We start from the raw sequence: 56,210 nt of genomic DNA on the forward strand, positions 1-56,210 counted from the left end.
ACGTCAGCGGTGAACCGGGTGGCCGGGACCGGCGAGCGCCAGGCGTTCGCGAAGTACTCGTTGACGTTGCCCGCCTGGTCCGCCCACGCGTCGCCGATCCCGTCCGTGACCAGGGCGAGGGCGGCACCGGCCGCCAGGGTGACGTAACCGTCCACGGCCAGGTGCGGCGTGTCCGGCAGTCGGCCGGCGACCTCGTTCGAGACCACCGCGGCCGCGCGGTCCTTGGCTTCGCCGGCGGAGAACTGCCACCGCGGGACGCGCGGGTCGAGTGTCCAGGCCGAACTGTCACCGAGCCACCCGACCCATGCCCGCGCCACGCCGTTCGCGTCCGGCTCGGCGATCACCGCGGTGATCAGCACGGTGGCCAGGTGCGAGGTGCCGACGCCGCGTCCGGCCGCGTGCGCGGCGATCGATTCCGCGGTCCGCCCGTACAGCGCCTTGACGTCGAGCCGGTCGAAGCCGACCGTCTCGATCTGCTCGCGCAGCAGGGTGACGGCCTGGCTGGAGGCCGCGGTGGCCCCGACGTCGGACCAGGCCGCGCTGGACAGGCCGTCGGCCACGGCCACGATCGCGTACCGGCTATCCGGGCTCCGCCCGATCCGGTAGGAGTCCTGTCGCGGCTCGGCGGGCTGGCCGCAGCGGTGGCCGGGCCCGACGACGGAGGCGGCGCGGATGGTGAGGGCACCGACCGTGGCCTCGTCGGCGGCGATGCCGTTCTGCACCGTGCGCTCCGGCAGCAGCCAGGGGTAGCCCTGTGCCCGCGCGCCTTCGCCGAAGCGGGGCACGCTCAGGTCGGTCGGCCTCTCGCGCAGGAACGGCCGGGGCCTGCCGGGCTGGGCCGTCGACACCGCCGGTACCGCGACAAAGCGGCAGACCGGCGCCGTCGCGTCGGGTCGGGGCTCCCGTTCGGGCCGGTCCCGCTGCCGGGCGGGTGTCGCGGCGGCCTCGGACCCCAGTGCGGCCGCCGCGCCGACGACACCCACCGCCGCGAGGGCGAACGCGTCCACCAGCCAGCCGTAGTGCCGGTGCGGCGTGCCGACCTCGGCGAAGGCCCCGATGACGACGGCTGCGAGCAGCCCCGCCCGCACCCAGCCGTCCGTCAGGCCGTCGCCCCCACTCACGGCCGTTCCTCACGATCGCGGGACCTCGGCCCGGAGGCGAAGTGCTGGTCACCGTGCTGCACCGCGAACACCTCACCGGAGCCGGTGGCGGAGTTGACCTGGACCACGACGTCCGGCCGTTGCGCGGTCCGCAGCGTCGCCAGAGCTATGACGTCCTGGGTGAGAGCCGGGTTCCGGTCGAGCAACTGGAACAGGGCCTCGGTCCAGAAGTCCACGGCCGCGGCGTCGACCGCTCCCCTCGTGGCGGTCGACCCCCGCTCCAGCGCGACGGACAGTTCCCTGCGGCGGCTGCCGTGGGCCCGGGCGATGACGCCGCTCATCAGTCGCTTCGCCTCGTTCCACAGATCGGTGCCCATCGCGGACACCAGAGCGGTGGCTCCGCTCGCGGCCAGCTCGGCGAGTTCCTGGTTCATCGGCGCTTCAGCCCCGTTCGTTGTAGCGGATGTGCTGGCGACCTCGGCCGACGGCGAAGACCGTGCCGTTCCCCGTGGCTTGGACGAGTTGCTCCACGGTCCGCGGCTCGGCTTCCGCAGGCCGCTCGCGGGAGCCGGATTCCGGGCCGGGACCGCCGTGCGGCCCGACCGGGCTGCCCGGGTACCAGAGCCAGGCCCGTGCGGCGAACTCCTTGACCCGGACCTCGGCCGCGGTGAAGGCGCCGGCTTCGAGCCCCTCGTAGCCGTGCCCGACCGTCTCCTCGCAGTAGTGCTGCGAAAGCATCGCGGCCACCGGGGTGCCGTCCGGACCGGCCAGGGCCGCATGCCGCAGCGGGGGCGAGTCGAGCAGCCGGGCGAGCGTCTCGAACGGGGTGCCGGAGACCGTGCCGTCCGGATCGAGCCGGACCTCCCCCGCGTGCGCGGCGGCCCGTACCCGCAGCCGGGTGTCCGGGCCGGCGTGCCGGTTGTGCTCGCGGATCCGCGAGCCCAGCTCCGGCAGCAGCGGGACCAGCAGTCCGGCCTTGGGCAACCCGGCCGGGGCGACGAGCCGGCAGCCGTCGCCGGTGTCCACGTACGCGAAGTCCCGCCGGTCCAGCTCCGCGACGCCGAGGGCGCCGAACAGCGCGGACCGCAGCACACCGCGGATCTCCTGCAGCCGCTGCTGACCGCGGCCCGCGGAACCCGCGATGTCGCACGCCAGCAGAGCTCGGTACTCGTACCTCGGATTCACATTCCCTCCGCGATCACGACGGGGGCCGGCAGTTCGGAGATCGATCTGCCGTCGGCACCGAATTCCCGGTGCCGACACGATGGTTAACGAGATCGTAGGGGAGGGGTCCCCGGGTAAACCGGCTACTAATACGGCTTGTCCGGCTTCGGCCGGACGAGGAAGAGGAGTGACCGATGAGCAACACACGGATGCGCGGGGCCGGGGCCTACTGGCCGCCGACCGGGCTGCTCGGCCGGGTCGGCGAGGCCGATCGCCGAGTCCTGCTGGGGCTCGGCCACGGCGTGGTCTACCCGGCCGGTCAGATCACCATCCGCGAGGCCGACACCTCGGATTTCGCGCTGCTCCTGATCGGCGGCACGGTGAAGGTCACCGCGCACGCACAGGACGGTCGGGAGGCGCTGCTGGCCGTGCGGATGGCCGGGGACCTCGTCGGGGAGCTCGCCGGGATCGACGGCCAGCCGCGCATCGGCACCGTGACCGCCTGCGGCCGGGTGCTGGCCCGCTACATCCTGCCCTCCGAACTGCTGGCGTGCACGAAGCAGCACCCCGCCATCGGGCTCGCACTCAACGCGAGCGTGGTGGCCAAGCTGCGCACGGCGACCGGCCGGATCGTCGACTTCACCGGTTGCGACGTGCTCGGGCGGCTGGCCAGGATCCTGCACCACCTTGCCGTCACCTACGGGCGCCCCGGCCGCACCGAAGCCCATCTCCCGCTGTCGCAGCCGGAGATGGCCACGCTGGTCGGCGCCGCGGAGTCGTCGATCCACAAGGCCCTGCGGGCCTTGCGGGAGTCGGGCGCGGTCGTCACGGGCTACCGCAGGATCACGATCCTCGACCTGGACCACCTCGCCCGGATCGCCGCCGCGGCCGAACCGGCCGGTTCACGGGCGATCTCACCAAACAGGTAAAAGCGCCGGGTTCGGACGACGGGTCGGCGCCAGCATGACCGAGTGCCGGGACCCGAGCGTTGGAGAGGACCGGAGAAACAGATGCCAGAGAACAACGGTGCTCCGGACGGTTCCGCGCGAATCCGGGCGGGCGACGTGTCCGGAACGATGATCGTCGGCAACCGGAACACCGTGACCAACCTGAACATCACCACCGGACACGGTTCGGCCATCACCGTGAACGCGGGGCCTCCGCCGAACCCGGTCAAGCGTCAGCCGATCTCCCACCTGCCGCGTTCCGCCGCCGATCCGCTGATCGGCCGGGAGCGGGAGCTCCGGGAACTGCAACAGGCCGTCGGGGCACGCCAGTTGGTGCAGATCTGGGGCACCTCCGGGGTCGGCAAGAGTGCGCTGCTGCGCCACCTCGCCCGTACCTTGCCGCGCGGGCCCGAGGGCGCGGCCTACATCGAGGCCGGCGGACGGACGGCCGACGACCTCGCGCAGGCGATCTTCGACATCAGCTTCGACGCGCCGAACTACAAGCCGTCGCTGGAGGTGCTGAAGGAGCACCTGAAGACCCTGCGGCTGCGGATCTACCTGGACGACGCGGGACTCGACGAGAAGGACCTGCACCGGCTCTTCGACCTGGCCGAGCACTCCACGTTCGTCTTCACCTCGCAGCGCCGGTCGTCGGTCGCCGGCGTCCACACGATCCGACTCGACGGACTGACGGCCCCGGCAGGGGTGGTCCTGGTGCAGACGGTCCTGGCCCGCGCGCTGCAGCCCGACGAAGCGCGGACCGTGACGGCGCTGTGCGACGCCCTGCACGGCAATCCGCTCCGACTGCGGCGCATCGCCCTGTCGGCCGCGACCGGCAAGGGCCTGCCGGGCATCTCCGATCTCCCCGCGCTGCTTCCCGCGCTGCTCAACAGGCTCCGGCCGGAGGAGCGCGACCTGCTGTACCTGCTCGGCTCGCTGTCGGGCGCCGAGTTGGCTGGACGGCAGCTCAACACCCTGCTCGGCCGCACGGACTCCGATGCGCTCGCCGACGGCCTGGTGCGGCACGGCCTGCTGGTCGCCTCGGAAACCGGCTACGGGTGTCCGCCGGACGTCGCCGAGTGCGTGCTCAAGAGCCGGATGACGCAGTTCCCCGCCGCGCCGCTCTGCCGGGCGCTCACCGCGTGGGTCGAGTCGCGGGAGACCACCCCGGACGAGGTCGCGGCCCACTTCCAGGCCCTCGACGTCGCGGTGCTGGGAGCGGAGCGGAGCGGACAGGCGCAGCTCGGCGTGGAGTTGGCCCGTGCCGCCTCGCCGAAACTGGCGCTCTCCCGGCAGTTCGACGCGTGGGGCAGCCTCCTCGGAGCCGGCTGGGCCGCCGCGAAGAGCGCGGGAGACCGCGCGGGCGAGGAGTTCTTCCTGGGGGAGGCGCGCACCCGCCGCAAGGCGATCGGCCGGGCGGCGCTGACGACGGCCCTGGTGCTGGAGGCGGGAGTGCTCTGGCAGGAACTCGCCGCTCTGCAAGCGCACTCGGTGGCCCACCAGGCCGCCACGACGGCGATCACCGCCGTACCGCCGATCGATCCGGCCACCACGGCACATGCCATCGGCCAGTCCCCGCTGATCACGCACCCGGCGGTCAGCCCGCCGACGGTCACCCACCCGGTCGTCCAGCCACCGGCCGTGACCCACCCGGTCGTCCAGCCACCGGCCGTGACCCACCCGGTCGTCCAGCCACCGGCCGTGACCCACCCGGTCGTCCAACCACCGGCCGTCACCCACCCCGTCCCCGCCTCCGGCGCTCCGGCGCCCGTGCACCCGCCGGGTACACCGCAGGTGATCGACCTGTCCCAGTCCGCCCAACAGCCCCCGGCCGGAGTCCATGTGGCCGGCGCACACTCCCCCTCGCAGGCGGCGCCGCAGCGAATCGACCTCTCGGGAGCGCACCACTCCGCCGCCCAGCCGACGCACGCCGTGAGCGCCACCACCACGTCCAGCACGGGCCACGCGGCGGTCACCACCGCCGGCGCAGCGGCCGCCAAGGGCGGAGCAGCCCTCGCCGTCGCCTGCGCGGTCGGTGCCGCAGCCGTACTCGGCGTGGGCGCCATGGTCTACACCCAGAACCAATCGGACCGGGCTACGCCGGCCCCGCCTCCGAAGGTCTACACCCCCGCCCCGCCGGTCTACACTCCCGCCCCGCCCGCCCCGTCTCCGAAGGTCTACACCCCCGCCCCGCCGGTCTACACTCCCGCCCCGGCGGCCCCGTCTCCGGTCGTCACGCCGGACCCCGTCGATCCCGTGTGCGCAACGGTGGTACCGGAATTGGGAAAAGAGACCCAGCAGTACAACGCCGACCTGGCCGCCGTTCACAGCGCCTTCGGCTCGTACAACAACGCCGTAGCCGCGTACAACTCACGACGGACCTCCACCGTGCCCGACGACAGCACGATGAAATCCCGTATCGACATCATCCTCAAAGACCTGCGCGCCAGCGAGTCCACGTTGCGGGGAGCCATCTCGCAAGCGCGGGACGGATCCGTGGTCTCCAACCTCAAGGGCATTCTGACCGCTCTCCAGCAGGACGAGAGCCAGTTCCGCTCGCTTCGGAACAATCCCAGTACCGGCTACAACACGGCCAGCCAGGCTTCGGCATACAACTCGGCCTGGCAGAGTCTGGTGATCCACTGCACCGCCTGGTAATCCGCCACAAGACTGACCAGGAAAGGCCGACCATGCCTACGGAATCCACCCCCGGCACCATCCACGCCGGAGACGTCTCCGGCACCTTCATCGTGGGCGACAGCAACCACGTGACGAACACGACCACGCATCACCCCGAGCAGCCGCAGCCCCAACGGCGCCAGCAGAACTCGGCCGAGGACCAGGCAGCCGTCTTCGCCGTGGAACACGGCACCATGCACGTCACCTACAACCACAACGCCGAAGCCGCGCCCGAGGCGGAGGACTGAGAAACGCGTCAGCCCCGATCGGCCAGCAACTCCAGGTCCTGGGCGTTCAGCGTCGCCGTCTTCAGCAGTTCCCTGATCAGGTTGACGCTGAGCGTCGAGCCGACCGGCTCGCCGACCTCGTCGCGCGTCAGTCCGCGCACACCCCGCCGGCGCAGCCGTTCGCGCACGTCCTCGACCGTGTTGGCGACCGACTTGTGGGTCCAGAACTTGGTCACGTGGGGCGAGGCGTTGACCAGCCGCGCGGTCTCCTCCCAGGCCGACGGGAGCGGGAAGGCGTCCTGGCCCTCCAGGTAGCGCCGGGCGAGCGCGGTGAGCACCAGCCGCTCCTGCAGGGAAAGCACGTAGACCGTCTCGGGAGCCGCGGTCTCGGCGCTGCTCGTGGAACGAGGGTGCAGGTCATCCCCGTCCACGACGCGGACCTCCACCAGGTGGGACCGCCGCTTGGACGAGTTGATCACCAGCGGGGTGTACCCGGGCCCCATGATCCGCTTGTGGCCGGTGAGCATCAGCACGCCGTCGGGCAACTCGATCGGCAGATTGCCGGTGTTGACCAGCCACCAGTCGCCGTCCGTGCCGGCGCAGGTGAAGACGCCGTGCCGACGGCTGACGGTCGGGTCGTCGACACCGACCGGTACGTGCACGTCCTCGCGGTCGCGCCCGAACAGCAAGGTGTACCGGCGCGGCGGCACGGCGTACCCACCCTCCGGGCCGAGCACGAAGATCGTCCCGGGTGGCGCCGAGGGCACCCTGTCGGAAGGACTGCCCGGCGGCAGCATCTGGGGTGGGAAGTTTCCGTACGCCATCTCACATACCTCCGCCTCGGCTCGCGCCAGTGTACGAGCGCACCGAGAGGACCAGTCCTCCTGCGGGCATGCGGTGTGCCGAGCTTGCGGAACCGCCAACTCTGTTTGCCCTGAGTGGGCTTGCTCGATAGCCTGCCCGCCGTGAGCACGATCAGCCGGCGAGCTGCTGCGATCGACAGCATGGTCGCCGAACCACTCGGTCCGGGCGATCCGCAGGAGATCGGCAGCTTCAGCATCGTCGGCCTGCTCGGCACCGGCGGCATGGGCGAGGTCTACCTCGGGGTCTCGGACAGGGGCTACGCCGCTGTCAAGCTCGTCCGGCCGCGGCTGGTCTCCAGTGAGCGCTTCGAACGAGAGGTCGGCATCCTCTACCGTGTGCCGTTCGGAGTCGGACCGCGGGTGCTGGCGAGCGACGCCACTCCGGAACGCCCATGGTTCGCCACCGAGTACGTCCCCGGGCTCACGGTGGACGACGCGGTCCGGCTGCACGGCCCGCTGCCCGCCGAGGCGCTGTGGCTGCTGCTGGCCGAGACAGCCGCTCATCTGCGGGCCGTACACGCGTCCGAGATCGCGCACCGCGACATCAAGCCCGCCAACGTCATGCTGGTGCGCGACGGCGTGAAGCTGATCGACTTCGGCATCGCGCGCGCCGCGGACCAGGCGAGGCTCACCAGGAGCGGTGACGGCTACGGAACGCAGGGCTTCTCGGCACCGGAACAGCAGGCCGGGGACGAGGACGTGGCAGCGCCCGCGGACGTCTACTCGCTCGCGGCGCTCCTGCTCTACGCCGCCTCGGGTCGCACGCCCGGCGCCGTCCCCGACGTGGAGCCGCTGCGCGCCGTGGACGCCGACCTCGCCGCCCTCCTCGAGCCCTGTCTCGCCACCGACCCCGGAGCACGCCCCACCGCCCACGAGATCGTCCTGGCGACCCACACGCACCGGCTCGCCCCTCCCCCGTCCTGGCCGCCCGAGGTCATGTCACGCATCGACTCGCGACGTGCCTTCGCCGAAACGCCGGTCGGCAAGCTGGAGACCGTCCCGCCACCGGAATCGAGCACGGACCCGAAGCCCGAGGTCGGGACCGCACCCCTCGCATCACCTCACCGCCCGCGCAAGCACCTGTTGCTGTTACCGATCGCCGCGGCGACCGCCCTCGGCGCGGTCGCGGTGTTCGTCCTCAGCCCGACCACCTCCCCGCAGAACCACAACGCGCGAGGGTCCAGCGGCGCGCCGGTCACCGTCGAACCCGTGGCCGGGACGACGCACGGGCCCTCCGCGAGCCCGAGCGCCTCGATCTCCGCCACCGCCGAACCCTCTCCCCCGCCTTCAACCGCCCCGGCCGGCACCACGCGGACACCCTCCCCGAGCCTGCGGCCCTCGTCCTTCTCCACCGCCAAACCCGCTACCCTGCCCCCGACCACCCCACCGGCCACCCCACCGGCTACCCCACCGAGCACTGCCCCCGCCGCACCCTCAGCGGCCGCCCCCAGCCCTACCTCGTCATCGATCAGCGGCATCAACGGCAGCGACGACCCGACACAGGTCAAGGGCTCCGAGGCGGACACCAGTTGGTTCGGCAACGACGCCGCCTGCTCGGCCTGGCTGGACGACAACGGCTCCGGCTCGCTCGCGGGCGTGCTCAACACCTCCCTGAACCAAAGCTGCGTCGCCGAGCTCGCCCGCAGCGACGGCATCACCTACACCTTCCGCGCCTCCTGGGGCGCCGCGAAGACGAGCTTCGTCCCGGACATCGGCTACACGATGTGGATCTGCGTCTGGAACGCCAACAACCGATCCGGCGAGCAGTGCTCCGCTCGCTTCGGCATGAACGGCACCACCCCGGTCCGCCGGTGAAACGAGGCTGCCGCAAGGGGAACTCCCGGGCCACCACGCCCAGCCGCCCGCACACCAGCCCTCGTCGGCCATTCGGGCGAAATCCAGGCGCCGGATCCGTCCAGCGAGACGGCATCGAGGATGTCCGAGACTGTCGCGGGGCTGCCGGAACGACTGCGGCCCAGGTCGGGATCACGCTCCCTCATGGCGGCCAAGCAGCACTCGACTCCGCGACTCGAATGGTCGCCACCCGACTGGGTCAACTAGCGGGCGATCCAAAGGATTTGACCTTACGGTGCGGTGCGAGGGGGCCATCGAGCGAAAGGCTGTTACTGGCATGGCTGGCAAGTTCGAGCTGTACAAGGACGAGAGCGGGATGCACCGGTTCCGGCTCAAGGCGAGCAACGGGACGATCGTGGTGACCGGCGACCCGCAGGAGAGCAGGGACGACTGCCTCAAGAGCATCGAGTCGCTCCGCAAGCTCGCGCCGTACGCGGAGCTCAAGGAGGCGGCCGGCTCGCACTGAGGCGGCGCGACGCGAACGCGGGTCGGTGGTGCAAATCGCCGACCCGCGTTCGCTTGTACGACAGATCCCTTTGGCCGGGTGCACGCCGGGCGCGGACAGAACACTGGCATGCGCGTCGTCATCGTCACCGAATCCTTTCCGCCCGAGGTCAACGGAGTCGCCCACAGCGTGCTGCGGACGGCCGAGCATCTGGTCCGCCGGGGCCACCAGCCCCTCGTCGTCACCCCCGCGCCGGCGCGGGGCGCCGAGTGCCCGCCGCACACCTTCGGCGCCGAGGCGGTGGAGCTGCCGGTGGTGCGAATCCCGTCGGTGCCGCTGCCGGGCTACCCGCAGGTGCGGATCGCGTTGCCGAGCCGGCAGCTGGCCGCCGTCGTCGCCGGGCACCGGCCCGACCTCGTGCACCTGGCCAGCCCGTTCGTACTCGGAGCGCGCGGGATGCAGGTCGCGGCGCGACTCGGTGTGCCCGCCGTGGCCGTCTACCAGACCGACCTCGCCGGGTACGCCCACGCCTACCGGGCCGGGCGGGGCCTCGGGGAGGCGGCCGCCTGGCGGCGGATCCGGGCCGTGCACCGGGCGGCCGCCCGGACGCTGGCGCCGTCCACCCCGGCCGCGCAGGACCTCACCGCGCACGGGGTGCCCCGGGTGCAGCTGTGGCCGCGCGGGGTGGACTCGGTGCGGTTCCACCCCCGGCACCGCGACGAGGCGCTGCATCGGGCGCTCGCCCCGGGCGGGGAGGTGCTGCTCGGATACGTCGGGCGGCTGGCCCCCGAGAAGCGGGTCGACCTGCTGGCCGCCGCGTCGGCGCTGCCCGGGGTACGGGTGGTGGTGATCGGGGACGGCCCGTCCGGGCCCGGGCTGAGGGCTTCGATGCCCGGCGCGGTCTTCCTCGGCCGCCGGACCGGCGAGGAGCTGGCCCGCTGCTTCGCGACCCTCGACGTGTTCGTGCACACCGGCCCGCTGGAGACCTTCTGCCAGACCATCCAGGAGGCGATGGCGAGCGGCGTGCCGGTGATCGGCCCGGCCGCCGGCGGGCCGCTGGACCTGGTCGCACACCACCGGACCGGCCTGCTGGTGCCGCCCCGGGACGGCGCCGCGGTGGCCCGGGCGGTGGCGGAACTGGCCGCCGACCCCACGCGGCGGGCCGCGTACGGGCGCGCCGGACGGGCGGAGGTGACGGCGCGCACCTGGGAGGCGGTCGGCGACCTGCTGCTGCGGCACTACGCGGAGGTGCTGGCCGAGCACCAGGGGGTGCCGGTGCCCGCCGCTCCCCCGGCCACTCCCCCAGCTGCTTCCCCGGCCGCTCCCCCGGCTGCTTCCCCGGCCGCTCCCCCGGCGACGGTCGAGCCGGTCGTCGCCGAGCCGGTCGTCGCCGGGCCCGCCGCCATCGGGGAGGAGCTGCCGGCATGACCGACACGGCCGACCGCGAGCCGCTGACCATCGTGCGGCTCGCGAACTTCGTCACCCCGGTCTCCGGCGGCCTGCGCACCGCGCTGCGGCACCTCGGCGCCGGCTACCTGGCCGCCGGGCACCGGCCGGTGCTGATCGTGCCCGGGGAGCGGCGCCGCGCGGAGGAGGGCGAGCAGGGCCTGGTGATCACCCTGCCCGGGCCGCTGCTGCCCGCCAGCGGCGGCTACCGGATGCTCACCGACCGGCGGGCGGTGGCCGCCGAACTCACCCGGCTGAAGCCCGACCGGCTGGAGGTGTCCGACCGCACCACGCTGCGCTGGACCGGCGGCTGGGCCCGGCGGCACGGGGTCCGCTCGGTGATGGTGTCGCACGAGAGCGCCGCCGGGATCCTGCGCACCCGGGGCCTGCCCCGTCCGGTCGCCGACGCGGCCGCCGACCGGCTCAACGCGGCCACGGCGCGCGCGTACGACTCGGTGCTGTGCACCACCGACTGGGCGGCGACGGAGTTCCGGCGGATCGGCGTGCCCAACCTGGCCCGGGCCCCGCTCGGCGTGGACCTGGACGCGATGCGCCCGTTGCCCCCGGCGACGCAGGAGCGGGAGCGCGCGCGGTACGCCGCACCGGGGGAACCGCTGCTGGTGCTCTGCTCCCGGCTCTCGGCCGAGAAGCGGCCCGAGCGGGCGATCGAGGCACTGGCCGCGCTGCGGGCCCGGCGGCTGCCGGCCGTCCTGGTGGTGGCCGGCACCGGGCCGCTGCGGGACCGGCTGGCGGCCCGGGCGGAGCGGCTGCGGCTGCCGGTGCGCTTCCTCGGGCACCTGGGCCGACGGGAGTCGCTGGCCCGGCTGCTGGGCTGCGCGGACGTGGTGCTCGCGCCCGGGCCGGTGGAGACCTTCGGGCTCGCCGCGATGGAGGCGCTGGCCTGCGGGACGCCGGTGGCCGTCAGCCGCTCCTCCGCCCTCCCCGGGCTGATCGGACTGGCCGGGGTGGCCGCCGCCGACACCGGGGACGGATTCGCGGCGGCGGTCCGGGAGTTGCTGGCGCGCCCGGAGCAGGCCCGGCGGGCCGGTGCCCGGGCGCAGGCCGAGCGGTTCGGCTGGCCGGCCGCGGTGGCGGCGTTCCTGGCGGCTCACGGCGTACGGAACTCCGGTGCGGTGGAGGAGGATTGGGATGAGCATGCTCGGCACCGGGCGTGACCGGTCGGCGGACGGCCGGTCGGCCACCGGCGGACCGGTGCGGTTCGTCGCGCTCGGGGACTCGTTGACGGAAGGGGTCGGGGACCCGGTCGGCGAGGGGTGGCGCGGCTGGGCCGCCGTCCTGGCCCGGTCGCTGACCCCTGCGGGCGGCGCCGTCGAGTTCACCAACCTGGCCTGCAGCGGCGCCCTGACGGTTGACTTGGCGGAACGTCAACTCCCGGCCGCGTTGACACTCGGACCGCAGTTCGCGGCCGTGGTGGTCGGCGGCAACGACACCCTGCGGGCGGGCTTCGACATCCGGCGCACCACCCTGGAGTTGGACGCCACCATGGGTGAACTCTCCGGCCACGGCGCCGTCCTGCTGACCGCCTGCCTGCCCGATCCGGGCACCCTGCTCCGCCTGCCCGCCCCACTGGCCCGCCCGCTGGCGCGGCGGATGCAGGCCGTCAACACCGTGGTGCACGCCCTCACCTCCCGCCACCGGGCGGTGCACCTGCACATCGCCGACCTCCCCTGGTGCGCACAGCGGCGCCTGCTCAGCGTGGACCGGCTGCACCCCAGCGCCGAGGGCCACCACCTGATCGCCCGCGGCTTCCACGAGCTGCTCGCCTCCGCCGGGCACCCGCTCGGCCCGCCGCCCACCATCGCCCCGGCCGAGCCGCCGCCCGGCCGGGCCGCCGACCTGTGGTGGATGGCCACCCGGGGCACCCGCTGGGTGGCCGCCCGCAGCACCGACCTGCTGCCCGGGCTGCTCGCGCTGGCGGCGGCGGAGGGCCTCGCCCGGCTGCGCGGGTCGGCCGGGCGGCACGACGAGCAGATGGCACGCGCCGCGGCGCAGGCGCTCGCGGCGCTGGGGTGAGGGGTCTTAGGCGCGCGGCTTGATCGGATGAGGTGTGCGGTGGGAACCATGAGGGCGGCGGGGGATGTCGTCGGGAGGGCACGGCCTTCAGGTCGGGCCTGACGGAGGGAGCAGCAATGGGGGCGTCACGCGAGGCCGGGCGGGAGTTGCTGGCGGCGGCGGGGGTGCTGTTCCCGGACGAGCGGGGGCGGGTCCTGGTGGTGCGGCTGCCGTACGACCGGAAGCATCCGGTGGCGATCCCGGGCGGCGGGTGGGAGCCGCAGGACCGCTCGCCGCGGGAGACCGCGGTGCGCGAGGTGGAGGAGGAGCTGGGGTTCACGCCCCGGCTGGGCCCGCTGGCCTGCGTCGACTGGACGCTCGATGACTTCCGGCCGCCGATCGCCGCCTACCTGTACTGGGCGCAGCCGCTCACCTCCGAGCAGGCGGCGGCGTTCCGGCCGGACGCGGCGGAGGTCGGCGGCTGGGCCTGGCTGACCCCGGAGCAGGCGGGCCACGCGCTGCCGCCCCGGCTGTCCCGGCGGGTCACGGCCTGTCTGCGGGCGCCGCGGTCGGCCGGCCCGCTGGAACTGGAGGACAGCCGGCCGGTGGGCCATACCCTCGACCATCTCCCGGCGGTGGAACCGCCGCCCGCGTACACCGGGCCGGCTGGGGTGCCCTCGTTGGGCGGCGGGCCCGGTGGACAGGGGCCCGGGCAGTCCCCGGGCCCGGCTTCGGAGCCGCCGATGGACCGGGACACCTACATCGCCACCCGCCCGCGGATCCGGGCCAAGGCGCGGGCGCTGTTCACCGACGGCTCCGGGCGGGTGCTGCTGGTCCGGCTGCGGCCGTGGGACGGGCCGCGCGGCCGGGTGCCGTACTGGACCCTGCCGGGCGGCGGGATCGAGGCGGACCGGGAGCTGCCCCGGGCGGCCGTCCGGCGCGAGATCCGCGAGGAACTGGGCTGGGAGGCCGAGCCGGGGCGGCTGCTGGCGCTGGACTGGCAGCCCGGGGCGGCGGCCGATCCGGAGGCCGACCCGGCGACCGGGCGGGACACCGCCGTGCTGGTGTCCGTGTTCGACGGGGGCACGGTGACGGAACGGATGCTCGGCTCGATCGCGCTCCCGGAGGAGGAGCTGGTGGAGTGGCGGCTCTGCGACCCGGCCGAGGCCCGGGCGCTGCTGACCGGCCCGTCCTGGGCCCGGACGGCCGCCGCGCTGGCCGCCCGGGAGCGGGCGGGCGGGCCGGTCGAGCTGGTACGCGGGCTCGCCGTCGGGTAGGGCGCGTCGGCGCGGAGGTCGGTACGGGGTTCGGTGCAGGGGTTGGTACGGGGGCTGGTACGGGGGTGGGCCCGGCGGGGCGGACAGGCTCCGGTCGGGTGGGCCACACTGGGGGCATGCAGAACGGGATCACGGAGGTGCTGACCGGCCGCCGGGTGGCGTCGGTCAGCGGCGGCGGCCGACTGGACCTCACCTTCGACGGGTCGGTGAGCGTCCGGGTGGCGCACGAGTTCCGCCTCGCGGCGCCGTCCTTCGCCGCCCCGGCGGAGGTGGCGCACTTCTTTCCGGCGCTGACCTTCCGGCCGACCGGCACCCTGCTCGCGCTGGTCGGCCGGACCGTCGACCTGGCCGAGATCACGCCGGCCGGCGGTCTGGAGCTGGGTTTCGCGGAGGGCGGCGCGCTGTCCGTCCCGCCGCACGCGCAGCTCGCGCCGTGGAGCGTGGTGACCGCCGAGGGGGCGGTCTGCGCGGGGCTACCGGGCGGCGAGGTCAGGTGGACGGTGCCCGGCGGGGTCTGAGCCGCCGGGCACCGTCCCGTCGTTCGGTCAGACCTCCAGGTCGGCCTCGATCCTGGTGAGCTGGTGGCGGGCCATCGCGAGGTTGGCCCGCGCCTTGTCCAGCGCCAGGTAGAGGAAGAGGCCCTTGCCGGTGCGGCCGGTGAGCGGCCGTATCAGGTGGTACTGGCTGCTCAGGGTGATGAGGATGTCCTCGATCCCGTCCTGGAGGCCGAGCATGTCCATGGTGCGCATCTTGGCGCGGACCACGTCGGTGTTCCCGGCGGCGGCCACGTTGAGGTCCAGCCCGCCGGGGCCGTCGAGGGTGGCGAGCGCCATGCCGCTGTTGTAGTCCACGAGTGCCGCGCCGATGGCGCCCTCGATGACGGTCATGGCCTGCTTGAGCGCGCCGGCTGCGTCGGTCATCTGGGTAACTCCCGTTCGGTGGTTGGGTGGTGGGTGTTGTCGCGAGAGGTCTGGTCGGTCGGTCAGGCGGGGTCGCGCGGGTCCTTGGGCAGGAGGCTGTCGTTGAGCAGTCCGGCGATGCGCTGGGCCGAGCGGCGGGCCTCCAGGTGCAGCCGGCCGACGTTGACGTCCGGGTGGGCCAGCAGGGTCAGCACGCAGCTGCCGCCGGCCGCGTAGGTGGCGACGTAGCCGTGCTCGCCGCGCACCAGCGACTCACGGAAGTCGCCCTGGCCGGTGGTGTCGGCGAGCCGCTGGGCCAGCGACAGCGAGGCGGCGGTCATCGCGGCCAGGCCGGAGGGCTCCGCCCCGTGGGTGTCGTGTGCGACCAGCAGGCCGTCCACGCTGGCCACCAGGCCGCCCGCGAGGTGTGGGACGCGGTGCTTGACGGCGCGGAGTTCGGCGAGCAGCTCGGTCTCCAAGGCGATCAGTTGTCTCCTTCCGACACGCTGCTTGAGCGCCCGCCTCATGGCCGGGGCGACGGGGTCGCGGGCGGAGAGTGGTTCAAAGTCGGGCCTCCAGAAGGGTTCGGACCCGGGTCAGCAGCGCGATGTCCGGGTCGGGGACGGCCAGCGGGTGGGCCGCTGCGGCGGGCGGGCGATCGGAGCGGGCGGGGGCCGCGGGGCCGGGTGCTGTGCTCCCGGGCGCCGCAGGGCCGGTGCGGGTGGCGCCGGGGAGGGTGGCGCCGGGGACGCGGCGGTGCAGACCGCCGGCCGGGCGGACGGGTGCCGGCGCCTCGGGTGCCGCGGCGGGCGGCACGGCCGGTGACGCGGCGGACGGCACCTCCGGTGGCTCGGCGGGCGGCGCGGCGGACGGCACCTCCGCGGCACGCCGCTCCGCGGTCCCCGGTGCGGCGTGCCGCGGAGCGTCGAGCAGTCCGGCGGCGGCCAGGCGGCGAATGTCCGCCGTCACGCCGAAGCCGGACCGGCCGAGCAGCCGGGCCAGGTCCGCCGGGGTTCTTCGGCCGTCGGCGTGGTCCAGGAGTTCGCGCCGGCGGCGGCCCGCCGTACGGTGCGACGGCGGCGCGCTCGGCGCGGCCGGGCGGACCGGCGCGGTGTCGAGCTGCGGCCAGGGCCAGATCCGTTCCAGCAGTCGGCCTCGGCGCCCGACCTCGCGGCGCAGCCGCTCGGCGTCGACCGCGCGCACCGGCCCCAGCCAGTGCCGGGCCTCGGGTTCGAACCGCCAGAGCCCGCCGGCCCGGTCGGCGAGGACGAAGAACGCGGCGTCGAAGAGCGTGCCCAGGTGGCCGAGTTCGAGTTCGCCCCGGGTGAGCAACCGCCGTTCGACCAGCGCCTCGGCGACCCTGGCGCGCGGGCCGTGGACGCGGAGCAGCTCCGCCCAGTCCTCGGGGGTGATCCGGCCGCAGCCGGTGAGCAGGTCGGCCAGGCCGGGCGCGCGCGGGGAGTCGGCGTGGGCCACCCGGCCGTCGACGAGGTACAGGCTGCCGAGCGGGCCGCGCAGGGCGCCGGTGGCGCGGCGGGCGGCGAGCAGGCCGAGTGCCTCGCCGGGAGTCTGCGGCGGAACGGAAGGAAGGACGGCGGCGGGCGCGGCGGTCACGCGGACCACCGCCCGGTGGTGCGCGGGCGGCGGGGGCGGTCCGTCCGGTGCGCTGGCCGAAACCCGACGGCGGGCGCGGGCGTCCCGCTCACCCGAGCACCAGTTCCTCGGCGAGCGCCTGGAGTCGGTAGCGGGCGGCGGCGAGGTTGCCCTGTGCGCGGTCGAGCCAGAGGTGGAGGATCAGGCGGCTGTCGAAGACGGTGTCGATGAAGAAGATGAGGTGGTAGCTGCGGCCGGCGGTGACGATGACGTCCTGCAGCGGCGAGCGCCGGTCCTCCGCCCCGGTGAAGGTCTGGCTCTCAACGGCCGCCCGTACCAAGTCGGTTGTCTCGGCGGCCGCGGTCTCGTGGTCGCCGGTCGGGCACTCGCCGAGGCTGCCGAGCGCGAGTCCGCTGCCCCAGTCGACCAGGCTCGCGGAGCGCGCCCCGGCGATCGACATCGCTCCGGCGAGGCATTCGTCGATACCCGGCACACCGGCTCCTTCGCAGGGGTCTGGGCAGCCGGGCACAGCACGGCACGGCCGGACCGCCACCAGCAGTGGCGGGTTCGACACGGAAGGCTACTGCCGGATTCCGTATGACGAACATTCCAATGGCATATTCACATCGGTGGCGACTGCTTCCAGCCAAGGTGTGACGGCACGCCAGCCCCCGGCAACGGGCGAACCCGCTGGCCCGACGACGCCACGGACCGGCGCCCATCGACCACCTGGCACGGGACCTTGGCCGATAACCGGCCGCACGGCAGGGTTTCGACCAAGGAAATGCGATAGGAGGACCGAAGACGCGAACCGACGCCCTGTGCCCGGACACGACGAAGGGGCCCGTTCCGTTGGACGGAACGAGCCCCTTCGAGTAGAGCGCCAGGCCCGGATCGCACGGACTCTTCCTACTGAAAGTAGGACGTGCTCTGGTAGCACCGCTGACGCCTGTTCGAGAGATCATTTCCTCTCGACAAGAAGAACATTAGCAGGTCATCACACCTGCTCAGAAATCGACTGGGGGACGGGAACGGACGACGGCTCGGCCCCGGCGGGCGGTCAGGGCAGCAGGGCCCGATAGCCAGCGATCAGGGCGGTGAGGCCCAGTTCGAAGGCCTGGTCGGCGCGTTCGCGGCCGGCGGGGACGGCGTCGAGGGCGCCTGCCAGGCGCGGGGTGGCATCGCGGTCGACGGCGTCGACCATGACGTCCGGGGCGACCAGGTCGAGGGCGGAGCCGAGGATGAAGCTCTCCAGGGCGGTGATCACGCCCATCACGTCCCGGGCGGCGAAGCCCGCGCCCTCCAGGGTGGCGACGGCGCGCTCGTACAGCTGGTGCATGAACGGTTCGGCGAGCGGGGCGGTGGCGAGCAGGCGGACGATGCCGGGGTGTTCGGCGAAGGCGTCCCGGTAGGCGTGCGCCCAGGTGCGCAGCGCCGCGTCCCAGGGCTGGTCCCACATCGACTGCTCGCCGATCGTGCGGACCAGTTCGGCACGCATCAGGGCGACGATCTCGGCCCGGCCGGCGACGTGGTGGTAGAGCGCGGAGGGGCTGACCTTGAGGGCGCCGGCGAGGCCGGGGATGGTGAGGTCGCCCGCCTCGTCAACCAGTCGCAGCGCGGTGTCGACGATGCGCTGCCGGTCCAGCAGGGGTGTGCGCGGCCTGGCCATGCCCGTTCCTCGTCTTCCGGGAGGGGGTGTCGAGGGAGCCGGGGAGCGTTCGGCGGAGCGCCCTCGGGAGCCCTCAAGATCATCGTTATCCAAGCGTTACTGAATGGCTTTCAATAAAACTCTTCCGCACTCGCCGGTGCCGCGCCTACGGTAACCGAACCCCATTCGGTTTAGGCGGACAGGCCACGTCATCTGCCACGACCCGGAGAGGACGCACCCCCATGCGCGCCGACACGATCTTCACCGGCGGCCGGATCCACACCGGAGACCCCGCCCACCCCCGCAGCCACGCCCTCGCCGTCACCGCCGGGCGGATCACCGCCCTCGGCGACGCCGCACTCGCCCTGCGCGACGGCCGCACCGAGACCGTCGACCTCGCCGGCGGCGCCCTGCTGCCCTCCTTCGGCGACGGCCACCTCCACCCACTGCTCGGCGCCATCGGCCTGCGCGGCGTACCGGTGCGCGACTGCACCAGCCTGGAGCAGGTCGTCGAGGCCGTCCGCCGCTGGGCCGACCGGCACCCCGAGGCCGAGTGGATCACCGGCGACGCGGTCAACCCGTGGCTCGCCGAGGGCGGCCTGTTCGACGCCCGGCTGCTCGACGCCGCCGTCCCCGACCGGCCCGTCCTGCTGCGCACCATGGACCACCACACCGGCTGGGCCAACAGCGAGGCGCTGCGCCGCGCCGGGTACGGGGCCGACACACCCGACCCGGTGGGCGGCGAGATCGTCCGGCGGCCGGACGGCAGCCCGCTCGGCACCCTGCGCGAGTTCGGCGCCCTCAACCCCGTCCTCGCACTCGTCCCGCCGCCCCCGCCGGCCGAACAGGTCGCCGCCCTGCGCGAGACCACCGCCGTGCTCGCCGCCGCCGGGCTCACCTGGCTCCAGGACGCCTGGGTCGAGCCCGCCCAGGTCGACACCTGGCTCGCCGCCGTCGCCGAGGGCGACCTCCCGGTCCGGGCCGGGCTCGCGCTGCTGCTCGAACCGGAGGGCTGGCGGGAGCGGCTCCCCGCCCTGGCCGCCGACCGGGACCGGGTCGAGACCCACGGGCGCGGCCGGCTCACCGCACGGGCGGTCAAGTTCTTCGCCGACGGCGTCGTCGAGTCCGGGACGGCCGCCCTGCTGGAGCCCTACAGCGATTGCCCGCACTCCCACGGCGTCGCCAACTGGACCGGCGCAGAGCTGGCGGACGCCGTCACCGCCGTCGACGCGCTCGGCTTCCAGCCGCACATCCACGCCATCGGCGACCACGGCGTGCGGATCGCCCTGGACGCGGTCGAGGCCGCCGCCCGCCGCAACGGTCCGCGCGCCCGCCGCCCGGTGATCGCCCACGTCCAGCTCGTCGACCCGGCCGACCTGCCGCGCTTCGCCGAACTCGGCGTGATCGCCAACCTCGAACCGCTGTGGGCCCAGACCGACCCGCTGATGACCGAACTCACCCTCCCCCGGCTGGGCCCCGAACGCGGCGCCCGGCAGTACCAGATCGCCGCCCTGCTGCGGAACGGCACCCGGATCTCCTTCGGCAGCGACTGGCCGGTCACCCGGCACGAGCCGCTGGCCGGCCTCGCCACCGCCGTCACCCGGCAGACCCCGGACGGCCTGCCGGACGGCGGCTGGCTGCCCGAGGAGCGGATCGGGCTCACCGCAGCGCTCGCCGCGTACTCGGCGGGCGTCGCGCACCAGGCCTTCGAGGAGGCGGAGTGGGGCGTGCTCCGGCCCGGCATGCGGGCCGACCTGGTGCACCTGGCGGCCGACCCCTACGCGGTGCCAGCCGGTGAGCTGGCCTCGGTCGCGGTGGCCGGCACCTGGCTCGGCGGCCGTCGCACGCACTGACCCCTGCGCGACCGCCCGTCCAGGATCGGGCCGTCCCCCACGGCGGCCGCTCCTCGTCGACGATCGGCGCCCGATCGGCGGCCGACCGCCCTACCCTCGTCCGTACGACCCCAGGAGAGCTCCCCCATGACCCTGCCCTCCGACGCGGCCTCCCCCACCGCACCCCGCTCCACCGGCACCGGCCCCGGCCGGGCTGTCGGCCGCACCGAACCCGGCACGTCCGCCGCGCCTGCCGCGCCTGCCACGTCCGCCGGCCTGGACCGCGGTGTGCTCGGCACCGGCGACATCGTCTTCTTCGTCGTGGCCGCCGCCGCGCCGCTGACCGTGATGGCCGGCGTGGCGCCGTTCGCGATCGCCTTCGGCGGCATCGGCACGCCCGTCGCCTACCTGGCCACCGGCGTCATCCTGGCGCTGTTCGCGGTCGGCTTCACCGCCATGACCGCGCACATCCGCAACGCCGGCGCGTTCTACGCCTACGTCACCCGCGGCCTCGGCCGGGCGGCCGGGCTCGGCGCGGCGCTGCTCGCGGTGCTCTCGTACAACGCCATCCAGATCGGCATGTACGGCGCCTTCGGGTTCTTCGCCCACACCACCGCCACCGACCTGCTCGGCCTGGACGTGCCCTGGCCGGTGTGGGCGCTGCTCGGCGTCGCGGCGGTCTGGTTCCTCGGCTACCGCTCGATCAACCTCGGCGCCAAGGTGCTCGGCGCGCTGCTGATCGCCGAGACCGGCATCCTGCTCGTGCTCGCCGTGGCGGTGCTGGTGCGTGGCGGCGCACACGGGCTGAGCCTGTCCTCGTTCGCGCCGCACAACGTGTTCTCCGGGGGCATGGGCGGGGTGCTCGGGCTCTCCTTCGCCGCGTTCATCGGCTTCGAGGCCACCGCCATCTACCGCGAGGAGGCCCGCGAGCCGCACCGGACCGTACCGCGCGCCACCTACGCGGCGATCGCCTTCCTCGGCCTCTTCTACACCTTCATCACCTGGATGATCGTGCAGGCCTTCGGCGCCACCGAGGCCGTCGCGACCGCCACCGCCGACCCGGCCGGGATGTTCTTCACCGCGATGACCGACTACGTCGGCGCCTGGGCCACCGACGTCCAGCGGGTGCTGATCGTGACCAGCCTGCTCGCGGCGCTGCTCGCCTTCCACAACACCATCACCCGCTACGGCTACGCCCTCGCCACCGAGCAGGCTGCCCCGGCCGCGCTCGGGCGGATCCACCCGCGGCACGGCTCGCCGTGGATCGGCGGCATCGCGCAGTCGGTGCTGGCGGCGGTGGCCGTCGTGGTGGCGGCGCTGATCGGGGCCGACCCGTACAACCAGTTCTTCCTCTGGGTGAACTCCCCCGGTGTGGTCGGCATCCTCGTGCTGCAGGCGCTGGCCGGGCTGGCCGTGTTCGCGTTCTTCCGCCGCAACCGGGCGGCGGCCGAGAGCGCCGGGGTGTTCCGGACGGTCGTCGCGCCCGTCGCCGCCACCGTTCTGCTGTGCGGCGCGACGGCGCTGGTGGTGTGGCGGCTCGACCTGTTCACCGCAGCCGGGCCGGAGGTCAACTGGCCGCTGGTGGCGATCGTGCCGGTGGTGTTCCTGGCGGGCGTCGGCATCGCGCTGCGGCTTCGGGCGCGGCGGCCGGAGGTGTACGCGCGGCTCGGGACGACGGAGGTCGACGCGGGCTGAGCCAGAGGCGTGCCGGGCCCGGGTGCGCCGGGCCCGGGTGTCCTCGTCCTCAGTGTCCTGATCCTGGGTGTGCGGCCGTTCGGCCGGGTACGCGGCCGGGCCCGCTCAGGCCTGGCCGACCGCCTCGGCGAGCAGCCGGTAGGAGTCGAGCAGCGCGGCGCGGTCGTATGTGCTGGTGGTGATCAGGAACTCGTCCGCGCCGCTGCGCGCCACCAAGGCGGCGAGTTCGGCGACGGCCTCCTCCGGGGTGCCCGCGATGTGGCCCTTCAGCGACTGCTCGTACGCGGCGAGCTCGCGCGGGCTCATCGACCGGGCCCGGATCTCGGCGGCGGGGGCCAGCGGCGGGAACTCGCCGTGGGTGCGGGAGTACGCGCCGGACCAGGCCTCCGGGACGAGCAGGTCCCGCGCCCGGTCGGCGCTCTCCGCCACCGCGACCGTGCCCGAGACGACCACGTACGGCTCGGCGGCCTGCGCCGAGGGGCGGAACCGGGCGCGGTAGCGGTCGATCGCCGCGAGCATCCGCTCCTCGCCCCGGGCCGCGGCGATGACCAGCGGCAGTCCGGCGTCGGCGGCCAGGTCGGCGCCCGTGCCGGTGGCCAGCACGAAGGCCGGCACCCGCAGGCCCTCGGACGGCCGGGCGTGGACGCCGCGATGGGCCTGTTGCGAGCCGTCGAAGTAACCGAGCAGCTCCGCCAGCTGGGCGCCGAAGTCGTCCGCGGCGTCCTTCTCCCGGCCCAGCGCCCGCCGGACGCCGTCGGTGAAGCCGACCGAGCGGCCGATCCCCATGTCGATCCGGCCGGGGAAGAGCGAGGCGAGCACCCCGAACTGCTCGGCCACCACGAGGGGCTGGTGGTTGGGCAGCATCACCCCGCCCGTGCCGACCCGGATCCGTGTGGTGGCCGCCGCCACCGCCGCGGCGAGCACGGTCGGCGCCGATCCCGCCACCCCGGGCACGCCGTGGTGCTCCGAGACCCAGAAGCGGTGGTACCCGAGCCGCTCGGCCTCGCGGGCGAAGGCCACCGTGTCCCGCAGCGCCTGTGCCGGCTCCTCACCCCGTCTGGTCCGGGAGCGGTCGAGGACGGAGAGCCTGGTCGTGGGCGTCGCGCTGGTCACGTCGGTGGACAACACCCGCCGCCGAGGCGGGCATTCCCCCAGCCCGGGCCGGTCAGGGGGCCGCCCCGGGTATTCGGCGGCGCCGAGCACCCTCCGGCCGCCGGCCCCAGGGCTTGAACACGGACAGGACGACGTTGAACAGGTAGAGCGCCAGCGCGACGGACGGGACGATCACCGTGTTGTAGCGGACGAACCCGAGGTCCGCCGCCGTGATCGGCCCGGTCGGGTGCGCGGCCACCACCCGCACGGCGTCGTGCAGCCGGTCGGTGAGGGCGACGACCGAGGCCGCCATCGCCGCGAGGGTCAGCCAGAACTTGGTGCTCACCCAGTAGTACCGGAACAGGCCCCAGGACGTGCCGAGCCCCAGCGCCACCCCGCTCAGGAAGGTGAGCAGGCTGAGCGGCAGGATCAGCGTGTCGCCGAGCATGCCCATCGCCCGGTAGGCCGTTCTCAGCCGGTCGGCGTCGTCGGTGGTCAGCGCCGTCACCGCCAGGGTGAGCAGGCAGAGCATCAACGCCAACCAGCTCACCGAGACGGTGATGTGCAGGACGACCAGGCGCTTGCGCGCCGACGGCGACAACCGGCGGCCGGCCGCGCTCCGTCGGGCGGCGGGGCTCGGCGCCGTCGCCGCGCGGGTGGACGAGCGCACGGGTACCTCCTTCGAGTCGGGGCCACGAGGACGCGCCCAGACTGCCCCGGCCGACCGTCATCGGGCGTCTGCCGACGGAAGTAACCTCGACTACTCCGAGGCGAGTACGCACCTTCGCGCCCGGGGCACCGCAGGCCTCCCCCGGACGTACCCGCCGCCGCGGTGAATCCTGCCCCCGGAGGCCCGGAACCCCCGCCCCCGGCCGGCCCGTCACCACCGACCGGTCGGCCAGTCACCACCGACCAGTCCGTCACCACCGGCCGGCCCATCGCACCCGGCCGGTCCGTCACGACCGGTCAGTCCGTGACCGCGAAGTCCCGCGCCGCGCCCAGGCGCTGCAGCGAGTCCCGCCCCGGGATGCCGTCCGCGGCGGCGCCGGCGTACCCGCAGCGGCGCTGCCAGCCCGCGTAGGCGGTGACCGTCAGGCTGCCGAACGAGCCGTCCACCCACCGCTGTTCGAGCAGCCCCTCGTCCGCCAGCGCCTGCTCGACGATCGCCACCTCGGCACCGTACGTCCGGTGCCCCTGCTCGGCCCCGGGGTCGCTCCCGGCGGCCGCCACGACGTGCGCCAGTGACACCGACCGGGGCCCGGGCAGGTAGCCGAGCAGCCGCCGCAGCGAGCCCTCGCCCGGCACGCCGTCCGCCGCCTGGCCGGAGTAGCCCAGACTCCGCTGGTAGTCCGCGTAGTTCTCGGTGTCCGCGTCGGTCCAGGTCGGCCCGGGGCCGGACCGGTAGTGGGCGCCGAAGCCCTGCGCGACGAGCGCCCGGCCGACCGTGGTGACCTGGTAGCCCTGGGCTCCGTAGCCGTACGGGAGGCCGTTGATGCTCGTCTGGTACCGGGCCGGGGTCGACTCCTGCGAGGGCGGGGGGGTCGGGGCGCCCGGCCCGGCCGTGAAGTCGGGCCAGGAGCCGGGATCGGTGTGGTCGTTGAACGGCACGTGGGCGTGCGCGAACCAGCCGCCGGAGGCCTCCCAGACCTGCTCGTCGCGGTGGGAGGAGAAGTCGACGGGCCGGCCCATCGGCCACACGTCCGGCACGCCCCAGGAGGCGATCCAGGCGTGGATCCGGTCCCAGCCGGCGCAGGGGGTGTCGACCAACCGCGGGTAGACGGTGCCCTGGTAGCGGCAGTACGGGAAGAACACCGCCTCGATCTGGATGACCACCCGGCCGGCCCGGTTGGTGCGGGTCGGGCTCGCCGTCGGGCTGAGCAGGCTCTTCGAGCGGGAGTCGGCCGGGAACAGCTGCGCCGCACGGCCGCTGAACGGGTCCCAGACCAGGTGCGGCGCGTCGCCGGCGCCGCTGCCGGTGAAGTAGCCGACCAGGTCCTCGAACGAGCACCAGTCCTGCGGCGCGGCGGCGGTGGCGTTGCGGTCCCAGGTGATGTGGGCGATGGCCTTCGGCGGGTACTGCTGATCGGTCGGCGCGTGGTCGCCGAGGTCGTGGATCTCGGCACCGGGCAGCCACAGGTCGGGCATGCGCTCTCCTCCGGACAGGCGTACGGACGTCATTGCGGGTATCGGCAGGTCCGTCCTCCGGCATGACCCGAACGGCGCAATACACGGCAATGAACCACCCACACCCGTACGGCCGTTCGGACCAGTGATGGGTATTCGTCCTCGCGTACGAAACGGGCGCCCGCTCCGCGCGCCGCCGGACCCGTGCTCCGCCGTGCCCTGAAGGAAGCCCGAGAGGCTCCGGAAAGCCGTCGGGCGGGGCGCATTCCATCCCGCCGAAGCCGCCCTGTCAATCGTTGACTTCGGAACTGGTCTAGTCCACGGTGGTGCGCTCACAGCACTCATACCGTCATCACCACAGTGATTCTGACGCCCCGACGGAGATTCCACCGCCATGCAAAGAGTCTGCCTCGCCCTGCCCACCATGCGACCCTGCCCCGACACCATCGCGGAACTCGCCGAGGAGGCGGCCTACGCCGTCGCGAACTTCGACGTCGAGGTGCACCTCCTCATCCTCGACACCACCGACGCCGTCGGGTTCGCGGAGAACGCGGGCGCCGTGGCCGCGCTGGAGCCCACCCCCGGCGTGGCCGTCCACCACCTCGGCAACGCGCAGCAGCGGGAGTTCCTGCGCCGGGTGGCCGAGCGCTCCGGCGCCGCCGACCCCGAACTGCTGCTCGACATGATGCTCCCGCCGGCCGTCGCGTACGGTTCCTGCGTCAACCGGCTCTTCCTGGGCGCGGCCGCCCTGGGCTGCACCTCGGCGCACCTGCGCAACGACGACGCCGACTTCCAGGTCGTCGACGGCCGGAAGGTCTTCCCGATCCACCACGAGCTGCTCTCGATCGGCCGACCGGCCGGCGAGGCGGTGGCCGGCGTGTCCCGCTCCGAGCTCGACCCGGCCGACGCGGACAAGCCGGTGATGCTGGTCAGCGGCTCCTTCATCGGCGAACTCAACGTGGACATCGGCGAGATCCACGAGCTGGACCCGGCCGTCTACCGCGACCTGGTCCGCCTGTGGACCCCGCCGGTCTGGTCGGAGGAGGATCGGGACGCGATGGTGGACGTCTCCTTCAAGGGCACCGGCACCGAGCCGTTCAGCACCGACGAATCCGTCCTCGGCGTGCCCGACATCTGGGACGTCTACATGTGCAACATCGCCCTGGACCACCGGGCCTACGAGGTGCTGCCGCTGCTGCCCTCGATCGAGACCATCGGCTGCGACTACGCCCTGCTGCACGCCATGGTCCACTCCCGGCTGCCCGGCGTCGTCCACAACCGCCACATCGTCAACTACTACACGCCCGAGCGCCGCACCGGCGCCGGCTTCATCTCCTACCAGCTGCGGTTCGTCAAGTTCCTGCTCTCGATGCTGTACCTGTACCCGGTCTACGGCGGGATGATCGACCTCGGCCGCGGACTGCTGGACGAGCGGCACGGGCTGAAGGTCGAGCCGATCCTCGACCTGGTGCGGGGCAGCGTCGACTGGGACCGGGCCGGGAACGAGCACTGCCTGGACGTCGTGGACCGCTCCTACCGCAAGCTGGGCGGCAAGTACGCCGAGCTCGCGGACGTGGTGGCCGGGAAGCGGCAGCAGCTCCTGGACGAGGCGCAGGAGGACGCCGAGCGCTGGGCGGTGCTGATGGAGGCCTGGGCGGCGCTGGTGGCCGCCTCCCGCGCGGAGGGGCTCGGCGCCGCCTCGGAGGTTCCGGCCGGGTGAGCGAGGACCTCCGGATCCGGCTCCTGGCCGACGGCGACTGGGACGCCGTGGTCGCGCTGGAGCACGACGCCTACGCGGCCGACGGCCTGTCGGAGGGCCGGGAGGCGCTGCAGTCCCGCGCCCTCGCCTCGCCGCGGACCTGCTTCGTGCTGGAGCAGGGCGGCACGGTCCGCGGCTACCTGCTGAGCCTGCCGTACCCGCCGCTGCGCTGCCCGGACCTCGACCGGCCGGAGGAGGCGGTGTTCGCGTCGGACAACCTGCACGTGCACGACCTGGTGATCGCCGAGGACCTGCGCGGCCGGGAGGTCGCGCTGGGGTTCATCCGGCACTTCCGGGAGCGGGCGGAGGAGCTGGGCTACGAGCGGATCTCGATGGTCGCGGTGCGCGGGGCGGACATCCTGCTGCGGCTGCTCGGCTACCGGGCGCACCGGGACGTGGCGGTCCCCTCGTGCTACGGGCGGCGCGCGGTCTACATGTCGATGCCGGTGCGCTGACCTGCGGGGACACCTGGACGAATGATCACTCTTTCGGCCTAGTCCGGACGGCGAAGATCACCCCACCGGGTGAACCCGGTGGTGGCTGCGCCCCGCGCGCAGCCACCACCGGCAGCTGTCCGTACGCGGACGCCTGCGGGCGCCGCGACCAGTGCGTCTCCGGCTGGGCGGCGTGCGTCAGGCCAGGGCGGCCGCCAGCAGCGCCGCGGTGTCGGCGACCAGCTTCTCGGCGGCCGGCGCGGCGGCGTCGCGCTTGGTGGCCAGGACCGCCAGCACGATCGGTCCGCGTCCGGGCGGCCAGGTGATGCCCACGTCGTTGGTGGTGCCGTAGCCGCCGGTGCCGGTCTTGTCCGCGACGGTCCAGCCCTCGGGCAGCCCCGCGCGGAAGCGCCGGCCGCTGGTCGTGTTGCCCAGCAGCCACCCGGTCAACCGCTCCCGGTCCTGCGGTTCGAGGGCGTCCCCGAGGGCGAGCCGGGCGTACGTCCGGCCGAGGGCACGCGGGCTCGACGTGTCGGTCACCCGCCCCGGTTCCGCCGAGTTGAGGGCCGGCTCCCAGCGGTCGAGCCGGGTCACCCCGTCGCCGATGGAGCGGCAGAAGCGGGTCACCGCGCCGGGGCCGCCGAGCTCGGTCAGCAGGAGGTTCGCGGCGGTGTTGTCGCTGTACTCGATCGCGGCGGCGCACAGGTCCGCGACCGTCATGCCGCCGGCCAGGTTGCCCGGCAGGCCGGTGATCGGCGCGTAGCCGGACTTCTCGACGTCCTGCTCCGTGTACCGGATCCGCCGGGCGAGGAACTCGCCGTCGCGGTCCAGGTCCCGCAACACCGCCGAGACGGCGATCGTCTTGAAGGTCGAGCACATCGGGAACAGTTCGTCCGCCCGGTACAGCACGGTCCGGCCGGTACCGGTGTCCCGCGCGAAGACCCCCAGTCGCGCGGAGTGCTCCTGTTCGAGCGCACGCAGCCGGCCGGCGATCTGCTCGCCGGACGCGCCCTGGGCGGAGGCCGTTCCGCCGGTGGGCAGGACGGCGGCGAGGGCCGTCGCGGCGACCCCGGAGAGAACCCCGCGCCGACTCGGACGTACGTTCATGACCATCATCCTCCACTCGTGCCGGAACTCGACCATGACGGAGGTTCAGGGCACCCGGAACCGTTCGTCCCCTGTCTGGACGCGGCCGCGCCCGATTCCGTTCCCCATCATCGGCCACACCGGCCCCACGCCCGTCCGGGCCCGGTTGCAGTTCCGTCTCCGTTCCGTCCGACGGGGGTGCGAACCGCCGTCCGGTCCGCGATCGTGGGGGCGACGGCTCGTGGGGCGGGGGGAGTTTCCATGGGGGACGGCCAGGAGTTGGTACCAGGCGTGGCCGGCGTGCTGATCCGGGCGGCCGAGGGCGTGGCCGGTGGCCCGGGGCGGGGGCTGGCGGACCTGGTGCGGGCGCGGCTGCGGGCGACGGCGGACGGCGCCCGCGCCGTGGACGCGATCGAGGCCGACCCCGGGGACGCCCGGGCCCGGGCCGGGCTGACCGCCGCCGTCGGCGAACTGCTCGCCGCGGACCCGGCGTTCGCCCGGTACCTGGCCACCACCGAGCTCGGCCGACCCGCCGACCCGCCGACCGTCCACCTGCGGGTGGATCCGGCGGTCGCCGGCGCCCGGGCCCGGGCCGCCCGGCGTGGGGTGGCCCCCCTCGTCGTCACGCTGGCGCTGGTCGTCGCCGCCGCCCTGGTCGCCGTCGGGATCAACCTCGGGTCGCGCCCGCTCCTGCGGCCGGGCGGGCCCGACCTGGCGCACGCCGCACGGACGCTGCGCGACCCCGCCCAGGCGCAGGACGTGCTGCCCGATCCGCGGGCCATGCCGGGCGGGTGGCAGGTGGAGAGCGGCCCGCGGTCGGGGTCGGGCCCCGACACCGACGCGCCGTGCCTGCTCCCGGACGCCTGCGACCAGCAACTCGCCTACGCCACGGAGACGATCCACGACCCGACCGGCCACAGCGCGCAGTTCACCGTGATCGCCTTCGCCTCCCCCGAGGCCGCCGGCCGGGCCTTCGACGCGCTGCTCGCCCGTACCGGTGGCGACGACCCGGCCGCAACGGTCCCGCTCCCCCCGATCGGCGACCAGAGCGCCGCCCGGACGCACGGCACGGACTCGGCGGAGGCGCTGGTACGGGTCGGCACGACGCTGCTCCACATCCGCGCCGCCGGTCCGGGCACCACCACCGCCATGCCGGCACTGGCCCTGTTCACCCGCCTGCTGGCCGAACGCGCCCAGCAGGCCCAGGACGGCCGGGAGCCCGACACCGCCGCCCGGAGCGCCGACTGACCCCGGTCGGCGTGGTCTTCGTGGAAACCGCAGGACCACCAGGCGCCGTCGGCATCAGGACGGCTGCGGTCGCTGCAGCCCCTGGAGGAGCAGGTCGATCAAGCGGCGGGGGTCGTAGCGGGGGTCGCCGTCACGTCCGATGCAGAGGTTGCCGATGCCGCGCATCAGTTCGTAGGCCTGCGTGCCGGGCCTGACCTCGCCGGCGTCGACCGCGGCATCGAGCAACTGCGTGCAGACGGGCACCAGGCGGTCGAGGAAGTAGGTGTGCAGCGCCTCGAAGCCGCTGTCCGCTTGCAGCGCGTTGGCGAGTCCGTGTTTGGTCACCAGGAAGTCGACGAAGAGGTCGACCCACTGACGGAGTGCCGCCAGCGGGGAGGCGGAGGCGGCCAGCAGAGCCGGTCCGGCCTCGGCGCAGGCCTCGACCTGGTGGCGGTAGACGGCGACGACGAGGTCCGCCCGGGTCGGGAAGTTGCGGTAGATGGTGCCCACTCCGACACCCGCCCTGGCCGCGATCTGACGGATCGGCGCGTCGACGCCGGCGGTGACGAACACCTCGGCGGCGGCGGCAAGCAGCGTCTGCTGGTTCCGTAGCGCGTCGGCCCGCTTGCTTCGGGCCGGCGCGTCCCCAGGCCGGCCTGCAGTGGACACCATGCTCTCCCTCCGGACGATGTTGACTAAGCGGAACGGCGTTCCGTATCGTTAACGGAACAAGGTTCCGCTTCGATCCTAACCTCGGCGGGCCCCTCCCGTCCGCCTCGCCGCCGCATGAGACCGGCGGCCAGGCCCTGACAAGGGAACACCATGAGTGAATCGACTTCCGCAGCCGACACCGTCGGCGCGCCCGCTCCCGTCCTCTCGGTCAGCCCGGTGGTGCTGCCGGCTCCCGGCCGAGCCGTGGACCTGCACGTGCGGGTCTCCGCCCCCGTGACCGGGAGCGACCTACCGGTCATCCTCCTCTCACACGGCCACGGCCCCTCCAACAACCTCTCCTCGCTGAACGGCTACGCCCCCCTCGCCAACTACTGGGCGGCGCACGGTTTCGTCGTCATCCAACCCACCCATCTGAGCTCGAGCACGCTGAGCCTGGATCCCGACCACCCCGAGGCGCCGCTGTACTGGCGCTCGCGGGCCGAGGACATGAAGCGCATCCTCGACCGGCTCGACGCGATCGAGGCCGCCGTCCCGCAGCTTTCCGGGCGCCTGGACCACCACAGGATCGCCGTGGCCGGGCACTCCATGGGCGGACACACCGCGAGCCTGCTCCTGGGCGCACGGCTGACCGACCCCCGCACCGGCACCCAGGTGAACCTGTCCGAACCCCGGATCACCGCGGGCGTCCTGCTCGCCGCACCCGGCAGCGGCGGCGACGCACTGGCCGCGTCCGTCGCCGAGAACCACCCCTTCCTCCTGACCACGGACTTCTCCCGGATGGCGACACCCGCGCTGGTGGTCGCCGGCGACCAGGACTCCTCGGCCCACCTGACGGTTCAGGGCCCGGACTGGCACACCGACCCGTACGTCCTCTCGCCGGGCCCCAAGTCCCTGCTCACCCTGTACGGCGCGGAGCACGGGCTCGGCGGGATCTCCGGCTACGACGCCGCCGAAACCACGGACGAGAACCCCCGGCGGGTCGCCGCGGTCCAGCGGCTCACCTGGGCCTACCTCCGTACCGAGCTCCACCCCGGGGACCCTGCCTGGCAGGCGGCACGCCAGACGCTGACGTCCGAGCTCAACCCGATGGGAAGGATCGAATCCAAGTAGGCCCACCAGGCGGTGCGGATGCATGCGGGGGGAGGGGCGAGTGACCCGTCCGGAGCGCCCCTGGGTTCCGACCTCGCTCCGCACCGCCAGGGCGGGCCCGACACCCGAGCGGTGAAGTGCCATCGCGCTCCACCCGTCGTTCGCCCGCACGACGACCGCTCCCCCGAATGCATGTATCGCTCTCTTGACTGGCGTCACCGGGGCGCCATACTGGCCTCACTCCCCGCTCGCACGATGAGGTGCCCGCCCATGGAGCTATCCCCCTCCGCGCACGTGGACACGTTCTGCCGAGACCATCTCCCGCCCTTCGACCAGTGGCCCGAACTCCTCTTCGACATACCGGAGTTGTCCTATCCGGACCGGCTGAACTGCGCCCAGGCGCTGCTCGACGCGACGATCGCCCGGCTCGGGCCCGACCGCCGCTGCCTGCTCACCCCGACCGGCCGGTGGACCTACGGCGAACTACGCGACCGCGCCGACCGGGTGGCCCGGCTGCTGACCGAGGACCTCGGCCTGGCCGCCGGCAACCGGGTGCTGCTGCGCGGCCCGAACACCCCCTGGCTGGTGGCCTGCTGGCTCGGCGTGCTGAAGGCGGGCGGGGTGGTCGTCAGCACCATGCCGCTGCTGCGGGCCGCCGAACTGACCGCGCTGCACCGGATCGCCCGGCCGGTCGTCGCCCTGTGTGACCACCGCTACCTGGACGACCTCGCCCGCGCCGAGACGCCCGGCCTGCGGACCCTCGCCTTCGGCGGGCCCGGCCCGCAGGACCTGACCGCCCGCTGCGCCGCCAAGAACGGCGACTTCACCGCCGTCCCGACCGCCGCCGACGACGTCGCGCTGATCGCCTTCACCTCCGGGACGACCGGCCGTCCCAAGGCCACCCTGCACTTCCACCGCGACGTGCTCGCCAACGCCGACACCTTCTCCCGCCACCTCCTGCGGCCGACCCCCGACGACCTGTTCGCCGGCACCCCGCCGCTCGCCTTCACCTTCGGGCTCGGCGGCCTGGTGGTCTTCCCGCTGCGCGCCGGCGCCGCCAGCCTGCTGCTGGAGCAGGCCACTCCCGAACAGCTCGCCGAGCAGGTCCACCGGCACCGGGTCAGCGTGCTGTTCACCGCGCCGACCGCCTACCGGGCGATCCTGGCCGCCGGGCTCGCCGACCGCCTGTCCGGCGTACGGCGCTGCGTCTCGGCCGGCGAGCACCTGCCCGCCACCCTCTGGCAGGCCTTCCGCGCGGCCACCGGACAACGGCTGATCGACGGCCTCGGCGCCACCGAGCTGCTGCACGTGTTCATCTCCGCCGCCGACGACGACATCCGCCCCGGCTCGACCGGGCGCCCCGTCCCCGGCTACCGGGCCGCCATCCTCGACCGGCACGGCCGGCCGGTGCCGGACGGCGTACCCGGGCTGCTCGCCGTCAAGGGTCCGACCGGCTGCCGCTACCTGGACGACGAGCGCCAGCACGACTACGTGCGCAACGGCTGGAACCTCACCGGCGACACCTACGTCCGCGACCAGGACGGCTACTACTGGTACCAAGCGCGCAACGACGACATGATCGTCTCGGCCGGCTACAACATCGCCGGCCCCGAGGTCGAGCAGGCCCTCGCCGCCCACCCCGACGTCGCCGACTGCGCGGTGGTCGGGGCGCCGGACGAGCGGCGCGGCACGGTGGTCAAGGCCTACGTGGTGCTGCGCGAGGGCGTACCCGCCGGACCGGAGAAGGCGGCGGACCTCCAGGAGCACGTCAAACGGACCATCGCCCCGTACAAGTACCCGCGCGCGGTCGAGTTCGTCACCGTTCTGCCGCGCACCGCCACCGGCAAGCTGCACCGCGCCGAGCTGCGCCGGCGGGCCGCGACCGCCCCGGCCAGCGTGGCGGTCGAGCGCCGGGTCGAGTGGTCCGACACCGACGCGGCCGGGCACTACCACTTCTCGGCCGTGCAGCGCTGGGCCGAGGCCGCCGAGGCGGCGCTGCTGCGACGGCTGGGCCTGGCGGAGCTGTTCGGGCGGATCCCCCGGGTGCACTTCGAGGCCGACTACCGCGAGCGGCTCTGGTTCGGGGACGTGGTCCGCACCGAGCTGCGGGTGGTCCGGGTCGGCGGGTCCTCGCTGCACTACGCCTTCGAGGTGCACGGCCCGCAGGGCCTGGCCGCGTCCGGCCGGATGTCGGTGGTGCACGCCGCGCCGCACGCCGAGGGCGCCGAGCCCTGGCCGGCTCCGGTGCGCCGGGCCCTGGCCGAGGCCGGCCCGCAGCAGGCGGAGGTGATCCGGTGACCGCCGGGGCCGGGGCTCGTGCGGCGACCGCAGCGACCGAAGGCGCCCCAGGGCCCGCCACCGCCCGCCGCATCGCGGTGATCGGCGCCGGACCGGGCGGGCTCTACTTCGCCGCACTGGCCAAGCAGTTGGCGCCGCACCGGGAGATCACCGTGTTCGAACGCGACGGCCGGGAGGACGCGTTCGGCTTCGGCGTGGTGTTCTCCGACGAGACGCTGGACGGCATCGCCCAGGCCGACCCGGAGGTCTTCGCCGCGATCAGCGCCGAGTTCGCCCGCTGGAGCGACATCGACGTGCGCTACGCGGGCCGGGTCCGCACCTGCGGCGGGCACGGCTTCGCGGCGCTCGACCGCAACCGGCTGCGCGCCATCCTGCAACAGCGGTGCGAGCGCCTCGCGGTGGACGTGCGCTACCGCACGCCCGCCCCGCCGGTCGGCCGCCTCGCCGCCGACTACGACCTGGTGGTCGCCGCCGACGGCATCCACTCGGCCACCCGGGCGGCTTACGCCGACACCTTCCGGCCCGACCTGGACGAGCGGCACTGCCGCTACATCTGGCTCGCCACCGACAAGGTCTTCGAGGCCTTCACCTTCATCGTCGAGCGGTTCGACTTCGGCGCCCTCCAGGTGCACGCCTACCCGTACAGCACGACGCGCTCGACCTTCATCGTGGAGATCGCCGAGGCCGCCTGGCGCCGGGCCGGCTTCGACGCCCTCGCGGCGACGGAGCCGGCGCGCGGCGAGAGCGACGAGGCGAGCGTGCGGCGCTGCGCGGAGCTACTCGCCGGACACCTGGACGGCCACCGGCTGATCCCCAACGCCTCCCGCTGGATCCGCTTCACCACCGTGCGCAACGCGCGCTGGCGCCACCGGAACGTGGTGCTGCTCGGCGACGCGGCGCACTCCGCACACTTCTCGATCGGCTCTGGCACCAAACTCGCCCTGGAGGACGCCCTCGCGCTCGCCGCGAGTCTGCGGGAACAACCGTCGGTGGACGAGGCGTTGGCCGCCTACGAGGCCGAGCGGCGGCCGGTGGTGGAGTCCACCCAGCGGGCCGCGCAGGCGAGCCTGGAGTGGTTCGAGACGCTGGAGCGGCGCACCGGGCAGGACGCCGACCGGTTCGCGTTCAACCTGCTCACCCGCAGCCGCCGGGTCACCTACGGCAGTCTGCGGGCCCGCGATCCCGCCTTCGTCGACGCGGTGGACACCGCCGCCGGCGGCCCGCCCGGCGTACCGCCGATGTTCCGGCCGCTGAAGCTGGGCACGCTGGAGCTGGCCAACCGCATCGTCGTGCCCCCGCTCGCCACCTTCACCTCCGCCGACACCCTGCCCAGCGGCTTCGACCGGGCCCAGCTGACCGCGCACGCGCTCGGCGGTGCCGGACTGGTCCTCGCCGGCATGACCGCCGTCAGCCCCGAAGGCCGGGCCACCGACCGCTGCCCGGGGCTGTGGAGCGACCGCCAGGAGTCCGCCTGGCGCGAACTCGTCGACACCGTACGCGCGGTGAGCCCCACCCCGCTCGGCCTCCAGCTGACCCACGCCGGCCGCCGGGGCGCCACCGCCGCACCCGGCCCGGACGGGATCGGGCGCCCGCTCGCCGACGGCTGGCCGCTGCTCGCCGCCTCCCCGCTCCCCTGGGATCCCGGCAGCCCTCCCCCGCACGCCGCCAGCGCCGCCCAACTGGCCGCCGTGGTGGACGACTTCGCCGCCGCGGCGGAACGCGCGGCGCGGGCCGGCTTCGACGCGCTGGAACTGCAGTTCGGCCACGGGCACCTGGTCTCCGGCTTCCTCTCACCGCTGACCAACCACCGCACCGACCGCTACGGCGGCCCGCTCGCCCACCGGCTGTGCCTGCCGCTGGAGGTGCTGGCGGCGGTCCGCACCGCCTGGCCGGCCGGGCGGCCGCTGCTGGTGCGGATCTCGGCCTGCGACTGGGCACCCGGTGGAACCACCGAGCCGGAGGCCGTCGCGATCTGCCGCGCGCTGGCCGACGGCGGGGCGGACGCGGTGGACGTCTCCACCGGCGAGGTGGTCGCCCACCAGCGGCCGCCGTACGGCCGCGGCTACCAGACGCCGTTCGCCGAACTGATCCGTGCGGCCACCGGCCTGCCGACCATCGCGGTCGGCGCCATCTCCGGGCACGACGACGCCAACTCCGTCCTGCTGGCCGAGCGGGCCGACCTGGTCGCGGTCGGGCGGGCCCAGCTGTACGACCCGCTCTGGACGCTGCACGCCGCCGCCGAGCAGGGCTACACCGGGCCGGGCGCGCGCTGGCCCGGCCCCTGGTCGGCGGGAAGCCGCAGGCCGCCGGGCCCGAACGCCGACCGGGTCGCCCCGCGCCTGCACCTGCGGCGCGAGCCGCCCGCGCCGGTGCACCGCCGCTGGCCGCCGCCCCCGCCCGGACCACGCTGAGCAGCCGAGGAGAACCCATGCCGGATCTGCCCCGCTTCACCGCCGCGGCCGTGCAGGCCGCCCCCGTCTACCTGGGCCCGGCCGCCACCGTGGACAAGGCCGTGGCCCTGATCCACGAGGCAGCCGGCCACGGCGCCACCCTGGTGGTCTTCCCCGAGGTCTTCGTCCCCGGCTACCCGTACTGGAACTGGACGATGACCCCGGTCCAGGGCTCCCCCTGGTACGAACGCCTCTACCGCGCCGCCGTGGACGTCCCCGGCCCGTACGTGGACACGCTGCGCGCCGCCGCCCGGCAGGCCGGCGTGGTGCTGGTGATCGGCGTCAACGAGCGTGGTCGACACAGCCTCGGGGTGCTCTACAACACCCTGCTGGTCATCGGCGATGACGGCGAACTGCTCGGCGTTCACCGCAAGTTGGTGCCGACCTGGGCCGAGAAGCTGACCTGGACGCCCGGCGACGGCAGCTCCCTGCGGGTCCACCGCACGGCCGTCGGCCCGCTCGGCGCGCTGGCCTGCGGCGAGAACACCAACACCCTGGCCCGTTTCACCCTGCTGGCCCAGGGCGAACTCGTCCACGCCGCGAGCTACATCGCCCTGCCGGTGGCCCCCGAGGACTACGACATGGCGGAGGCGATCGCGCTGCGCGCCGCCGCGCACTGCTTCGAGGGCAAGCTGTACACCGTGGTCTCCTGCTCCACGATCTCGTCCGAGATGGTGGACCTGATCGCCGGCGAGGACCAGCAGGTCCGCAAGCAACTCGCCCGCCCGCGCAGCGCGTTGTCCGGCATCTTCGGCCCCGACGGGCGCCCGGTGGGCGAACCGCTGGTGGACGAGGAGGGCATCGTCTACGCCGAGATCGACCTCGGCCGGTGCATCCAGCCCAAGCAGATGCACGACATCGTGGGCCACTACAACCGCTTCGACGTCTTCCGGCTGCACGTGGACAACCGTCCGCTGCGGCCGCTGGCACTGGAGGAGGAGGCATGAGCAGCCACCAAGGCATGAGCAGCCACGAGGGCACGGCCGGTCACGAAGGCACGGCCGACCACGACGACGACCGGATCGGCCGCGCCAGGGTCGGCGACAGCCCCGAACTCGCCGCCTACTACGAGGAACTGGCCGAGCACGAGGCCGGCGCGCTGTGGACGGTGGCGAACGAGATCGAGCCCTGGTATCCGCAGCCGAAGTCGGTACCGGTGCTCTGGCGCTACGCGGACCTGCGCCCGCTGGTCCGCAAGGCCCTGCCGCTGGTCAAGGCCGACGACGCCGGCCGCCGGGTGGTCATGCTGGTCAACCCCGGACGCCGCGACCTGAGCGCCGCCGTCGGCCTGTTGTACACCGGCCTGCAGATCATGGGCCCCGGCGAGGCGATGACCGCGCACCGCCACCAGGCCGCCGCCCTGCGCTTCGTCCACGAGGGCACCGGAGCCTGGACGATCGTGAACGGCCAGAAGCTCAAGGTCGGCCCGCGCGACTTCGCCATCACGCCCAACAACTCCTGGCACGAGCACGGCAACGAGTCCGACGACGCCCCGGTGATCTGGCAGGACGGCCTGGACATCCCGCTGGTCAACATGCTCGACGCGAACTTCTACGAGGTGCACCCGGAGCTGTACCAGCGCCCCGGCACGGTGGTGAACGCCTCGCTGCTGAGCTACGGCGGCAACCTGCTCCCGTACGGCGTCGAGACCTGGACCAGGCCCTACTCCCCGCTGCTCGGCTGGCCCTGGGAGCCGAGCTACCACGCACTGTGCCAACTCGCCCGTGCCACCGAGGGATCGCCGTACGACGGCGTGATCATGGAGTACACCAACCCGGTCACCGGCGGCCCGGTGATGCCGACCATGGCCGCCCACCTGCAGCTGCTGCGCCCCGGCCAGGCCACCCGCGCCCACCGCCACACCGGCTCGGTGGTCTACACGGCGGCCAAGGGGCGCGGTGTCTCGGTGATCGCCGGGCAGCGCTTCGAGTGGCGGCAGGGGGACGTTTTCGTCGTCCCGTCCTGGGCCTGGCACGAGCACGCGAACCTCGACCCCGGCGAGGACGCCTGCCTGTTCTCGTTCAACGACTTCCCGGTGATGCACTCGCTCGGCCTCTACCGCGAGGAGGCCCACCCGGGCCCCGACGGGCACCAGTCCGTCACCGCCCGGTAACCCACCGACCCGCCACCGCCCGGTAACCCACCGACCCGTCACCAAGGAGTCCCGACCATGCACCTGTTGACCTACTGCGCGGACGGAGACGAGACCCCGCGCCTCGGCGCCCGGCTCGGCGACCGGGTCGCCGATCTGACCGCCCTCGCCACCGCCGCCGGCGCCCGACTGCCCGACGGCCTGCTGGAGTTCATCCGGGTCGGCGAGCCGGCGACGGCCACCGCCCGCGCGCTGCTCACGGCCACGCCGACGGACCACCCGGCTCTCCGCCCGCTCACCGAGGTCTCGCTGCGCGCACCCCTGCGGCCCGGCAAGATCGTCGGCGTCGGCCTCAACTACGTGGAGCACGTCTCCGAATCGCACCGCACCCTGGACACCGACCGCGAACTGCCCGACCGCCCGGTGCTGTTCAGCAAGCCCGCCACCGCCGTCACCGGCCCGGGCCAGCCCATCCGGCACAACGCCGACCTGACCAAACAGCTCGACTGGGAGTGCGAACTCGCCGTGGTGATCGGCGAACCGGCCTTCCGGGTGGCCGAGGAGGACGCCTGGCGGCACGTGTTCGGCTACAGCATCGTCAACGACGTCAGCGCCCGCGACCAACGCCGCTCCGGGCAGTGGTTCTTCTCCAAGGGCCAGGACAGCTACGCGCCGTTCGGCCCGGTCGTGGTCACCGCCGACGAGATCCCCGACCCGCAGGGACTCGACCTCTCGCTCCGGGTCAACGGCGAGCTGCGGCAGGACTCCAACACCCGCCACATGCTGTTCGGCATCGCCCGTCTGATCGCCGACATCTCCTCCGGCGTCACGCTCGAAGCGGGCGACGTGATCGCCACCGGCTCCCCGTCCGGCGTCGGCGCCGGCATGGTGCCGCCGCAGTTCCTGCAGCCCGGCGACCTGGTCGAGGCCACCATCGAGCGGATCGGCACCCTGGCCAACCCGGTGGTCGACGCCCGCTGAACCGAGCCCCCGCACGGAGCCCCGGAAACCCGGAAAGGAGCCCCACGCCCCATGACCACCTACCGGATCGGCCAGATCGTCCCCAGCTCCAACGTCACCATGGAGACCGAGGTCCCCGCCCTGCTGCGGGCCCGCGAGGCGGTCGCGCCCGAGCGGTTCACCTTCCACTCCAGCCGGATGCGGATGACCAGGGTCACCCCCGAGCAACTGCGTGCCATGGACGCCGAGTCCGACCGCTGCGCCACCGAACTCTCCGACGCCCGGGTCGACGTGCTCGGCTACGCCTGCCTGGTCGCCGTGATGGCCACCGGCCCCGGCTACCACCGCGAGGCCGAACAGCGGCTGCACCGCCGCACCGTCGAGAACGGCGCCCCCGCGCCCGTGGTCACCAGCGCGGGCGCCCTGGTGGCCGGCCTGCGCACGCTCGGCGCCCGGAAGGTCGCCCTGGTCACCCCGTACCTGCGGCCGCTGGCCCGGACGGTGGTCGACTACCTGGCCCACGAGGGCGTCCAGGTGCTCGACTACGCGGCCCTGGAGATCCCCGACAACCTCGACGTGGCCGCCCACGACCCGGCGAGGCTCCCCGCCATCGCCCAGCGCCTCGCCCACGCCGACGCCGACGCGGTGGTGCTCTCGGCCTGCGTCCAACTGCCCTCGCTGGCCGCCGTCGAGGAGGCCGAGCAGCGGCTCGGCAAGCCGGTCGTCTCGGCGGCGATCTGCACCGCCCACCAACTGCTGCGCGCCCTCGGCCTCCCCGCCTTCGCCCCCGGCGCCGGACACCTGCTCTCCGGCGCCTACGCGGAGGCCTGAATCCGACACCGATCCGCCGACCGCCGGCCACCGCTATGATCACCACGAGCTGCCGGGGAGGAGGCCCACCATGTCGGAGAGCACGCCCCGGCCCAGCTCGCTGATCCACACCGTGTACGGCGAGTTCGTGCGCCGCCTCGGCGGCTGGATATCGATCGCCGACCTGATAGCGCTGATGGCCGAACTCGACGTCGACGGCCCGGCCGTCCGCTCGGCCATCTCCCGGCTGAAGAAGGCCGGCACCCTGCTCCAGGAACGCCGCGGCGGCACCGGATACCGGCTGGCCCCGGCGATGGGCCCGGTGTTCGAGGAGGGCGACCGCCGGATCTTCCACAGCTTGGAGCCCGCCGAACTCGCCGACGGCTGGGTGGTCGCGGTGTTCTCGGTGCCCGAGTCCGAGCGCGCCCACCGCCACCAGCTGCGCTCACGGCTGAGCTGGCTCGGCTTCGGCAACGCCGCCCCCGGCGTCTGGCTGGCACCCGCCCGGCTGCTGCCGGACGCCCGGCGCCTGCTGGAGCGCCTCGGCCTGAGCGCCTACGTGCACCTGTTCCTGTCCGCCGAGTACGCGGGCTTCGCCGAACTGCGCACCGCGGTGGCCGACTGGTGGGACTTCCCGGCGATCGAGGCGCAGTACGCGGCCTTCGACGACGCCTGGCGCCCGGTCGCCGCCGACCTGCGCGGGCAGCTGCGGATCGACCCGGTCGAGGCGTTCCGCGACTACGTGCCGATGCTCACCCAGTGGCGCCGACTGCCGTACCTGGACCCGGGCCTGCCCGAGCCGCTGCTGCCCGCCGACTGGAACGCCGTCGCCGCCCGGGCCGTCTTCACCGAGCTGCACGCGCTGCTCGCCGAGCCCGGCCTGCGGTACGTCGAGAAGGTCACCGGTCTGTCGGCCGGCGGCCCACCCCACCAGGAGCCGCGATGACCGACCCCGACCACCACGCCGTACCCGACTCCGCACCCGCACCCGCCGATCTGCTGATCCGGGCCGCCGCCGTGCACACCCTCGTCCCCGGCGAGCCGCCGCAGCGCGCGATCGCCGTCACCGGGGCGCGGATCACCGCCCTGTCCCCCGCCCCCGACGGCCTGGACGTCCTGATCGGAACGGCCACCGAGGTGCTGGACGCCCCCGCCGCGACGGTGCTGCCCGCCTTCGACGACACCCACACCCACCTGATCCTGGCCGGCCACAGCGTCCACGGCGTACCCGTCCACCAGGCCCGGGACCTCGCCGGGTTCCTCGGCCTGATCCGCGAGCGCGCCGCCCGTACCCCGGCCGGACAGTGGATCCACACCACGATCAACTGGCAGGAGGTGCACCTGGCCGAGCAGCGGATGCCCACCACCGAGGAGCTGGACCGGGCCACCGCCGACCACCCCGTGCTGGTCCGCCGCGGCGCCTACAACATGGTGCTCAACTCGGCCGCGCTGCGCCTCGCCGGCATCACCGCCGCCACCCCGGCCCCGCCCGGCGGCGTGATCGAACTCGACGAACAGGGGCGGCTGACCGGACGGCTGGTCAACAAGGCGGTCGAACTGGTCGAGCGGGTGCTGCCGCGCCCCGCGCGCACCGAACGCGTCGCCGGTCTGCGCGCCGCCTCCGCCGACTACGCCGCCACCGGGATCGGCACCGTGCGCGACTGCCTGGTCCCGGTCGAGGACCTCGACGTACTGCGCGCCGCCCGGGCGGCCGGCGCGCTCTCCGTCCGGGTCCGGGCGCTGGTCTCCGGTTTCGCCGCCCGCACCCCCGAACAGGTCGACGCGCTGCTGGACCGGATGGACGCCTGGCGCGCCGCCGGCGAGGACGACGACCTGTTCCGAGTGTGGGGCGTCAAGTTCGGCATCGACGGCGGCTTCGAGGCCGGCGCCCTGGACGAGCCCTACCAGGGGCAGCCCTGCTACCACGGCCGGCTGCTCTGGGAGCCGGCCGAGCTGGTCGCGGCCGTCGAACGGGTGGTCGGGCGCGGCTGGCGGGTCGGCGTGCACGCCTGGGGCGACCGCGGCCTGCGCACCCTGCTGGACGTCTTCGAGGAGGTGCTCAAGCACCGCCCCGGCCTGCCGCCCGGCACGCTGGTGGTCGAGCACGGCGGGCTGGCCCGGGCCGACCAGCGGGCCCGGGCGATCGCACTCGGCATCCCGGTCACCGTGCAGCACCCGCTGCTGCACGACGGCGCGCTCACCCAGCAGCGGGCCTGGGGGCGGGAGCGGACCGCCGGGATCTTCCCGCTGCGCGAGTGGCTCGACGAGGGCGCGCTGCTCGCCGCCGGCTCGGACTTCCCGGTCGGCCCGTACGGCGCGATGGTGTCGGTGTGGGGCATGACGACCCGCCGGACCACCACCGGCGTGGTCGGGCCCGAGCACGCCATCGACCGCGCCGAGGCGATCGCGCTGCACACCGTCGACGCCGCCAGGCTGGTGGGCGAGAGCGCCGAGCGCGGCAGCCTGCGACCGGGGGCCCTGGCCGATCTGACGGTGTGGCCGGTCGATCCGCTGAGCTGCCCGGTCGACGCGCTGCGCGGACTGCGGCCCGAACGCACCGTCGTCGGCGGACGGACCGTCCACGGCACCACCGGGTAGCGGTCGGCCCTCCGCCGTCCGGGCCTCCTGCACCAACCCCCGGGTGAAGTCGGCGGTGCACGGGCGCGCCCGCCCGTCGGCGCCCGGGGCGGTGAAGTCGAGCTGGAAGCGGGTGGGCGCGCTGCGCTCGCGCGGCCGGGCGGGCGGGAACGCGGCGCCCAGGTAGGCGCCGCGTGGGCTCGGCGACCGCGGGCGTTCAGCCGACGTACGCCGCCAGGTGCTCGCCGGTGAGGGTGGAGCGGGCGGCGATCAGGTCGGCCGGGGTGCCCTCGAAGACGATCCGGCCGCCGTCGTGGCCGGCGCCCGGGCCGAGGTCGATGATCCAGTCGGCGTGGGCCATCACCGCCTGGTGGTGCTCGATGACGATGACCGACTTGCCGGACTCCACCAGCCGGTCGAGCAGGCCGAGCAGCTGCTCGACGTCGGCGAGGTGCAGGCCGGTGGTCGGCTCGTCGAGGACGTAGACGCCGCCCTTCTCCGCCATGTGGGTGGCCAGCTTGAGCCGCTGCCGCTCGCCGCCGGACAGCGTGGTGAGCGGCTGGCCGAGGCTGAGGTAGCCGAGCCCGACGTCGGCCAGGTTGCTCAGGATCCGGTGGGCGGCCGGGATGCGCGCCTCGCCGGTGCCGAAGAACTCCTCCGCCTCGGTCACCGGCATCGCGAGCACCTCGCTGATGTCGCGGCCGCCGAGGAGGTACTCCAGCACCGCCGCCTGGTACCGCTTCCCCTCGCACTCCTCGCAGGTGCTGGCGACGCCGGCCATCATCGCCAGGTCGGTGAAGACCACGCCGGCGCCGTTGCAGTTCGGGCAGGCGCCCTCGGAGTTGGCGCTGAACAGGGCCGGCTTGACGCCGTTGGCCTTCGCGAACGCCTTGCGGATCGGCTCCAGCAGCCCGGTGTACGTCGCCGGGTTGCTGCGCCGCGAGCCGCGGATGGCGCCCTGGTCGACGGAGACCACGCCCGCCCCGGCGGGGATCGAGCCGTGCACGAGCGAGCTCTTCCCGGAGCCGGCGACGCCGGTGATCACGGTCAGCACCCCGAGCGGGATGTCGACGTCGACGTCGCGCAGGTTGTTGGCCGTCGCGCCGCGGATCTCCAGGGTGCCGTTCGGCTCGCGCACCGCCTGCTTGACGGCGGCCCGGTCGTCGAAGTGGCGGCCGGTGACGGTGCCGCTGACCCGCAGGCCGTCGACGGTGCCCTCGAAGCAGACGGCGCCGCCCGCCGTCCCGGCACCGGGGCCGAGGTCGACGACGTGGTCGGCGATCGCGATGGTCTCCGGCTTGTGTTCCACGACCAGCACCGTGTTGCCCTTGTCCCGCAGCCGCAGCAGGAGTTCGTTCATTCGCTGGATGTCGTGCGGGTGCAGACCGGTGGTGGGCTCGTCGAAGACGTACGTGACGTCGGTGAGCGCCGAGCCGAGGTGCCGGATCATCTTGACCCGCTGCGCCTCCCCACCGGACAGCGTGCCGGACGGGCGGTCGAGCGAGAGGTAGCCCAGCCCGATCTCCACGAACGAGTCGAGGGTGTGCCGCAGGGTGCCGAGCAGCGGCGCCACCGCCGGCTCGTCGAGGCCGCGGACCCAGTCGGCCAGGTCGCTGATCTGCATCGCGCAGGCGTCGGCGATGTTGATCCCGCCGATCCGCGAGGACCGGGCGGCCTCGCTGAGCCGGGTGCCCTCGCACTCGGGGCAGGCGGTGAAGGTGACCGCCCGGTCGACGAACGCCCGGATGTGCGGCTGCAGCGCGTCCCGGTCCTTGGCGAGCATCGACTTCTGGATCTTCGGGATCAGCCCCTCGTAGGTGAGGTTGACCCCGTTGACCTTCACCTTGGTCGGCTCGCGGTACAGGAAGTCCTGCATCTCCTTCTTGGTGTACTTGCGGATCGGCTTGTCCGGGTCGAGGAAGCCCGAGTTCGCGTAGATCCCCACCGTCCACCAGCTGTCGGTCTTCCAGCCGGGGATGGTGATCGCGCCCTCGGAGATCGACCTGGAAGCGTCGAAGAGCTGGGTGAGGTCGATGTCGGAGACGCTGCCGCGGCCCTCGCAGCGCGGGCACATGCCACCGGTGATGCTGAAGCTGCGCCGTTCCTTGACGGTCTGACCGCCGCGTTCGACCGTGACGGCGCCCGCCCCGCTGATCGAGGGGACGTTGAAGGAGAACGCCTTGGGTGAGCCGATGTGCGGCTGTCCGAGCCGGCTGAAGAGGATCCGCAGCATCGCGTTGGCGTCGGTGGCGGTGCCGACCGTGGAGCGGGGGTCGGAGCCCATCCGCTGCTGGTCGACGATGATCGCGGTGGTCAGCCCCTCCAGCACGTCGACCTCGGGCCGCGCCTGGGTCGGCATGAAGCCCTGGACGAAGGCGCTGTACGTCTCGTTGATCAGCCGCTGCGACTCCGCGGCGATCGTGTCGAACACCAGGGAGCTCTTGCCGGAGCCGGAGACACCGGTGAACACCGTCAGCCGCCGCTTCGGGATCTCGACGCTGACGTCCTTGAGGTTGTTCTCGCGCGCGCCGTGCACGCTGATCAGGTCGTGGCTGTCGGCGTGGTGGGCCACAGGCGGCCGCGCGGCCGTCCTGGTGGGCTTGCTCATCGTCTCTCCATCTGTGCGGCGGGGCCGCCGTCGCGGGTGGATGATCGCCGGTTCGCCGCTCGGGGAGGGGAGCCCGTCGGCCGGTACCGGCCCGGCATGGCCGAAAGCCTAACCGCCGGGCCACCGCGCCCGGGGCCAGTTCAGGACCTTTATTCGAGCACACGTTCGATTCTGGGCGTACGCTGGCCCCATGCGCAGCACCGTCCACCTCCAGCCCTCGCTGTTCGACGACACCGACGACGCCGACGACACCGACGGCGTCCGCCTCGGCCCGCTCGACGGGCTCCGCCGGGCCGTCCTGGGCGACGGAGCCTGGCTGGACCTGCTACCCGGGTGGCTGCACGGGGCGGACCGCCTGTTCGAACACCTCGCCGCCACCGTGCCCTGGCGGGCCGAGCGCCGCGAGATGTACGAGCGGGTGGTCGACGTACCGCGACTGCTGGCTTCCTACCCGGCCGACGCCGAGCCGCCGCACCCCGTCCTCGGGCAGGCCCGGACGGCACTGAGCCGGCACTACGCGCGGGAGCTGGGCGAGCCGTTCCGCACGCTCGGCCTCTGCTACTACCGCGACGGCCGGGACAGCGTCGCCTGGCACGGGGACCGGATCGGGCGCGGCGCCCGCGAGGACACCATGGTGGCGATCCTGTCCGTCGGCGAGCCGCGCGCCCTGCTACTGCGACCGCGCGACGGCGGCGGCCCGGTGGTGCGCCGGCCGCTCGGACACGGCGATCTGGTGGTCATGGGCGGCTCCTGCCAGCGCACCTGGGAGCACGCGATCCCGAAGACGGCCCGGCCGGTGGGCCCGCGGATCAGCATCCAGTTCCGACCGCACGGCGTCGCGTAGGAACGCCGAAGCCGAGGTGGTGGGCCGGGCCCACCACCTCGGCGATCGACGGGAGTCGCCGTCCGGCCCCGCCCCCGGCCGGCGTCAGTCCTTCACCGCGCCCGCCAGCCCGGACACCAGCTTGCGCTGGACCGCGATGAAGAAGATCAGCACCGGCACGGTCATCAGCGTGGACGCCGCCATGATGCCGCCCCAGTCGTTCTCGTCCGGCTTGAAGAAGACCAGCAGCGCGGACGGCAGGGTCTGGTTCTGGGTGGCGCTGATGATGAAGGTCTTGGCGAAGACGAAGTCGTTCCACGCCGCGATGAAGGAGAACACGCTGGTCGCGGCGAGGCCCGGCGCCACCAGCGGCAGCAGGATCCGCCACAGGATGCGGGTCCGGCTGGCGCCGTCGATCTGCGCGGCCTCCTCGATGGACACCGGGACGGCCGCGACGAAGCCGCGCATCATCCAGATGCCGAACGGCAGCGAGAACGCCAACTGCACCAGGATCAGCGAGGCGAGGGTGTTCAGCCCGATGCCGGGGGCGAACCGGCCCGCGTCGCGGAACATGAAGAACAGCGGGATGGTGAGCGCCTCGACCGGGATCATCTGGGCGATCAGGAACATCACCATGACGGTGGTGCGGAACCTGAACCGGAACCGGGTCACGGCCACCGCCGCCAGGAACACCACGACGGCCGAGAGCACCACCACCGACAGCGCGATCACCAGGCTGTTCACGAAGTACCGGCCGAAGCCGTCCACGCTGAGCACCTGGCGGAAGCTCTCCAGGGTGGGGTGGGCCGTCCACGGCTTCGGGTCCAGCGACTGCACCTCGCCCTTGGGCTTGAAGGCGGAGAGCACCATCCAGAAGATCGGGAAGGCGGTGACGACCGCCAGCACGATCGCGCCGGTGTTGGCGGCGAGCCGCCACCGGCCGCGGGTGTTCCGGGTCCGGCCCTTCGGGGCCCGGCCGGTCGGCGTCGGGCCGCCCGGGGTTCCAGCGGCCCGAACGGGGTTCACGGTGGTCACAGTTCGTTCCCCGTCCGTCGCAGGGTGCGGATGTAGAGGACCGTCGGGATCACCAGGATCAGCAGCATGATCACGCCGATCGCCGCGCCGAGCCCGTACTGGGAGGAGGCGAACGCCTTCTGGTACGCGTACACGTTGAGCACGAGGTTCTGGCCGGCGATGCCGCCGCCCTCGGTCATCACGTAGATCTGGGTGAAGACCTTGAAGTCCCAGATCACCGACTGGATCACCACGATGGTCAGGATCGGCCGCAGCATCGGCGCGGTGATCCGGCGGAAGGTCGTCCAGGTGTTGGCGCCGTCCAGGGCGGCGGCCTCCATGATCTCCTCCGGGATCGCCCGGATCCCCGCGTAGAGGGTGACCATCACGAACGGGAAGGAGTGCCACACCACGACGGCGCCGACGATCAGGAACGCCGTCCACTTGTCGTAGAACCAGTTGAACTCGTGGAAGCCCGTCAGACCGAGCTTCACCAGCGTGTGGTTGACCAGGCCGAGGTTGGTGTCGAACAGGAAGCTCCACACCGTCGAACCGGTCATCGCCGGCGCCGCCCAGGCCGCCATCGCGGCGGTGGTCAGCACCAGCCGGGGCCACCGCCCGACCTTGGTCAGCAGGACGGCGAGGGTGGCGCCGACGGCCAGCGTCGCGAGCACGCAGAACGCGGCGAAGCCGACCGTCTGCAGCAGCACCGACCAGAACTGGCCGTCGCTCAGGATCTTCGAGTAGTTGCCGAAGCCGACGAAGGAGGTCGGGGCGCCCCCGGAGGCCTGGGCCTGCCCGAAGTCCAGCACGGACAACAGGCCCAACTGGTAGATCGGGTAGGCGACCAACGGGATCAGGATGACCGCGGCCGGCAGGAGCAGCAGCAGCGGGGGCCGGCGGCGCCGGCCGCCCGAGGGTGCGGCCGGCGCCCTGCCCCCACGGCGCCCGCGCGGGGAAGGCGGCGCCGTCGGGGCGGTCGTGGTGGATGCGGACACGTGCGGGACCTGCTCTCTTCGGGGCGCGGCCGTCAGTGCGCGGCGAAGGCCGAGGTGATCTGGTTCGCGGCGTCGCCCGAGGCCTTCGCCACGTCCGCCTTGCCGGTGACGACCTGCTGGAGCATGGTCGGGATCACCGCCTGGGCGTCGATCTGCGCCCACGCCTGGTCGAGCGGGACGAACCTGGTGCCGGCCGCGATGGTGTCGGTGAACGGCTTCAGGAAGGCGTCCTTGGCGGCGACCTTGCCGCTGACGGACTTGAGCGTCGGCAGGTTGCCCATCGCGTCGTACATCTGCTCCTGGTACGCCGGGCCCGCCAGCAGCTCGGCGAACTCGACGGCGAGCGTGCGGTGCTTGGCCGCCTTCATCACGCCGAGGTTGTTGCCGCCGGCGAACGCGGGGGCGACCGAACCGGGCTTCTCCCCGGGCAGCGGCACCACACCGTACTTGCCCTTCACCGCGCCCGCATCGACCTTGCTGCGGCTGGAGTTGGGCAGGATCGCCATCGCCGACTTGCCGGCCGCGAACAGGTCGACGGTCTTGCCGCCGGTCAGGTCGGCGCACTGCTGGGCGGGGCAGCCGTCGTCGCCGAAGAGGTCGGTGTAGCGCTTGATCCCGGCCTGCGAGGCGGGCGAGTTGATGGCCGCCTGGTACGCGGAGCCGTCCTTGGTGGCGATGTCGCCGCCCGCGTCCCAGACGAACGGCAGCGCGCCGAAGGTGTACTTGCCGCCGATGGCGATGCCGAAGGTGTCGGGGTGCGCCGCGTGGATCTTCTGGTTGGCGGTGACCAGTTCGGCGTACGAGGTCGGCGGGGTGAGCCCGGCCTCGGTGAACAGGTCGGTGCGGTAGAAGAGGGCACGCACGCCGACCCACCAGGGCAGTCCGTAGGTCTTGCCGTCCACCACGGCGGTCCCGGCGATCGCCGGGTCGAGGTCGCCCTTGTCCGGCCACTTGTCGAGGTCGGCGCCGATCTCGGCGAGGCCTCCGGCCGCGACGTAGCCGGGGAGGTCGGTGTTGCCGAACTCAACCAGGTCGGGGGCGCTGTTGGGGTCGTTGAAGGCGCCCTTCATCTTGGCCGCACGGGCGGAGGCGTCGGTGTCGATGTAGCTGACCTTGACGGTGGCGCCCTGGTGGGAGGCCTGGAACTCGCTCACCGCCTTGCCGATCACGGCCTCCTTGGCCGCGTTGCCCGCCTCGTTGTACAGCCACACCTGGAGGGTGCCGGTCCGGTCGTCGGCGGCCTTGTCGCCGGTCGGCGCGGCGGTGCCCGGCGCGCAGGCGGTCGCGGCGAGGCAGCCGGCGGCGAGCACGGCGGCCGCGGCAGCCCGTCGGTTGAGTCGCATGGGTGGAGACCTCCCCTCCCGACAGTTGCCGCCGAGACGTGCGCCGCTCGGGACGGGCACGTCGAAGCAGGCCCTGACCGGGGCCGATGGTGAGTGTGGGTGGTGGACGGCCCGGACGCGCTGGGGGGCGTCCCGGGCAGGCCGGTGCGGGGGTACGGCAGGGCGGACCGTCCGGGTGCGGCGGCGTCGCCTGCTCGATGGCAGGGACGTTAGGCGGGGGCGATCGGCGCCAACAAGAGGGGGTTCGGGAAGTTTTGCACTGCACAACGTTGTGTCGAAGAAGCGGAGATCCGAGCGCGAACGGGTACCTTCTGACAACCGCCGCCGAGCGGAGGAACACCGGCAGAACGAGACGAGGGACGGACCCATGACGGAGACGGGGCCCGAGGCGGAGACCGAGCGGCCCGCGGACACGACGGCCGAACGGCCTGCCGGAGCGGCGACCGGCAGGAAGCCCGCGACCGAACGCAACCAGTCCTCCTCACTGCGCCGCGCGCTCGCCGTCCTCGGCCACGTCCGCGACCACGGCGACGGGCGCGGCGTCCCGCTCGCCCAACTCGCCGACGCGCTCGGCCTCAACAAGAGCACCGTGCTGCGGCTCGCCGGCCCGCTCCTCGACGAGCACCTCCTCGACCGCGACCGCGAGACCGGCTGGTTCCGCCTCGGCCACGGCTCGCTCCGCCTCGGCCAGGCCTACCTCTCCACCCTCGACCTGCGCAGCGTCGCCGCCGAACACCTGCGCCGGCTCCAGCGCGAGGCCGGCGAGACCGTCCACCTGACCGTCTGGCAGGCCCCGGGGATCGTCTACCTGGACAAGGTCGAGGACGAGACCAACGTCCGCATGGCCTCCCGGGTCGGCAGCCGGGCCCCCGCCTACTGCACCGCCACCGGAAAGGCCATCCTCGCCTGGCTGCCCGACGAGGCCGTCGCCGAGGTCGTCGCCGCCGGCCTGCGCCCGGTGACCGCCTGGACCATCTCGGACGAGACCCGGCTGCGCGCCGACCTCGCCCGGATCCGCGCCCGCGGCTACTCCATCGACGACCGCGAGAACGAGCCCGAGGTCCGCTGCGTCGCCGCGCCGATCTTCGACCACGCCGGCGAGGTCACCGCCGCCCTGTCGGTCTCCGGCCTGACCTCCCGGATGACCGCCGCCCGCGTCCGCGCCCTCGGCCCGGTCGTCGCCCAGGCCGGCCTGCGGATCTCCCGCGAACTCGGCTCCGACCGCCAGCCGTCCTGATCCGCGGCCCCCACCCCGGAAAAGCGGACGAGGCCCGGCGCCCCGAAGGGCACCGGACCTCGTCCGACAACTGGAGCGCCAGGCCCGGATCGCACGGACTCTTCCTACTGAAAGTAGGACGTGCTCTGGTAGCACCACTGACGCCTGACGAGAGATCATCTCCCTCGCGACAAGAGGAACACTACCAGGTCAGCGACCGTGCGCCGAACCGGAGCCGGACCCGCCACCGCCCGGCCGCACGCACCCGCCACCGCGCCCGGCCACCCGCCCGGCTCACCCCCGGAGGAACTCCAGCACCGCCAGTACCCGGCGGTGGGTCTCCTCGGCCGGCGGCAGGTCCAGCTTCATCAGGATGTTGCCGATGTGCTTGCCCACCGCCGCGTCCGACACCACCAGCTCCCGGCAGATCGCGGCGTTCGACCGGCCCTGCGCCATCAGGGCCAGCACCTCGCGCTCACGCGGCGTCAGCCGCTCCAGCGGATCGCGCCGACGGCGCAGCAGTTGGCGCACCACCTCCGGATCCACCACCGTGCCGCCTGCTGCCACCGCGCCGACCGCGTCCAGGAACTCCTCCACCTGCCCGATCCGGTCCTTGAGCAGGTAGCCGACCCCCGAGCCGTCGCCGGAGTCCAACAGCTCGGCGGCGTAGGAGCGCTGGATGTACTGGCTGAGCACGAGAACGGGCAGGCCGGGCCGCGACCCGCGCAGTTCGACGGCGGCGCGCAGGCCCTCGTCGGACCCGCCCGGAGGCATCCGGACGTCGGTGACGACGATGTCCGGCGCGTGCTCGGCGACGGCCGTCCGCAGGGCGTCGGCATCGCCGACGGCGGCCACCACCTGGTGGCCGAACCGGGCCAGCAGTCCGACGAGCCCCTCACGCAGCAGCACACCGTCCTCGGCGAGGACTACGCGGAGCCGGTCGGCGGGGTACTCAGAGGCAGGCAAGGGATCTCCACGCGCAGCAGGGTCGGGCCTCCGGGCGGGCTGCTCACCGTCAGCGTGCCCTCCACGACGGAGACCCGGTCGGCGAGCCCGGTGAGGCCGGTGCCGCCCCCGGGCGCGGCACCGCCGCGACCGTCGTCCGACACCTCGATCGTCAACAGCCCGTCAGCGTAGCGCCCCTCGACCAGGGCGTGGCCGGCGCCACTGTGCTTGGAGATGTTCGCGAGGGCCTCCGACACCACGAAGTAGCCCGCCGACTCGACCGGCGCCGGAAGACGGCCGGGCAGGTCGAAGACGACGTCGACGGGCACCGGCGAGCGGTCGGCGGCGTCCACGCAGGCGTCCGGCAGGCCACGGTCGGTCAGCACCCTCGGGTGGATGCCGTTGATCAACTCCCGCAACGAGGCCAGGGTTTCACCGGCCTCATGCTGCGCCTGGGCCAGCCGGGCGGCGAGCGGCCCACCCGGCGGGGCGTCCAGGCTGGCCAGACCGAGCGTCATCGACAGGGCCACCAGCCGCTGCTGGGCCCCGTCGTGCAGATCGCGCTCGATCCGGCGCCGCTCCGCCTCGAAGGCGTCCACCAACCGGGCCCGGGAGCTGACCAGTTCACCGATCCGCAGCTCCTGGCCACCGGGCGACAGCACCAGCCGCACCACCGTCGCCCGGCCCGCCGCCACCGCCGTGACCGGGTACGCCAGCAGTGGCAGCGCTACCAGGCCCACCACCCCCAACCCGGCCGCCACGACCGGGGAATGGACCTGCCACAGCTTCAGGAGGTTCACCTGTTCACCGTCCAGCAGCAACAGCGGCAGCGCGGCCAGCAAGTACCCCGGCACGGCCAGCGCGAAGCCCGCCACCACCAGGTCGATCGGCCACAGGACGACCGCCGCCAGCCCGGCGAACCCCAACTCCCGCCAGGTCACCCGCTCGCGGTACCGCAGCCGCAGCCAGGCCGCCAGCCCGGGCCGGCCCGGCACCCGATGCGGGTCCGGTACGGGCCTGCCGTCCAACAGCCGCACCAGCCATCGCTCCCACGCGGCGAACGGAAGCCCGACCAGCGCCAGCGCCCCCAGCAGCGGCAGCCCCACCACCAGCACGGCCAGCACCCCGGCCACGGTCACCGCCACCAGCAGCCCGGCCCCGAACAGCAGTCCGACCACCCCGCTCGCCAGCAGGTACCCGGCCGCCCGCCAGGGCAGCGAGGACCGGAGGAAGGCAGGGCGGGCCAGCTCCCGCCAGAGCGCACCGTCACCCATCCGCCCCGCGCCTCCCACGTCCGCCACGCCCCCCACCCCTCACTTCGGTCGGCCCACCCTAGGACCCATGCCCCCGGCCGACCCCTCCTCGTCCCCGGCCGACCCATCAGTACCGCCCGCCCGAACCCCCTGTCGGTAGGGCCAGCCCTACCCCGTGAAGTCGCCCCCGCCCTGCCGACCACGAACCTCCGGGCCGGTTGGCTGGCGGCATGAGAATGCTGCGGATCGCACTGAAGTCCCTGCGGGAGCGCTGGGTCTCGCTCGTGGGCGCGTTCGTCGCCCTCGCCCTCGGCGTGGCGATGATGCTGGTGATGCTGCTCGGACTGGCCGCCGCACCGGCGCTGCCCGGCGGGGAGGCGGTGGTGTCGCTGGTGGCGGCGCTCGGTACGGCGGGCGGGGTCAGCGCGTTCGTCTCGGCGTTCGTCGTCGCCTCCACCTTCTCGTACCTGGTCGCGCAGCGGCGCCGGGAACTCGGGCTGCTCCGCCTCGCGGGCGCCGGCCGGGCACAGGTGCGCCGCGTCGTCCTGGTGGAGGCCCTGGCCCTCGGCGCCGCCGCGTCCGCGGCGGGGTGCGCGCTGGGCCGGATCGGTGCGTCGTCCGCGGCGCGGTGGCTGGTGGGCGTGGGCATGGCGCCGCCGGAGTTCGCGATCGGCGGCCAGACGTGGCCCACGTACGCCGCGTTCGGCGCGGGCCTGCTGGTGGCCCTCGGCGGCGTGGCCGTGGCAGCGTGGCGCGCGGGCCGGGTCGGTCCGCTGGAGGCGTTGAGTTCCGCGGACGTCGACACCCGGGTGATGACGGCCGGCCGCTGGTGCTGGGGCCTGGGGCTCCTGTCGACGGCCGCCGCGCTGACGGGTTCGGCCCTGGCGTCCGACCCGGCCGATCTGCTGCACCGCAAGACCTACACCGTTCTGCCGATGGTGCTGATCTGCGCCTGCGGCCTGCTGGCGCCGGTGCTGGCACGGCCGCTGCTGCGGGTGCTGGCGTGGGCCCCGGCACGCTGGTCGCGGTTCACCGGCCGGCTGGTGCGCGCGGGCGCGACGGCGGCGCTGCGCCGTACGGGCGCGGTGGCGGCGCCCGTACTGGTGGCGGTGGCGCTGACGGGGTCGCTGGCGGGGGCCCTGTCCACGGTGGGCGCCGCCCGGTCGAGCGAGGCCGGGGCCCGTTCCGCCGCCGACGTCGTCGTCCTCCCCCGGGACGCCCAGAACACTCCAGCTGCCCAGGACGCCCTCACCCGTGCGCTGCGCGCCGTCCCCGGGGTGGTGGTGGCCCCCTCGGCGCCGACCGCGCTGTCGGTGGCCGAACCGGACGGCACGGTGGTCAGGGCGCGGGCCCGGACGGCGGACCCGGCCGTCCTCGCCGCCGTCACCAGGCTGCCCGTTCTCGCGGGCTCACCGAGCTTTCTGGACGACGACGGCATCGTCCTCCCCGCCGAGTGGGGCCGCACCACGGTCGGCGATCCGGTCCAGGTGGTGCGCGCGGACGGCAGCCGGGCGACCCTGCGGGTGGCCGCCGTCCTGCGGGACGGCTTCACCGAGGACGGCCTGTACGTGACCGCCAGGAACGCCCCCGGTGCACGGATCGACCGGCTCGACGTGAGGCTCACCGGTCCGACCGGCGGCGGCACCGCGACGGATCGGGACCGCACGGCCGACCGGCTCCGCTCCGCCGCGCAGCCGTTCGGGGCGGAGGTCGTCACCCGGGACGAGTGGCTGGCCGCGACCGCACCCGCCAACGGCCGGATCGCCTGGCTGCGCATCGTCCTCGTCCTGGGCCTCGCGCTCGTGTACACGGGCATCGCGCTCGCCAACACCCTCGTGATGGCGACCCGCGACCGCCGCCGCGAACTCGCCCTGCTCCGACTGGCCGGCGCCACCCGCTCCCAGGTGGTGCGGGTGGTGACCGTCGAGTCGCTCCTGGTGGTGGTGGTCGGCGCGGTACTGGGCTGCGCGGTGGCGGCCGTCCAACTGGGCACCATGCACACGGCCCTGACGATGCTGGGCGTGAACGCACCGCCGACCGTGCCGTGGCGCGAGGTCGGACTGGTGACACTGGTCTGCCTGGTGGTCGCGGCCCCGAGCGCCGCCGTGACCGCCCTCTGGGCCCTGCGCCACCGCCCGGTCACGGCTGTCGCCCGGTGAACCGGCCCGCATTCCGCATTCCGCGCCGAAATGCGAACAAGGCCCGGCACCCCGAAAGGCACCGGACCTCATCCGACAATTGGAGCGCCAGGCCCGGATCGCACGGACTCTTCCTACTGAAAGTAGGACGTGCTCTGGTAGCACCACTGACGCCTGACGGGGAATCATCTCCCTCGCGACACCCAGAACATTACCAGCCCGACACCCATATGCCGAATGCCCACCAGCCCACCCCGGAAAAGCAAACAAGGCCCGGCACCCCGAAAGGCACCGGACCCCGTCCGACAATTGGAGCGCCAGGCCCGGATCGCACGGACTCTTCCTACTGAAAGTAGGACGTGCTCTGGTAGCACCACTGACGCCTGACGAGAGATCATCTCCCTCGCGACGAGACGTACAGTACCAGCTGAATGATCTGGCACCGAACCGGAGGCGAACCCCGCATGACGAGCGCTCAACCCGAGGTCATCTCCTATGCCGACGGGCGGCTGATGGACGTCCACCGCCCGGCCGCCGGCGCCACCGGGCCCGCGCCCGTCGTGCTGCTGTGGCACGGGCGGGGCCCCGACGAGCGTGACGTGCTGCGGCCGATCGCCCGGGAGGCCGCCGGGCTCGGGCTGCTGGTGTTCGTCCCGGACTGGCGCTCCGACCGGCCGGACGGCGGCCGCGCCGAACTGCTCGCCTCCCTCGCCCACGCCCGCCGCACCGCCGCCGGGTACGGCGGGGACCCGGAGCGCTTCGTCCTGGCCGGCTGGTCACTGGGCGGCCGGGAGGCCATAGCCGTGGCCACCCACCCGGACACCCCCGCCGACCTGCGCCCCGTCGCCGCCGTCGGCATCTCCTCCAGCTACGCCCGCCCGGCGATCACCACCGGGGACGCCCCCCTCGACCTCCTGGCCGACCACCCCTCCCCCGTCCCGCTCTGGCTGGTGCACGGCACGGAGGACGACGTGCTGGGCATCGAGCACACCCAGCAGCTGAGCGCTGCTCTGACGAAGCAGATGTCACCGGTGCGCGTCCTCGAACTCGCCACCGACCACGCGGGCGTCGTGATGACCGGGTACGACGCCGAGGCCAACCGCTGCCTCCCCACCACCGCCGAAGCCGTGCTGCGCGCCGGCCGCCGCACCGCCGCCGCCCTCGCCGAGGCGGCCGGGCTCTAAGTCGTCAGCGCGGCCGAGCAGGCCCTATCGCCCCGCGACGAGGGCGCGCAGGCCGTGGCCGCGTTCCATGACCTCCAGGTCCCGTTGCAGCGGCGGCCGGGGGACGGCCAGGACCGGGCAGGCCGCGTGGCGGACGCAGTAGGCGGTGACGGACGGGCGCAGCGCGCGGGAGAGGCGGCCGCGGCTGCTGCCGGCGCCGAGGATCAGCAGGTCGTCGGCGTGGTCGGCGCAGCGGACCAGACTGTGTCCGGCGTCGCCGCGGACGGCCTGGCAGCGCAGCCGGGCCCCGGCGTAGCGGCCGGCGAACGCCTCGTCGAGGGCTTGGCGCAGTCGCGC

Annotated in this window: 48 protein-coding genes and 2 pseudogenes (2 of these 50 running past the window's edge); 29 read left to right on the forward strand and 21 right to left on the reverse strand. The window is 73.8% G+C overall.

Annotation, left to right across the window (positions count from 1 at the left end):
- The 3 genes in view from ACIO5E_RS33885 to ACIO5E_RS33895 are tightly spaced (at most 7 nt apart) and all read right to left on the reverse strand, a layout consistent with a single transcriptional unit that may run on beyond the window.
- Positions 1–1,121, reverse strand: the 5' portion of a protein-coding gene (locus ACIO5E_RS33885; protein ID WP_400675428.1) for a protein phosphatase 2C domain-containing protein. The gene continues 70 nt to the left of window position 1, outside the view; 1,121 of the gene's 1,191 nt are visible here — the first part of the coding sequence; the start codon lies at positions 1,119–1,121; the stop codon falls past the left edge of the window.
- Positions 1,118–1,534, reverse strand: coding sequence for a hypothetical protein (locus ACIO5E_RS33890; RefSeq protein ID WP_400675430.1), 417 nt, complete (start codon positions 1,532–1,534; stop codon positions 1,118–1,120). Before ACIO5E_RS33890 ends, ACIO5E_RS33885 begins: the two co-directional genes overlap by 4 nt.
- 7 nt (positions 1,535–1,541) lie before the next feature.
- Positions 1,542–2,285 carry a hypothetical protein gene (locus ACIO5E_RS33895; protein ID WP_400675432.1) on the reverse strand — a complete coding sequence of 248 codons (744 nt, stop codon included), beginning with the start codon at positions 2,283–2,285 and terminating at the stop codon, positions 1,542–1,544.
- Between the two features lie 173 nt (positions 2,286–2,458).
- Between ACIO5E_RS33895 and ACIO5E_RS33900 the strand changes: the two genes are divergently transcribed.
- The 3 genes from ACIO5E_RS33900 (at position 2,459) to ACIO5E_RS33910 (ending at position 6,138) form a co-directional block, all read left to right on the forward strand.
- Positions 2,459–3,193: a Crp/Fnr family transcriptional regulator gene (locus ACIO5E_RS33900; protein ID WP_400675434.1), complete on the forward strand. Its 735-nt coding sequence runs from the start codon at positions 2,459–2,461 to the stop codon at positions 3,191–3,193.
- 81 nt (positions 3,194–3,274) lie between these two features.
- Positions 3,275–5,869: a hypothetical protein gene (locus ACIO5E_RS33905; protein ID WP_400675436.1), complete on the forward strand. Its 2,595-nt coding sequence runs from the start codon at positions 3,275–3,277 to the stop codon at positions 5,867–5,869.
- Positions 5,870–5,901: 32 nt separating this feature from the next.
- Positions 5,902–6,138, forward strand: coding sequence for a hypothetical protein (locus tag ACIO5E_RS33910; protein ID WP_400675438.1), 237 nt, complete (start codon positions 5,902–5,904; stop codon positions 6,136–6,138).
- Between the two features lie 8 nt (positions 6,139–6,146).
- On the opposite strand, the gene ACIO5E_RS33915 is transcribed toward ACIO5E_RS33910, so the two are convergent.
- On the reverse strand, positions 6,147–6,941 hold the full coding sequence (locus ACIO5E_RS33915) for an FHA domain-containing protein (protein WP_400675440.1): 795 nt from the start codon (positions 6,939–6,941) through the stop codon (positions 6,147–6,149).
- A gap of 141 nt (positions 6,942–7,082) precedes the next feature.
- Here ACIO5E_RS33915 and ACIO5E_RS33920 point away from each other — a divergent pair, with 141 nt between their 5' ends.
- The 7 genes from ACIO5E_RS33920 to ACIO5E_RS33950 all read left to right on the forward strand — a co-directional run bounded on the left by ACIO5E_RS33920 (position 7,083) and on the right by ACIO5E_RS33950 (position 14,533).
- Positions 7,083–8,795 carry a serine/threonine-protein kinase gene (locus tag ACIO5E_RS33920; RefSeq protein WP_400675442.1) on the forward strand — a complete coding sequence of 571 codons (1,713 nt, stop codon included), beginning with the start codon at positions 7,083–7,085 and terminating at the stop codon, positions 8,793–8,795.
- A gap of 316 nt (positions 8,796–9,111) precedes the next feature.
- The gene (locus tag ACIO5E_RS33925; RefSeq protein WP_280685625.1) at positions 9,112–9,300 is read left to right on the forward strand and encodes a DUF1508 domain-containing protein; all 189 of its coding nucleotides are present in this window, start codon (positions 9,112–9,114) and stop codon (positions 9,298–9,300) included.
- A 108-nt stretch (positions 9,301–9,408) separates the two neighbouring features.
- Positions 9,409–10,707 carry a glycosyltransferase family 4 protein gene (locus ACIO5E_RS33930; protein ID WP_400675445.1) on the forward strand — a complete coding sequence of 433 codons (1,299 nt, stop codon included), beginning with the start codon at positions 9,409–9,411 and terminating at the stop codon, positions 10,705–10,707.
- Positions 10,704–11,900, forward strand: coding sequence for a glycosyltransferase (locus ACIO5E_RS33935; RefSeq protein ID WP_400675447.1), 1,197 nt, complete (start codon positions 10,704–10,706; stop codon positions 11,898–11,900). Before ACIO5E_RS33930 ends, ACIO5E_RS33935 begins: the two co-directional genes overlap by 4 nt.
- A complete protein-coding gene (locus ACIO5E_RS33940; RefSeq protein ID WP_400675655.1) occupies positions 11,881–12,759 on the forward strand; it encodes an SGNH/GDSL hydrolase family protein in 879 nt (292 codons plus the stop codon). Before ACIO5E_RS33935 ends, ACIO5E_RS33940 begins: the two co-directional genes overlap by 20 nt.
- 116 nt (positions 12,760–12,875) lie before the next feature.
- Positions 12,876–14,015 (forward strand): NUDIX domain-containing protein, encoded by a 1,140-nt coding sequence (locus ACIO5E_RS33945; RefSeq protein ID WP_400675449.1) that lies wholly within the window; start codon positions 12,876–12,878, stop codon positions 14,013–14,015.
- Between the two features lie 116 nt (positions 14,016–14,131).
- The gene (locus tag ACIO5E_RS33950) at positions 14,132–14,533 is read left to right on the forward strand and encodes a DUF6188 family protein (protein WP_400675451.1); all 402 of its coding nucleotides are present in this window, start codon (positions 14,132–14,134) and stop codon (positions 14,531–14,533) included.
- Between the two features lie 27 nt (positions 14,534–14,560).
- Here the strand turns inward: ACIO5E_RS33950 and ACIO5E_RS33955 are convergent, their stop codons facing one another.
- The 5 genes from ACIO5E_RS33955 to ACIO5E_RS33975 form a co-directional block, all read right to left on the reverse strand.
- Positions 14,561–14,935 (reverse strand): hypothetical protein, encoded by a 375-nt coding sequence (locus ACIO5E_RS33955; RefSeq protein ID WP_400675453.1) that lies wholly within the window; start codon positions 14,933–14,935, stop codon positions 14,561–14,563.
- A gap of 62 nt (positions 14,936–14,997) precedes the next feature.
- Positions 14,998–15,393, reverse strand: a complete 396-nt coding sequence (locus ACIO5E_RS33960; RefSeq protein WP_348534194.1) for a roadblock/LC7 domain-containing protein — start codon at positions 15,391–15,393, stop codon at positions 14,998–15,000.
- Positions 15,394–15,475: 82 nt separating this feature from the next.
- Positions 15,476–16,528, reverse strand: a complete 1,053-nt coding sequence (locus ACIO5E_RS33965; protein ID WP_400675455.1) for a transcriptional regulator — start codon at positions 16,526–16,528, stop codon at positions 15,476–15,478.
- Positions 16,529–16,616: 88 nt separating this feature from the next.
- Positions 16,617–17,000, reverse strand: coding sequence for a hypothetical protein (locus ACIO5E_RS33970; protein WP_400675457.1), 384 nt, complete (start codon positions 16,998–17,000; stop codon positions 16,617–16,619).
- 567 nt (positions 17,001–17,567) lie between these two features.
- Positions 17,568–18,176: a TetR/AcrR family transcriptional regulator C-terminal domain-containing protein gene (locus ACIO5E_RS33975; protein ID WP_400675459.1), complete on the reverse strand. Its 609-nt coding sequence runs from the start codon at positions 18,174–18,176 to the stop codon at positions 17,568–17,570.
- A gap of 221 nt (positions 18,177–18,397) precedes the next feature.
- Here ACIO5E_RS33975 and ACIO5E_RS33980 point away from each other — a divergent pair, with 221 nt between their 5' ends.
- Positions 18,398–20,008, forward strand: a complete 1,611-nt coding sequence (locus ACIO5E_RS33980; RefSeq protein WP_400675461.1) for an amidohydrolase — start codon at positions 18,398–18,400, stop codon at positions 20,006–20,008.
- 126 nt (positions 20,009–20,134) lie between these two features.
- A complete protein-coding gene (locus tag ACIO5E_RS33985; RefSeq protein ID WP_400675463.1) occupies positions 20,135–21,682 on the forward strand; it encodes an APC family permease in 1,548 nt (515 codons plus the stop codon).
- A 105-nt stretch (positions 21,683–21,787) separates the two neighbouring features.
- Here ACIO5E_RS33985 and ACIO5E_RS33990 read toward each other — a convergent pair whose 3' ends face one another.
- The 3 genes from ACIO5E_RS33990 to ACIO5E_RS34000 all read right to left on the reverse strand — a co-directional run bounded on the left by ACIO5E_RS33990 (position 21,788) and on the right by ACIO5E_RS34000 (position 24,919).
- Positions 21,788–22,795, reverse strand: coding sequence for an LLM class flavin-dependent oxidoreductase (locus ACIO5E_RS33990; protein WP_400675465.1), 1,008 nt, complete (start codon positions 22,793–22,795; stop codon positions 21,788–21,790).
- A gap of 52 nt (positions 22,796–22,847) precedes the next feature.
- Entirely contained in the window at positions 22,848–23,444 is a 597-nt protein-coding gene (locus ACIO5E_RS33995) for a DUF2269 domain-containing protein (RefSeq protein WP_400675467.1), read from the reverse strand.
- A gap of 296 nt (positions 23,445–23,740) precedes the next feature.
- Positions 23,741–24,919, reverse strand: coding sequence for a peptidoglycan-binding protein (locus ACIO5E_RS34000; protein WP_400675469.1), 1,179 nt, complete (start codon positions 24,917–24,919; stop codon positions 23,741–23,743).
- A gap of 373 nt (positions 24,920–25,292) precedes the next feature.
- On the opposite strand from ACIO5E_RS34000, the gene ACIO5E_RS34005 reads away from it, so the two are divergent.
- Together ACIO5E_RS34005 and ACIO5E_RS34010 are read left to right on the forward strand one after the other, a co-directional pair.
- Positions 25,293–26,618, forward strand: coding sequence for a DUF6271 family protein (locus ACIO5E_RS34005; RefSeq protein ID WP_400675471.1), 1,326 nt, complete (start codon positions 25,293–25,295; stop codon positions 26,616–26,618).
- The gene (locus ACIO5E_RS34010; protein WP_400675473.1) at positions 26,615–27,112 is read left to right on the forward strand and encodes a GNAT family N-acetyltransferase; all 498 of its coding nucleotides are present in this window, start codon (positions 26,615–26,617) and stop codon (positions 27,110–27,112) included. The genes ACIO5E_RS34005 and ACIO5E_RS34010 overlap by 4 nt, the downstream gene beginning before the upstream one ends.
- Positions 27,113–27,289: 177 nt before the next feature.
- On the opposite strand, the gene bla is transcribed toward ACIO5E_RS34010, so the two are convergent.
- Positions 27,290–28,207: a class A beta-lactamase gene (gene bla / locus ACIO5E_RS34015; RefSeq protein WP_400675475.1), complete on the reverse strand. Its 918-nt coding sequence runs from the start codon at positions 28,205–28,207 to the stop codon at positions 27,290–27,292.
- Between the two features lie 231 nt (positions 28,208–28,438).
- Here bla and ACIO5E_RS34020 point away from each other — a divergent pair, with 231 nt between their 5' ends.
- Positions 28,439–29,425, forward strand: a complete 987-nt coding sequence (locus ACIO5E_RS34020; RefSeq protein WP_400675477.1) for a hypothetical protein — start codon at positions 28,439–28,441, stop codon at positions 29,423–29,425.
- Between the two features lie 54 nt (positions 29,426–29,479).
- Here the strand turns inward: ACIO5E_RS34020 and ACIO5E_RS34025 are convergent, their stop codons facing one another.
- Positions 29,480–30,076 (reverse strand): TetR/AcrR family transcriptional regulator, encoded by a 597-nt coding sequence (locus ACIO5E_RS34025; RefSeq protein WP_400675479.1) that lies wholly within the window; start codon positions 30,074–30,076, stop codon positions 29,480–29,482.
- 150 nt (positions 30,077–30,226) lie between these two features.
- Between ACIO5E_RS34025 and ACIO5E_RS34030 the strand changes: the two genes are divergently transcribed.
- The 10 genes and pseudogenes from ACIO5E_RS34030 (at position 30,227) to ACIO5E_RS34075 (ending at position 42,373) form a co-directional block, all read left to right on the forward strand.
- Complete coding sequence (locus ACIO5E_RS34030) at positions 30,227–31,186, forward strand: alpha/beta hydrolase family protein (RefSeq protein ID WP_400675481.1); 960 nt, start codon at positions 30,227–30,229, stop codon at positions 31,184–31,186.
- A gap of 249 nt (positions 31,187–31,435) precedes the next feature.
- Positions 31,436–33,055 (forward strand): annotated as a pseudogene (locus ACIO5E_RS34035) (AMP-binding protein); the annotation flags it as partial.
- A 63-nt stretch (positions 33,056–33,118) separates the two neighbouring features.
- Positions 33,119–33,463 (forward strand): annotated as a pseudogene (locus ACIO5E_RS34040) (acyl-CoA thioesterase); the annotation flags it as partial.
- On the forward strand, positions 33,460–35,874 hold the full coding sequence (locus ACIO5E_RS34045; protein WP_400675483.1) for an FAD-dependent monooxygenase: 2,415 nt from the start codon (positions 33,460–33,462) through the stop codon (positions 35,872–35,874). The pseudogene ACIO5E_RS34040 and the gene ACIO5E_RS34045, both read left to right, overlap by 4 nt.
- A gap of 17 nt (positions 35,875–35,891) precedes the next feature.
- Positions 35,892–36,860 carry a carbon-nitrogen hydrolase family protein gene (locus ACIO5E_RS34050; RefSeq protein WP_400675485.1) on the forward strand — a complete coding sequence of 323 codons (969 nt, stop codon included), beginning with the start codon at positions 35,892–35,894 and terminating at the stop codon, positions 36,858–36,860.
- Complete coding sequence (locus ACIO5E_RS34055) at positions 36,857–38,026, forward strand: cupin domain-containing protein (protein ID WP_400675487.1); 1,170 nt, start codon at positions 36,857–36,859, stop codon at positions 38,024–38,026. Before ACIO5E_RS34050 ends, ACIO5E_RS34055 begins: the two co-directional genes overlap by 4 nt.
- A gap of 57 nt (positions 38,027–38,083) precedes the next feature.
- Positions 38,084–38,986 (forward strand): fumarylacetoacetate hydrolase family protein, encoded by a 903-nt coding sequence (locus ACIO5E_RS34060; protein ID WP_400675489.1) that lies wholly within the window; start codon positions 38,084–38,086, stop codon positions 38,984–38,986.
- Positions 38,987–39,037: 51 nt separating this feature from the next.
- The gene (locus ACIO5E_RS34065; protein WP_400675491.1) at positions 39,038–39,796 is read left to right on the forward strand and encodes an Asp/Glu racemase; all 759 of its coding nucleotides are present in this window, start codon (positions 39,038–39,040) and stop codon (positions 39,794–39,796) included.
- Positions 39,797–39,866: 70 nt separating this feature from the next.
- Positions 39,867–40,721 carry a PaaX family transcriptional regulator C-terminal domain-containing protein gene (locus tag ACIO5E_RS34070; protein WP_400675493.1) on the forward strand — a complete coding sequence of 285 codons (855 nt, stop codon included), beginning with the start codon at positions 39,867–39,869 and terminating at the stop codon, positions 40,719–40,721.
- Positions 40,718–42,373 (forward strand): amidohydrolase, encoded by a 1,656-nt coding sequence (locus tag ACIO5E_RS34075; protein ID WP_400675495.1) that lies wholly within the window; start codon positions 40,718–40,720, stop codon positions 42,371–42,373. The genes ACIO5E_RS34070 and ACIO5E_RS34075 overlap by 4 nt, the downstream gene beginning before the upstream one ends.
- Before the next feature lie 196 nt (positions 42,374–42,569).
- Here the strand turns inward: ACIO5E_RS34075 and ACIO5E_RS34080 are convergent, their stop codons facing one another.
- Complete coding sequence (locus tag ACIO5E_RS34080; RefSeq protein ID WP_400675497.1) at positions 42,570–44,960, reverse strand: ATP-binding cassette domain-containing protein; 2,391 nt, start codon at positions 44,958–44,960, stop codon at positions 42,570–42,572.
- A 190-nt stretch (positions 44,961–45,150) separates the two neighbouring features.
- Between ACIO5E_RS34080 and ACIO5E_RS34085 the strand changes: the two genes are divergently transcribed.
- Positions 45,151–45,804: an alpha-ketoglutarate-dependent dioxygenase AlkB gene (locus ACIO5E_RS34085; protein WP_400675499.1), complete on the forward strand. Its 654-nt coding sequence runs from the start codon at positions 45,151–45,153 to the stop codon at positions 45,802–45,804.
- 84 nt (positions 45,805–45,888) lie between these two features.
- Here the strand turns inward: ACIO5E_RS34085 and ACIO5E_RS34090 are convergent, their stop codons facing one another.
- Genes ACIO5E_RS34090 through ACIO5E_RS34100 form a run of 3 tightly spaced genes read right to left on the reverse strand, consistent with a single transcriptional unit; the run spans position 45,889 to position 49,138 of the window.
- A complete protein-coding gene (locus ACIO5E_RS34090; protein WP_400675501.1) occupies positions 45,889–46,818 on the reverse strand; it encodes a carbohydrate ABC transporter permease in 930 nt (309 codons plus the stop codon).
- Positions 46,815–47,795, reverse strand: a complete 981-nt coding sequence (locus tag ACIO5E_RS34095) for a carbohydrate ABC transporter permease (protein WP_400675503.1) — start codon at positions 47,793–47,795, stop codon at positions 46,815–46,817. The genes ACIO5E_RS34090 and ACIO5E_RS34095 overlap by 4 nt, the downstream gene beginning before the upstream one ends.
- A gap of 32 nt (positions 47,796–47,827) precedes the next feature.
- Positions 47,828–49,138 carry an extracellular solute-binding protein gene (locus tag ACIO5E_RS34100; RefSeq protein ID WP_400675505.1) on the reverse strand — a complete coding sequence of 437 codons (1,311 nt, stop codon included), beginning with the start codon at positions 49,136–49,138 and terminating at the stop codon, positions 47,828–47,830.
- A 367-nt stretch (positions 49,139–49,505) separates the two neighbouring features.
- Here ACIO5E_RS34100 and ACIO5E_RS34105 point away from each other — a divergent pair, with 367 nt between their 5' ends.
- Positions 49,506–50,375 carry an IclR family transcriptional regulator gene (locus ACIO5E_RS34105; protein WP_400675507.1) on the forward strand — a complete coding sequence of 290 codons (870 nt, stop codon included), beginning with the start codon at positions 49,506–49,508 and terminating at the stop codon, positions 50,373–50,375.
- Between the two features lie 273 nt (positions 50,376–50,648).
- Here the strand turns inward: ACIO5E_RS34105 and ACIO5E_RS34110 are convergent, their stop codons facing one another.
- The gene (locus ACIO5E_RS34110; protein ID WP_400675509.1) at positions 50,649–51,320 is read right to left on the reverse strand and encodes a response regulator; all 672 of its coding nucleotides are present in this window, start codon (positions 51,318–51,320) and stop codon (positions 50,649–50,651) included.
- On the reverse strand, positions 51,281–52,600 hold the full coding sequence (locus tag ACIO5E_RS34115; protein WP_400675511.1) for a sensor histidine kinase: 1,320 nt from the start codon (positions 52,598–52,600) through the stop codon (positions 51,281–51,283). The genes ACIO5E_RS34110 and ACIO5E_RS34115 overlap by 40 nt, the downstream gene beginning before the upstream one ends.
- Positions 52,601–52,782: 182 nt before the next feature.
- Between ACIO5E_RS34115 and ACIO5E_RS34120 the strand changes: the two genes are divergently transcribed.
- Positions 52,783–54,711 carry an FtsX-like permease family protein gene (locus ACIO5E_RS34120; RefSeq protein WP_400675513.1) on the forward strand — a complete coding sequence of 643 codons (1,929 nt, stop codon included), beginning with the start codon at positions 52,783–52,785 and terminating at the stop codon, positions 54,709–54,711.
- Positions 54,712–55,154: 443 nt separating this feature from the next.
- Complete coding sequence (locus ACIO5E_RS34125) at positions 55,155–55,874, forward strand: alpha/beta hydrolase (RefSeq protein ID WP_400675515.1); 720 nt, start codon at positions 55,155–55,157, stop codon at positions 55,872–55,874.
- A gap of 24 nt (positions 55,875–55,898) precedes the next feature.
- On the opposite strand, the gene ACIO5E_RS34130 is transcribed toward ACIO5E_RS34125, so the two are convergent.
- A protein-coding gene (locus ACIO5E_RS34130; RefSeq protein ID WP_400675517.1) for a universal stress protein crosses the window boundary here: on the reverse strand, positions 55,899–56,210 show its 3' portion. It continues 231 nt past the right edge of the window; only the last 312 of its 543 coding nucleotides appear in the window; the start codon falls outside the window, past its right edge; it ends in the stop codon at positions 55,899–55,901.

Source organism: Kitasatospora sp. NPDC087314 (assembly GCF_044744365.1).
Taxonomy (GTDB): domain Bacteria; phylum Actinomycetota; class Actinomycetes; order Streptomycetales; family Streptomycetaceae; genus Kitasatospora.

Excerpts from the sequence above, each read along its gene's own strand:
- ACIO5E_RS33890 (WP_400675430.1), bottom strand. The coding sequence starts at position 1,534 with ATGAACCAGGAACTCGCCGAGCTGGCCGCGAGCGGAGCCACCGCTCTG.
- ACIO5E_RS33900 (WP_400675434.1), top strand. The coding sequence starts at position 2,459 with ATGAGCAACACACGGATGCGCGGGGCCGGGGCCTACTGGCCGCCGACC.
- ACIO5E_RS33905 (WP_400675436.1), top strand. The coding sequence starts at position 3,275 with ATGCCAGAGAACAACGGTGCTCCGGACGGTTCCGCGCGAATCCGGGCG.
- ACIO5E_RS33910 (WP_400675438.1), top strand. The coding sequence starts at position 5,902 with ATGCCTACGGAATCCACCCCCGGCACCATCCACGCCGGAGACGTCTCC.
- ACIO5E_RS33915 (WP_400675440.1), bottom strand. The coding sequence starts at position 6,941 with ATGGCGTACGGAAACTTCCCACCCCAGATGCTGCCGCCGGGCAGTCCT.
- ACIO5E_RS33925 (WP_280685625.1), top strand. The coding sequence starts at position 9,112 with ATGGCTGGCAAGTTCGAGCTGTACAAGGACGAGAGCGGGATGCACCGG.
- ACIO5E_RS33930 (WP_400675445.1), top strand. The coding sequence starts at position 9,409 with ATGCGCGTCGTCATCGTCACCGAATCCTTTCCGCCCGAGGTCAACGGA.
- ACIO5E_RS33935 (WP_400675447.1), top strand. The coding sequence starts at position 10,704 with ATGACCGACACGGCCGACCGCGAGCCGCTGACCATCGTGCGGCTCGCG.
- ACIO5E_RS33940 (WP_400675655.1), top strand. The coding sequence starts at position 11,881 with ATGCTCGGCACCGGGCGTGACCGGTCGGCGGACGGCCGGTCGGCCACC.
- ACIO5E_RS33945 (WP_400675449.1), top strand. The coding sequence starts at position 12,876 with ATGGGGGCGTCACGCGAGGCCGGGCGGGAGTTGCTGGCGGCGGCGGGG.
- ACIO5E_RS33950 (WP_400675451.1), top strand. The coding sequence starts at position 14,132 with ATGCAGAACGGGATCACGGAGGTGCTGACCGGCCGCCGGGTGGCGTCG.
- ACIO5E_RS33955 (WP_400675453.1), bottom strand. The coding sequence starts at position 14,935 with ATGACCGACGCAGCCGGCGCGCTCAAGCAGGCCATGACCGTCATCGAG.
- ACIO5E_RS33975 (WP_400675459.1), bottom strand. The coding sequence starts at position 18,176 with ATGGCCAGGCCGCGCACACCCCTGCTGGACCGGCAGCGCATCGTCGAC.
- ACIO5E_RS33980 (WP_400675461.1), top strand. The coding sequence starts at position 18,398 with ATGCGCGCCGACACGATCTTCACCGGCGGCCGGATCCACACCGGAGAC.
- ACIO5E_RS33985 (WP_400675463.1), top strand. The coding sequence starts at position 20,135 with ATGACCCTGCCCTCCGACGCGGCCTCCCCCACCGCACCCCGCTCCACC.
- ACIO5E_RS34000 (WP_400675469.1), bottom strand. The coding sequence starts at position 24,919 with ATGCCCGACCTGTGGCTGCCCGGTGCCGAGATCCACGACCTCGGCGAC.
- ACIO5E_RS34005 (WP_400675471.1), top strand. The coding sequence starts at position 25,293 with ATGCAAAGAGTCTGCCTCGCCCTGCCCACCATGCGACCCTGCCCCGAC.
- bla (WP_400675475.1), bottom strand. The coding sequence starts at position 28,207 with ATGATGGTCATGAACGTACGTCCGAGTCGGCGCGGGGTTCTCTCCGGG.
- ACIO5E_RS34020 (WP_400675477.1), top strand. The coding sequence starts at position 28,439 with ATGGGGGACGGCCAGGAGTTGGTACCAGGCGTGGCCGGCGTGCTGATC.
- ACIO5E_RS34025 (WP_400675479.1), bottom strand. The coding sequence starts at position 30,076 with ATGGTGTCCACTGCAGGCCGGCCTGGGGACGCGCCGGCCCGAAGCAAG.
- ACIO5E_RS34030 (WP_400675481.1), top strand. The coding sequence starts at position 30,227 with ATGAGTGAATCGACTTCCGCAGCCGACACCGTCGGCGCGCCCGCTCCC.
- ACIO5E_RS34050 (WP_400675485.1), top strand. The coding sequence starts at position 35,892 with ATGCCGGATCTGCCCCGCTTCACCGCCGCGGCCGTGCAGGCCGCCCCC.
- ACIO5E_RS34055 (WP_400675487.1), top strand. The coding sequence starts at position 36,857 with ATGAGCAGCCACCAAGGCATGAGCAGCCACGAGGGCACGGCCGGTCAC.
- ACIO5E_RS34060 (WP_400675489.1), top strand. The coding sequence starts at position 38,084 with ATGCACCTGTTGACCTACTGCGCGGACGGAGACGAGACCCCGCGCCTC.
- ACIO5E_RS34065 (WP_400675491.1), top strand. The coding sequence starts at position 39,038 with ATGACCACCTACCGGATCGGCCAGATCGTCCCCAGCTCCAACGTCACC.
- ACIO5E_RS34070 (WP_400675493.1), top strand. The coding sequence starts at position 39,867 with ATGTCGGAGAGCACGCCCCGGCCCAGCTCGCTGATCCACACCGTGTAC.
- ACIO5E_RS34075 (WP_400675495.1), top strand. The coding sequence starts at position 40,718 with ATGACCGACCCCGACCACCACGCCGTACCCGACTCCGCACCCGCACCC.
- ACIO5E_RS34080 (WP_400675497.1), bottom strand. The coding sequence starts at position 44,960 with ATGAGCAAGCCCACCAGGACGGCCGCGCGGCCGCCTGTGGCCCACCAC.
- ACIO5E_RS34085 (WP_400675499.1), top strand. The coding sequence starts at position 45,151 with ATGCGCAGCACCGTCCACCTCCAGCCCTCGCTGTTCGACGACACCGAC.
- ACIO5E_RS34100 (WP_400675505.1), bottom strand. The coding sequence starts at position 49,138 with ATGCGACTCAACCGACGGGCTGCCGCGGCCGCCGTGCTCGCCGCCGGC.
- ACIO5E_RS34105 (WP_400675507.1), top strand. The coding sequence starts at position 49,506 with ATGACGGAGACGGGGCCCGAGGCGGAGACCGAGCGGCCCGCGGACACG.
- ACIO5E_RS34120 (WP_400675513.1), top strand. The coding sequence starts at position 52,783 with ATGAGAATGCTGCGGATCGCACTGAAGTCCCTGCGGGAGCGCTGGGTC.
- ACIO5E_RS34125 (WP_400675515.1), top strand. The coding sequence starts at position 55,155 with ATGACGAGCGCTCAACCCGAGGTCATCTCCTATGCCGACGGGCGGCTG.